We start from the raw sequence: 54720 nt of genomic DNA, 5'->3' as shown, positions 1-54720 counted from the left end.
TCATGGCTGTGCCCTTCGCTTTTCAGGCGCGCCAGCAACTCCGGCAACACCCGGGACTCAAAAGGCGCTGGTTGCGATTCATCGCGCCGATGAATCAGTTGATATTGTTCGGCAATGTTGGCCAGGTTGAGGAACTGGTTAAAGGCCCGGGCAACAGGCAGCAACTCGTCCTCTTGCAACTGATTCAAGCTGGCGCTCAGTTCGTCGCCGGCCGCCTTGTCCGAGACGGCGCCGCGGCGGTCAGCCTTGGCGCCTTTGCGGATTTGCTCGATCTTGTCGAGAAAGTCATCGCCGTACTGCTCTCGAATGGTGTTGCCCAACAGTTCACCCAGCAGGTGAACATCCTCACGCAAGCGTGCATCGATATCACTCATCAGCCAATCTCCAGCCAGAAATCCGGGACGCGCAGGTGTTCCAGAGTGCCGCCGGCGTCGGTTTCTGACAAGGCCGAACGCAAACGACTTTAAACCTTGTGGCTTAAAGCTAGTCTCAAGCATGAGCCGTCGCGTTATTCACGCAGGCGGCTGGTCACTCATCACCGCCTGCCAACGCAGGCTTATTGAGGTAGCCATGAAAATTCGAGAACTGGCCCAGCATTGGGAAGAAACCGCCAAGGGTCGCCTGACCAAGACTGAGTACGCAATTCATCTGGATGTGGAATCTGCCGCAAGGCTGGCCGCCATTGCCGAGATGTACCCCAAGCGCCACGTCGAAGAACTGCTCGGCGAGCTGATCGGCGCCGCCCTTGAAGAGCTGGAAGAAAGCTTTCCCTATATCAAGGGCGACCAAGTGATTGCCACCGATGAAGAGGGGGACCCGCTGTATGAAGACGTGGGTCTCACACCCAGGTTTCTGACATTGTCGCGCCGCTATTTGCATGATTTGTCCGCCAGCGCTGACGAACAGAAGCACTGAACAACATTTTATTGACGTCAATCCAACCCAGGTATTCCGGGCTTTTTACAGGCTCGGAGTACCGCTGCGCGCTGCGAAAGTTCCATCTTTTGAACACTGACCACTCAGTCAGATATTTTTTCAGGCAATTCGCCATATCCGCTGAACTTTTGAAAAAAGCCTCAGGTCACAGCCAGTAGCCATCACTTGTGGAACGGTCGTTTGAACTGGCCTCATGAGCTTTACCGCCGGGCCCGCAACCGATACGCCACGATGGATTTTGATGTTTTTCAGGAGTTATCCAATGGAGTTGAAGACGATGAACACCAGCACCGCCAAATCCTCGTTTAACCACCTGCGCGGGCTCAAATTGGCCGCGCTGGCAATCGGCACCAGCTTCGTTCTGGCAGGCTGCGCCGGCAACCCTCCAACCGAGCAGTACGCCGTGACCCAATCGGCCGTTAACAGCGCCGTGAGCGCTGGCGGTACCGAGTTTGCAGCCGTGGAAATGAAGTCGGCTCAGGACAAGCTCAAAGAAGCTGAAATCGCGATGCACGACAAGAACTACGAGAAAGCTCGTCAGCTGGCTGAACAAGCCGAATGGGACGCCCGCGTCGCCGAGCGTAAAGCCCAGGCTGCCAAGGCTCAACAGGCTGTGAAGGATTCCCAGAAGGCTGTTGAAGAACTGCGTAAGGAAGGCATGCGCCCAGCTGCAATCATGCAGAAGTAAGCCACTGCCCCTTGATTGCATCGCACCTGATATCGAATTGAAAGGACGACACGACTATGCGTAAACAATTGATGATCCCTGCCCTGCTAGCGATGAGCGTTGCCTTGGCGGCCTGCTCCACCCCGCCGAACGCGAACCTGGAAAATGCACGGACTAACTTCTCGGCCCTGCAAACCAACCCGCAAGCCACCAAACTGGCAGCCCTGGAAACCAAAGACGCCAGCGAATGGCTGGACAAGGCTGACAAGGCATACCGCGACAACGAAGACGAGAAGAAAGTCGACCAACTCGCTTACCTGACCAACCAGCGTGTTGAAGTTGCCAAGGACACCATCGTCCTGCGCGAATCCGAAGCCAAGCTGAAAAATGCCGGCGACGAACGTGCCCGCGCCCTGCTGGACGCCCGTGACGCGCAAATCAAGCAACTGCAAAACAGCTTGAACGCCAAGCAAACCGATCGCGGCACCCTGGTGACTTTCGGTGACGTACTGTTCGCCACCAACAAGTCCGACCTGAAATCCAGCGGCCTGGTGAACATCACCAAGCTGGCGCAGTTCCTGCGCGATAACCCGGATCGTAAAGTGATCGTTGAAGGCTACACCGACAGCACGGGTTCCGACTCGTACAACCAGAGCCTGTCGGAGCGTCGCGCAGCTTCCGTGCAACGTGCACTGGCTCAACAAGGCGTGGATATCTCGCGCATCGTGACCCAGGGCTACGGCAAGGAATATCCAGTTGCCGATAACGGCAGCGTTTCGGGCCGTGCCATGAACCGTCGCGTTGAAGTGACCATCTCCAACGACAACCAGCCAGTCAAGCCACGGTCTTCCGTTGCTAACTGATTGATTGTTGCCGGATAAAAAAACCCACCTCGCGGTGGGTTTTTTTTGGCTAGGAAAAATTGATTGGGCGATCTGTGTCTTCATCAGGCGGTTTTATCATGCCGGGGTCTTTGCAGCCCTGCGCCGAACTGCCTGCCGACTTGTTACGCGCCTGCTCCAGCGCATCTTGTCGTTCTAACGCCTGATGCGCCCTGACCATCGCCAGCATATTGCGTATCGCATCAATATTTATCACCACCGTCCCAGCCCCGCTGTAAAGAAGTCACACCACCGTTTGTGGCGGTTTACGCAATTCAGTTCCAGGCGACTTCTTGAGGAGATACTGTGGTGGCACCGGCACGCCGTGGGCCGGCCACACTCATGCCCCCCCCCCAAAAAATCACTGGCAGGCTTTCAAAGGCAGGGGATTAAAACGCGATAGAGCCCGGGCTGTCGCCGCCGCCCACCTGAATCCGGCCTTGGCCAGATGTGCCACCTGGGTCTTTTGCCTCCAGGGCGGCTCTTTCTTCCAACAACTTCTTCAGCTTTTCGAGCAGTTCTTCAAGGCTCTCCCCGCCTCCAGCCCCCTGGGCCCCGCCCGAACCCTGCGAACCTTCGCCGCGCTTGGCTTGAATTTTATCCCGGATGTCCTGAATTAGCTGATCCAGGCCCTGCGAGGGTGCCTCGGAGCCAACTGAATAGCCCGCGCCAACTGAAAGTGAACCGCCGATACCGTCCATAAACTCGTACTCCAGATTAGTTAATACAATGCACTGATCAGACAAGCTGATCAGTCCACGATCTGTGGCAAGCGAGTACAGATGGTTCCAGGCTATATAGATTCGGACAGACCTCGCCTGACTAATCAGGAGACTTGAAGGACGTTTTCATACAACGGTGGTGTTAGGACTCACTGCTGCAGTTGCGGAGTTTCCTGCCCCATGCAACGCACGGCCTGCTTCTTGTTGTTCACCAGCACGCCGCTCAAGCCTTTTTGCTCGGTATCAAACATCACCAACACGCCGTCAACGCACTGCGCCACCTGCGCGGCAGGGGTCAGGGAAATTTTGTAATCCTCCCCCGGCACGGTTTTGAGCATGGTGAAGTCGCTGAGCAGCAACGCGTCTTGCGGCTTGGCGAAGTGCAGGTAGCCGTAATACCACAAGCACCCAACGGTACCGATGATAGTGCCGATGCCGGTGAGGATCAGCGGGATCATGTTGCGTTCTTCACTCATTGCGGGCTCTCTGATGAATCAACTTTAGGAATTGGATAATTCGGAATCTCGCCCAGCCGGCGCAGGCCGTTGAAGTGCTGCGGGTCGTCCAGGTAACGCAGCATGACGGTTTGCCAGGTCTTGTCGGCAAACGTCTGCACATGGCCGCCACGGGTCAGTTGCAACACCCTTGGCGCAGGGGCCACTTGATACAGGCGGATGCCATTGGCCACTGGCACGATGGGATCATCCAGGCTGTGGAACAACAGTTTTGGCACACCGGTCAGTTGGGGCATGGCATTGATTGCACTGTCGGCGTCGGGCACCAGCCACGACAGGGGCACCTGCAACGGCCAGGTTAACCAGGACGTGCTCAGGGCGAATTGTCCTACGTCACGATAACTGGCGGGTACGCCATCCAGTATCAGCGCCTTGAGCTGGGGTTGACGCGCCGGATGGGCCGCCAGGTAATGCACCGCCAGCGCGCCGCCCAGGCTTTGGCCGAGCACAATCAACGGTTGCCCCTGGGTTTCAGGAGCTTTGTCGAGCCAGCTGAATGCCGCGTCTATATCCTGATAGATCGCCGGCAAGGACGGTTTGCCTTGCGAAAGCCCATAGCCGCGATAATCGAGCAACAGCACTTGATAGCCTTGCTCCGGCAACCACCAACTGCCGCCCAGATGCCAGGCGAGATTACCGCCGTTGCCGTGCAGGTGCAGCACCGTTCCCTTCAGAGGTACGCCGGGTTTAGCCGGCAACCACCAGGCGTGGAGCTTGAGGCCGTCAGCAGTGGTGATAGTGACGTCGCGGTATTGCAGGCGGGCTTTTTCCGGCGTGAAGGGCAGGCCAGGCTCGGGATAGAACAGCAAGGAGCTGCAGCCGTTCAATGTGAGTAGCAGGCATAAAATGCCGAGGATTCTCATCCGTTGAAACCTCGTAGGTGAGTTGAAACCTGAAGTCTTGTGAAGATCCAATGGTGGGAGGGGGCAAGCCCCCTCCCACACGGTGACCCGGTTGCTTCAATGAAATACCTAAAGGATATTGGAGTAATCCGCCTCGATCCGATCCAGGCTCAAGTGGTTGAGGAAGTTGGAAAAACACATCCACGCCGCCAGCGCGTTCATATCGCGAAACTGCTCCGGCAGGTACTTGGGCGGTACCACCAGCCCCTCGTCTACCAGTTGGCGCAGGGTGCGCATGTCTTCCAGGGTGGTCTTGCCACAGAACAGCAGCGGCACTTGTTCCAACTTGCCTTTGCGCACGGCGAGCTGGATGTAGTTGTAGACCATGATAAAGCCCTTGAGGTAGGACAAATCCTTGGTAAACGGCAGACCGGTCGGCACTGAACCACGGAACACCCGGCTGGCGTTGCCATAGCTTTCGGCCATTTCAAAGCCTTGCTCACGGAAGAACTCGAACACCTGCAGGAAGTCGGCGCCCTCCTCCACCATATGGATGGCGCGGGTACGGTTGGTCAATTTACGCAAGCGGCTGGGATAGGAGGCAAACGTGATGATTTCCATCAGGATCGCCAGGCCCTCCTGGGTCACGGTGGACGACGGCGGACCCTTGGACAGGAACGTGCAGATTGGCTGGTTCTGGCCATTGAGCGTGGTGCCCACATGCACCAGCCCTTCATGCACTTCCAGGGCGCGCACGTCGCGGTCGTTGAACATCGCGTCGGCGCGGATCTTGATATAGTCGGCGCCCGCCGCCGCATCCGCGACGATACCGTCGGACTCGAACACGCGGATGGTCTCTTCTGCCTCGCCAAACACCTTGTTCAGACGCGTTTGCAGCAGGCTCACCGCATCCTTGGCGGTGAGGGTCTTGGCTTCGTCCTTCAGATCGCCCCGGCCATCGATATTGTTCAGGTAGTCCGACAGCATCAGCCCCAGGTCCGCCAGGGTCGGGTCGCCGGCGTGGAACGCATCGGAGGCAGCGCCGTACAGTTCCTGGGATATCAGGCCAAAGTCCTCGGTGCCGCGCGCTTCAAGCATACGCACCACCATGCGGTATTCGCGGCACATGCGCCGCATGATCTGCCCCACCGGGCTGAACTGGCCCAGGCGGCGGGTGATGTCGCGCTCGATGTTCTGGAACTCCAGCTTCACCGCACTGGAATCGAAAGACAGGGGCCGGTTCAGGTAGTAATCGCGGTCCACGGCAGGCATGGCTTTGCCCTTGGCCTTGAGGAATCCCTGGCGGATGTTCTCGTCCCACTTTACTGCGTCGAGAACCCGGATCGGTGTCTGCGCCAGCACAATGCGATCGGACAAGCTGCGTATCGTCTGCTGGTAATCGTCCACCCGGTGTTTTCCTCTTTAAACGTTGAGCGTTGTCAGGCTTTGCTCGAATGCTGTCAGACCGAGGCCAATACCAGGTGCATGTAACGCTTGAGGATTTCAAGCATCTCTTCACCGGTCAGAGGCTCTGCGCCGCCCAACAGGCCCTGATATTCCATCCGACTGATGATAGCCGTCAACACCTTGGCATCCTGCTGCGGCTCACGGGAGCCCAACACTTGAAAAAACTGCCCGGTGCCCTGCAACAGAATCTGTTGATGGGAGCGCACCAGTTCAGCCAGTCGCGGGTTCAGCAGGGCCTCCTGTCGAAACGCCTGCTCGGCCATCAGGTATTCGCGGCGGTTGGTCAGTTGGCGCAGCACGTAATCGGCGGTCAGCCGGGCAATGTCATCGGCCAGTTGCGCGCGCGACTGCGGGCTGCCATCGCCATAGGCAACCATCTCGCGCAACAAGCCCTCGTTACGCACCCACAGTTTGCCCATGAAGGCCGCGCTGCGCTCGACGTATTGGGCGAAGGTGTCGGTGAGCAGGTCATCGATATCCTTGAAATAGTAGGTGGTGGCCGACAACGGCACACCCGCCTCCGCCGCGACGGCTCGATGGCGTACGGCACGCACCCCTTCGCGCACCACGATGCGCATGGCCGCATCGAGAATGTCCTGGCGGCGTTGTTCGCTGCCGCGGCGGCTGGCCTTGCGGCCCTGGTACTGAACGCTTTCAGCCACGGCAGCAGCAATGCCGGCGGCACCTTCTTGAGCCATTACGCGGTTCACCACACTTCTTCCTTTAAAAGTGACACTGGAATACGCCACATAAAAAAGCCGCCTTATAAAAGGCGGCTTCGGATTTCGCAACGGTTACGCTTGTGGCCGCATGTGCGGGAACAGGATCACATCGCGGATCGATGGCGAGTTGGTCAACAACATCACCAGGCGGTCGATGCCGATGCCTTCACCGGCAGTCGGCGGCATGCCGTACTCCAGGGCACGTACGAAGTCGGCGTCGTAGTGCATGGCTTCGTCATCACCGGCGTCCTTGTCGGCCACCTGAGCCATGAAGCGCTCGGCCTGATCTTCCGCGTCGTTAAGCTCGGAGTAGGCGTTGGCGATTTCGCGGCCGCCGATGAACAGTTCGAAACGGTCAGTGACGTTCGGGTTGTCGTCGTTGCGACGCGCCAGCGGCGACACTTCGAACGGGTACTGGGTAATGAAGTGTGGCTGCTCCAGCTTGTGCTCGACCAGCTCTTCGAAAATCATCACCTGCAATTTGCCCAGGCCTTCAAAGCCCAACACCTTGGCGCCGGCTTTCTTGGCGATGGCGCGAGCCTTGTCGATGTCGTTCAGATCGTCAGCGGTCAGCTCAGGGTTGTACTTGAGGATCGAGTCGAACACCGACAGACGCACGAACGGCTCGCCGAAGTGGAACACCTTGTCGCCGTACGGCACGTCGGTAGTCCCCAGAACAAGCTGCGCCAGTTCACGGAACAGTTCTTCGGTCAGGTCCATGTTGTCTTCGTAGTCGGCGTAGGCCTGGTAGAACTCCAACATGGTGAATTCAGGGTTGTGACGGGTCGAGACGCCTTCGTTACGGAAGTTGCGGTTGATCTCGAACACCTTCTCAAACCCGCCGACCACCAGACGCTTGAGGTACAGCTCCGGCGCGATACGCAGGAACATTTCCATGTCCAGCGCGTTGTGGTGGGTTTCAAATGGCTTGGCTGCGGCACCACCGGGGATGGTTTGCAGCATCGGCGTTTCCACTTCCAGGAAGTCACGCTGCATCAGGAAGCTGCGGATGTGGGCAATGACTTGCGAACGCACACGGAAGGTCTGGCGCACGTCTTCGTTGACGATCAGGTCAACGTAACGCTGGCGATAGCGCTGCTCGGTGTCGGTCAGGCCGTGGTGCTTGTCCGGCAGAGGGCGCAAGGACTTGGTCAGCAGGCGCACGCTGGTCATTTCGACGTACAGGTCGCCCTTGCCGGAACGGGCCAGGGTGCCTTCTGCGGCGATGATGTCACCCATGTCCCAGGTTTTCACCGAGGCCAGGGTTTCTTCCGAGAGGGTTTTACGGTTGACGTAGACCTGGATACGCCCGGTCATGTCCTGAATCACCATGAACGAGCCACGGTTGAGCATGATGCGACCTGCCACCTTGACCGGGATCGCCGCTTCTGCCAGCTCTTCCTTGGTCTTGTCCGCGTACTGTTTCTGCAAGGCATCGCAGTAGTTGTCGCGGCGGAAGTCGTTGGGGAAGGCGTTACCCTTGGCGCGCTCGGCAGCAAGCTTTTCCTTGCGCAGGGCGATCAGGGAGTTTTCTTCCTGTTGCAGGGCTTGCGGGTCGAGTTGTTGGTCGCTCATGTCTTTTGAAATTCCATCACAGGTACGTTTTCCCCAGCCTTCGGCTGGGGATCGCGAGCAAGCTCGCTCCTACAGGGGTGTTACAGGCCGGATTTCAGGCTGGCTTCCAGGTATTCGTCGATATCACCGTCGAGTACCTTGTCGCAGTCGCTGCGTTCGATGTTGGTGCGCAGATCCTTGATCCGCGACGCATCGAGTACATACGAACGGATCTGGTGACCCCAGCCGATATCCGACTTGGTGTCTTCCAGCGCCTGGGAAGCGGCGTTGCGCTTCTGCATTTCCTGCTCGTACAACTTGGCCCGCAGCATTTTCATGGCGGTATCCTTGTTGGCGTGCTGGGAACGTTCGTTCTGGCAACTGACCACGGTGTTGGTCGGTACGTGGGTAATACGTACGGCCGAGTCAGTGGTGTTTACGTGCTGACCACCGGCACCGGAGGAACGGTAGGTGTCGATGCGCAGGTCGGCTGGGTTGATCTCGATTTCCACCTTGTCGTCGATCTCTGGCGAGACGAAAACGGCGGAGAACGAAGTGTGACGACGGTTGCCGGAGTCGAACGGGCTCTTGCGCACCAGGCGGTGCACACCGATTTCGGTACGCAGCCAGCCAAAGGCGTATTCACCCTTGATATGCACGGTCGCGCCCTTGATACCGGCGACTTCACCGGCGGACAGTTCCATGATGGTCGCGTCGAAACCGCGCTTGTCGGCCCAGCGCAGGTACATGCGCAGCAGGATGTTGGCCCAGTCCTGGGCCTCGGTGCCGCCGGAACCGGCCTGGATGTCCAGGTAGGCGTTGTTCGGGTCCATTTCATGGCTGAACATGCGGCGGAATTCGAGCTTGGCGAGGTTTTCCTCGAGACGGGCCAGCTCGGCGACGACATCGCCCACTGCGCCTTCATCATTTTCTTCGACAGCCATGTCCAGCAGGTCACGGCAATCGGCCAGACCGGTGTTCAGCTCGTCGAGGGTGTCGACGATCTGCGCCAGCGCAGCGCGCTCGCGCCCCAGTTCCTGGGCGTATTCAGGTTTGTTCCAGACACTCGGATCTTCAAGCTCGCGGTTGACCTCGGTCAGACGCTCATGCTTTTGATCGTAGTCAAAGATACCCCCGAATAGTTTCGGAGCGCTCGGACAGGTCCTTGATGGTGTTAAGGATCGGGTTGATTTCCATGGCGGGCAGCACTCGTTGGCGAACTTTTGAAAGCCGGCGAGTATAACGGCAAACGGCTGGGAACGGCAGTCCGCTTGGCCGATTCTGCCAAGGCGGCGCTTCCTCTCCTCATGCTAGCTTCGCTAACAGATGCGCGACCACCAAAGCGTTTCCTGCGGGAGGGCGATACCCCGCGTTAGAAAAACCACACCTACTACTCGCTGAAAAATGACCGTTCATCTGTTTATACAAACAATCTGAACATCAAAATCAGAGCCCGCCTAAAAGAGCACAATCCAACCCACCCTAACAAAAACAAACAATTAGGTTTCTAGCCAAATCGCCCCAAGACTCAAGTCACAAATATACAAGAATATGAATACATCAGTTTCAGACCTGTCTTACAAATACTCCTACAGACATAAAATCAAATCAAAACGCCATCAGTTTTTTATTCCTTCCCGCTCAAATAAGTTCGATCAAAGCGACTGAGCTTTTTCTTCAGGACGTACAAACTTTCAAACTCGATCACTCTCACAAAAAACGGAGAGACCCTATGGCCCAGCAAGGGTGGCAACCAGGACAACCTTTAGAACTCAAACCCACGATAATTACCGCCGGGAGACGAAATACTTATTGGGGTGGCGAAGGCGGAGGCTACGCAGGAAGTGGAGATGGCTGGGGCCTTCAAGAAGGGCCTCGTCGAGGTGAAGGAGACCGTAGCCGCTTCAAGCAGTTTGACTTCCCTAGCACCACCGCTGATTTCATTGGAGAGCAACAGTACAATCAATCCTTGATTGACGCAGAGTACAGCGCACGGTTCGCAACGCTAACGACTGAAACTGAACGCGAACTCGCAGAGAAACAGCAAGCCGCGAAAGCTTCACAGCCTCTCACAGAGACAGCCTCAGCCATTCTCGATCAAAAAATCGCACTTGAAATCATCGACGCAAAAAAAAACCAAATACACCAATACTGCGCCACTCATCTATGGGCTCTATGATCAAAGCCCTTTTTATCTGATGGAAAACTTAACCTATACAAAACTACGTGAAACGCTTGCATCCTCTGACCCGATAAAAAATTTGGGCGATACGTACACACTTTACGACAACGTTTGGAGAGCCGCGCAAGAACTCAAGGCTCTCTCGCTCTCCATAGACATTCTGGCTAAAAAACTTTCAGGGTTGGCAAAGGCCCGGCAAACGCTGGAGGCCAATTTAGCCGAACATGATCCTGGCTGGGCAAATTTACACAATGAGTATCTGAAGGCCATTGCCGATGAGTTGGAAATTCAGGTGCAGTTGCTGCCGGAATATTTGCAGGTGGAACTCGCCTCTCTTGCCGGTTCTGTCGTTGGATTGACACCCGACCAGACCCTCATGCTTTACAAACACACGCTGGACAAAATGATCGAAGAAACGATGGCTGCGATCAAACCTATTGACCCACCGTTAGCCATAAACCGGAACGGGTTGATGATTTACTATCCCGCAGCCAACCCACGGGTTACACCGCCACTGAGCAAACCCGAGCTTGAGGGGCTGAAACAACTTATTTATCTGCAGCAGAACACCGCTCTTGGGGTGAGATGGCTCAGCCACCATGATTTTGTGCTGAAGTCAGAGTCCGCGCGGTTTCTTGCCAACGCCTCCAATGCAATCAGCGACCTTGCAGGACGTGCGCAGCAGGTAGCCACGGCCCAGGCGCGTATTGAAGCGGTACGAGTAACCAATACCTATCGACTGTCGGGCACCGCTGCTGCGACTCAAGCGATAGTCATGACCTCAGTCGGGACTATCGCTACAGCAGAAGGGATTACCATCACGCTGCAAGCTGCTATTCGGTCAGCAGTGGCCGCATTGACGGAGTTGGTCGCAAGTACCGCGAGTGGCTTAATGGTCGGTGTTTCAGCGTTGGTCTATTCCCCCAAACTCGCAAATGGAGAACTTCCAGAGCGTTATGCGCTTGGTACACCGATCTCAACCTTGGTACCAGACCTCAACGAGTCGACGATAACCTCGGCAGTCAACGGCACAATCGACCTGCCGGTTCGAATGAGTTCGAAGACGGCTACCGATGGGCGGTCAGAAGTATTCGTGGTCACTGCCGACGGTACAAGCGTGCCTTCCAAGGTCAAGGTGGTTGCTGCGACCTATGATCCGGGCAGAAGGTATACACCGTCACGACAAGTGACATTCCACCAAGAACGTTGATCTGGACACCTATCGTTGCCCCTGGGGATAGCTCAACAACGCTGCCCGTTGATCACCCTGAACCGCCTGTCTATGCGGGAGCTACCGTAACTCCCGTTGAAGGAAGGATTGACAGTTTTCCGGCCGCTGCTGAGGCGGGATTTGACGACTTCATCACTGTCTTCCCGGTCAACTCTGGCTTACCTCCCATCTATGTGTTTTTCAGGGATCGACGGGAAGACCCAGGAGTTGTGACAGGCAACGGGCAATCTATAACCGGCTCCTGGCTAGGAGCGGCCTCACAAGGGGAAGGCTCCCCTATACCTTCGCAAATTGCCGACAAGCTTAAAGGTCAGGAGTTTAAAAACTTCAGAGCATTTCGCGAAGCCTTCTGGAAATCTATTGCGAACGACTCGGAACTGGCGAATCAGTTCAACCGTCAAAACCTACAAAGAATACTTAACGGCAAAGCCCCATATACAAGCGAATTAGAGCATGCAGGAAAATCTGGTAAATTCGAGCTCCACCATAAGATATTCATCTCCAAAGGCGGAGACGTTTTCGACATAGACAACATCTACATAGTCACGCCAAAACTCCACAAACAAATTCATGGCAAAGGTAACTAGGATGAAAACTTCAATTTCCGAGTACACAGAAACCGAATTTTTAAACTTCGTAATCTCTCTTTGTGACGCGAGTGCTCGTACTGAGGAAGAAGATGACGAAATGCTATTAGAGTTCACGCGCCTTACAGAACATCCTGACGGATCAGATCTCGTCTATTATCCGAGAGATGACAGAGAAGACAGCCCTGAAGGCATCGTAAAAGAAGTCAAAGAATGGCGCGCCGCTAATGGTAAGCCTGGCTTTAAAGAGGGGTAACGCCCCGGCAAACTCCGTCATCGGCTAGGCATTGATGGCGGAGTTCTTGTTTCAACCTTTCTTCATTCGCACTCAACTCACAAGCTTTGAAATTCCAGGTGTAGGATGGGCATAAATTCCTCACCTGGAGTTACGCTGGTCCCAACTCACTCAATCCCCACCTGATTACGCCCATTATGCTTGGCCGTATACAGCCCCTTGTCCGCCGCCATGATCAACTGCCGGCAGTCCGTGCCCTGCACCGGCGTCAAGGTCGACAGGCCAATGCTGATGGTCAGGCTCGCCCCTTCTGCCGAGGCAATGTGCGGGATTTTCAGGGCCGCCACCGCCATACGCAGTTTTTCTGCCACCAGGCGCGCACCGCCCGGCGAGGTGTTGGGCAGGACCAGGGCAAATTCTTCTCCGCCGTAGCGCGCCGGCAAGTCCGAAGGGCGGCTGCTGGCGTCGCGGATAGCGGCGGCGACTTTGCGCAAGGCTTCATCGCCTTCGACATGGCCGAAGCTGTCGTTGTAGGTCTTGAAGAAATCCACGTCGATCATCAGCAGCGACAGTTGGGTCTGGTCGCGCATGGCACGGCGCCACTCCAATTCCAGGTATTCGTCGAAGTGGCGGCGGTTGGACAGCCCGGTCAGGCCGTCGGAGTTCATCAGGCGTTGCAGCACCAGGTTGGTATCCAGCAACTGTTGCTGGCTGACCCGTAGCGCACGGTAGGCCGCGTCGCGCTGCAACAGGGTCATGTAGGACCGCGAGTGATAGCGGATACGCGCCACCAGCTCGATGTTGTCGGGCAGCTTGACCAGGTAATCGTTGGCGCCGGCCGCGAAGGCCGCACTCTTGATCAGCGGGTCTTCCTTGGTGGACAGCACGATGATCGGGATATTCGCGGTCGCCGGGTGATTGCGGTATTCACGCACCAAGGTCAGGCCGTCGAGGCCGGGCATTACCAGGTCCTGCAGGATCACCGTCGGCTTGATGCGGATCGCCTGGGCAATCGCCTGGTGCGGGTCGGCGCAAAAGTGGAAGTCGATGTTTTCTTCATGGGCCAGGCCGCGCCGCACGGCTTCGCCGATCATGGCCTGATCGTCGACCAGCAGCACCATGGCGGCGTTCTCATCGGTCTTGAAGTCGTCGAGTTGTAAATCATTCATGTGCAGTCACCTGAATTACTACCTGCAAGCCAGCACGGCGGGAGATTTTCGATCATTTTGCAAAGACCTCCAGCAATCGGGGCGCAATTCTATCCAGTGGGCGAATTTCAACAGCAGCATCAATCGCCGCCGCCGCTTTGGGCATGCCGTACACCGCCGAGCTCTGCTGATCCTGGGCGATGGTCAAATATCCTTGTTCGCGCATCAGCTTGAGGCCTTGAGCCCCGTCGCGCCCCATGCCGGTCAGTAGTACGCCGACGGCGTCACCGGTCCAGTAACTGGCGACGCTTTCGAAAAACACGTCGATGGAGGGCCGGTAAATCTCGTTCACCGGCTCTGCGGTATAGGCTAGCGTGCCATTTTTCAACAAGCGAATATGGTGGTTGGTGCCGGCCAGCAATACCACGCCGGCCTGGGGCGGCTCGCCCTCAGAGGCCAGGCGCACGGGTAGGCCGGAGGCGCTGCTCAGCCACTCGGCCATGCCGGCGGCGAAGACCTGGTCCACATGCTGCACCAGCACGATGGCGGCGGGAAAATCCCGCGGCAAGCCCTTGAGCAGAACCTCGAGGGCCGCCGGCCCACCCGCTGAAGAACCAATGGCCACTAGCCGTTGACGCTTGCCGGTGACCCGTTGCGGTGGGGGTTCGGCACGCACGCGCGTGCCGCGCTGGCCGATCAACCAACCGATATTGAGGATCTTGCGCAATAGCGGTGCCGCCGCATCCTTGGGGTTGCCTACGCCCAGCGCCGGGGTATCCACCACATCCAGCGCTCCGTGGCCCATGGCTTCGAATACGCGGCTGACGTTGGCCTGGCGGTCGACAGTAACGATCACGATAGGGCAAGGCGTGTCGGCCATGATCTGCCGGGTAGCCTCCACCCCATCCATCACCGGCATTATCAGGTCCATCAGGATCAGGTCCGGGGTCAGCTCGGCACAGCGCCGCACCGCTTCCAGGCCATTGCTGGCCACCCACACCACCTCGTGGGCGGGCTCAAAGCTCAAGGCGCGGCGCAAGGCCTCTATCGCCAGGGGCATGTCATTGACGATCGCAATCCTCATGCCCGGGCGCCTCCAATCAGTTCAACCACGGCGTCGAGCAAGGCGTCGTCATGAAAACTGGCTTTGGCTAAATAATAGTCGGCGCCCGCGTCGAGTCCACGACGTCGGTCTTCTTCACGATCCTTGTAGGAAACCACCATCACCGGCAACGATTGCAGGCGACTGTCACGACGCAAAAGTGTGACCAATTCAATACCGTCCATGCGAGGCATATCAATATCAGTGATAAGCAGGTCGAAGTCCTCGGAGCGCAATGCGTTCCAGCCATCCATGCCATCGACCGCAACAGCGACTTCATAACCACGATTGAGTAATAATTTGCGTTGCAGCTCGCGTACGGTCAGCGAGTCGTCTACCACCAGCACGCGCTTGCGCGGTGCTTCGGTGGCCTGCTGGCTGCGCCGGGCGATACGTTCCAGGCGGCCGGTGTTGAGCAATTTATCCACCGAACGCAACATGTCTTCGACATCGACGATCAACACCACCGAGCCGTCATCGAGCAAGGCCCCTGCGGAAATATCCTGGACCTTGCCCAGACGATCATCCAGCGGCAACACCACCAGGGTGCGTTCACCGATAAAGCGCTCCACGGCAATCCCGTACACGGCATCGCGCTCGCGGATCACCACGACTTTCAGGGTTTGCGAAGGACTCTGCCCCGGTGGGCGCTGCAGCAACTGGCTGGCGGCAACCAGGCCCACATGCCGGCCCTCGTGCCAGAAATGCTGGCGGCCTTCCAGTTGCACAATGTCGTCGGGAGCCAGGTCACACATGCGTTCAATGTGGGCCAGGGGGAAGGCATAGGCTTCTTCGCCCACGTCCACCACCAGGCTGCGCACCACCGACAAGGTCAACGGCACTTCCAGATGGAAGCGACTGCCCTGCCCCGCCGTCTGCTCCAGTACCACCGCGCCACGCAGTTGGCGAACCATGTGCTGCACCGCATCCAGGCCAACGCCACGACCGGACACCTCGGTGACCTTGTCGCGCAAGCTGAACCCCGGCAGGAACAGGAACGTCAGCAATTCCTCTTCGCTCAGGCGCAGGGCAGTTTCCACCGGCGACAGATTACGTTCGACAATGGTGCCGCGCAGCCGCTCCAGGTCGACACCGTTGCCGTCGTCGCTCAATTCCAGTACCAGCAACCCGGCTTGATGGGACGCACGCAGGCGGATCAGGCCTTCCGCCGGTTTGCCTGCCAGCAGCCGCTGCTCGGGCGTTTCGATGCCGTGGTCGACAGCATTGCGCAGTAAATGAGTGAGCGGTGCTTCAAGTTTTTCCAGGACATCTCGATCGACCTGGGTCTTTTCGCCTTCGATTTCCAGGCGCACTTGCTTGCCCAGGCTGCGACCGAGGTCACGCACCATGCGCACCTGCCCCGCCAGCACGTCGGCAAACGGTCGCATGCGGCAGGCCAGCGCGGTGTCGTAAAGCACCTGGGCACGCTGGCCGGCCTGCCAGGCGTACTCGTCAAGTTCCGCGTTTTTATCCGCCAGCAGTGCCTGAGCTTCGCTCAACAAGCGGCGGGTATCGGCCAGGGCTTCCTGAGTCTCAAGATTCAAATCCAGGTGCTTGAGGTGACCGTCCAGGGTATCGAGGGCGCGCAGGCTGTTGCTTTGAATGCGCTTGAGGCGTTGCATACTGGCCAGGTGAGGCTTGAGCCGCTGGGTTTCCACCAGGGACTTGCTCGACAGGTCCAACAGGCTGTTCAAGCGCTCGGCGGTGACCCGCAGCACGCGCTCGCCACCCTCGGTGATGCGCTTGTTCTGACGCGGTGGCTCACTGCTGACGGGCGGTGCAACCTCTGGCTCTTGCGGCAATGCTTCAACGATAGGCGCCGGAGCAGGCTCGGGCTCAGCTTTTGGCGCAGGCGTAGCGGGTGGCTGCGCCGGGTCAAGCAGACGCTCCATCAACGCCACGTACGCCTGGATATCCAACGGCCCCACGCTGTTGCCTGGCGTGGCGATACGCATCAGCAGGTCAGTGCCTTGCAACAACGCATCGATATGTTCCGGTTGCAGGTACAGACGACCTTCCTGGGCGCTGACCAGGCAGTCCTCCATGACGTGGGCCACGCTGACCCCGGCATCCACGCCAACAATCCGCGCCGCTCCCTTGAGCGAATGTGCGGCGCGCATACAGGCTTCAAGTTGATCCGCCTGGGTCGGGTTGCGCTCCAGGGCCAGCAGGCCGGCGCTCAAGACCTGGGTTTGCGCATCGGCCTCCAGGCTGAACAGCTCCAACAGCGAGGCATCACGCATCTGATCGGGGGTCATGCGAGGCTCCGGGTCACGGCGGACAACAATTGCGTTTCGTCCAGCCAGCGCAGGCTGCGGCCTTTGAACTGCAACACACCTTGGGTATAGCGTGCGCTGGCCTGGGTACCGGAGGCCGAGGCCGCGTTCAAGGTGCGCTCATCGATGGCATGAATGCCATCCACCTCATCCACCGGCACGACGATCGGACCGTCCTGGGCGGCAATGATCAACATGCGCGGCATGATCCGCCCGCCACTGGGCACGCTGCTGGTGCTGTCCAGGCCCAGCAGTTCCACCAGCGACAGGCACGCCACCAGCGCACCTCGCACGTTGGCCACCCCCAGCAGCGCACGGGAACGCTGGTGCGGCAAGGAGTGGATCGGTTGCAATGGCGCCACTTCCACCAGGCAGCGGGTGGCGATACCGAGCCATTCTTCACCGAGGCGGAACATCAACAGCGAACGGGTGACCACCTCGCTACCCGCTTCGGCGGCGGCCTGCGGGCGCTGATCATCCTGCTGCAGGGCGTAGCGGTCGAGCAGGCGCGTGGCGGCGGCGGAATACACCGAGCAGTTGCGGCAGTGAATATGCTCGTCCAGCAGTGGGCAGGACCTGTCGCCATGAATGCCGATACGGTTCCAGCAGTCATCGATGGCTTGGGTATCGGTCAGCGTCAGGTCCAGGCCTGCGGTGTCGAGCGCGTCAGGGCTGTTCATCGTTCGGACTCACTGTGTGCTCGCTCGCTACGGGCGGCGCGGGCCTGTAGCCGGCGCGCTCCCGCACTGTCGCCCTGGGATTCGAGCAACGCGGCCAAATGCATCAAGGCCTGCGAATGCTGCGGTTCCAGGTACAAGGCTTTTCGGTAATACCCCTGGGCTTCCAAGGCGCTGCCGGCAACATCGCAGAGCAACCCCAACCAGTAGAACACCTGGGCAACCGGCGGGTGGCTGCTTAAATAACGCTCACAGGCGGCCCGGGCCTCGGCACTTTTGCCTTCATTGGCCAGGGTCGCGATCTGGCCGAGCAAATCCCCTGCGTCGGTGTGGGGCACCTTGACCGGCGGCACCTGAGTGCTGACCGTGCTGAACGGACGCGGCTTGAGTGGTATCGGTGCTGCACTGCGCTGCGGTGCTGGCGCAGGCATCGGCACGAATACCGGCGGCGGGGTCTGCTCTATGTGTCGACTGAAGGCAAAGGATTGCGGCACGCCAATCGAACGCATGCCATGGCGCCCCAGCAGGCTGCCCTCGGCCGGGCCGATAAACAGCACACCGTCCACGTGAGTCAGTTCCTTGAGCACATCAAAGACTTGCTTCTGGGTCGGCTGGTCGAAGTAGATCAACAGGTTGCGGCAGAACACAAAATCGTAGGTCGGCTCGTTGGCCAGCAGTGTCGGGTCGAGCAAATTGCCCACTTGCAGACGCACTTGCTCGCGCACCCGGTCGGCGATGCGGTAACCGCCCGTTTCTTCTGTGAAGTGGCGGTCGCGAAATTCGAGATCGGCCCCGCGAAACGAGTTCTTGCCGTACACACCGCGCCGGGCACGTTCCACCGACAGCGGGCTGACGTCCATCCCCTGAACCTTGAACTGATGGGGCGCCAGGCCCGCATCCAACAAGGCCATGGCAATCGAATAGGGCTCTTCGCCAGTCGAACACGGCAGGCTGAGGATGCGCAGCGCGCGCATCTGCTTGATCTCGGCCAGGCGCAGCAGGGCCAGGCGAGCCAAGGTCGCGAAGGATTCGGGATAACGGAAAAACCAGGTCTCGGGAACGATCACCGCTTCGATCAGTGCCTGCTGCTCGTCGTGGGAATGTTGCAGGAGCTGCCAGTAGGCCTCCGTCGACTGCGCCTGGGAGGCTTGGCAGCGCTGGCGCACCGCACGCTCGATGATCGCCTCGCCCACCGAGGCAACGTCCAGGCCGATGCGTTCTTTCAAGAACGCCGAAAAACGCGGGTCACTGCTCATAGGCTCAACTCGGCGCAAAACAACAAGGCGCGTACTTCAGCGCTCAGCAGTTCGGCAATGCCAATCCACTGCATCAAGCCCTGTGCATCCTCGCGTACCGGCCCCAGGTAGGGCGCCTGCTGGTTGTCCACGCCATAAGGCTGGAACTCGGCGGGGTCGCAACGCAGGGTGTCGGTGGCCTGCTCCAGGATCAGCCCCAGCCCACGCGCTTCACTCCAGGGTTGCGGCTGGTAGTTGACCAGCACCAGCCGCGTGCTGGTGCGAGCCTGGGCCGGGGTGCCGAACGTCAGGGCACTGACATCGATTACCGGCACCAGCGTACCGCGATGCGCAAAAATACCCGCCACCCACAGTGGCGCATGGGCGATGGGTTTGAGCGGCAGGCGCGGCAGCCCCTCCGCCACTTCGGTGGCCTTGAGGGCAAAGCGTTCGTTGCCGATGCGAAACACCAGGAACAACGCCGTTTTCGCTGCCGGGACGGCGACGCGTTTAGCCGCGAGATCGCTCATCAGACTTTGAAACGCGACACGCCACTGCGCAGACCCACCGCGACCTGGCTCAGCTCATCAATGGCAAAGCTGGCCTGACGCAGGGATTCGACGGTCTGGCTGCTGGCATCGCCCAATTGCACCAGCGCGTGGTTGATCTGTTCGGCGCCGGTGGCCTGGGCCTGCATGCCTTCGTTGACCATCAACACCCGCGGCGCCAGGGCCTGTACCTGGTGGATGATCTGCGACAGTTGCTCGCCCACTTGCTGCACTTCGAACATACCCCGGCGGACTTCCTCGGAGAACTTGTCCATGCCCATCACGCCCGCCGACACCGCTGACTGGATCTCACGCACCATTTGCTCGATGTCGTAGGTTGCCACGGCAGTCTGGTCGGCCAGGCGGCGCACTTCGGTGGCCACCACGGCAAAGCCGCGACCGTACTCACCAGCTTTCTCCGCCTCGATGGCGGCATTGAGAGACAACAGATTGGTCTGGTCAGCCACCTTGACGATGGTCACCACCACCTGGTTGATGTTGCCGGCCTTCTCATTGAGGATCGCCAGCTTGGCGTTGACCAGGTCGGCGGCGCCCATCACCGAGTGCATGGTCTCTTCCATGCGTGCCAGGCCCTGCTGGCCGGAACCGGCGGCCACCGAGGCCTGGTCGGCGGCGGTGGACACTTCGGTCATGGTACGCACCAGGTCCTTGGACGTGGCCGCAATCTCGCGGGAGGTGGCGCCGATTTCCGTGGTGGTGGCTGCGGTTTCCGTGGCGGTGGCCTGTTGCTGCTTGGAGGTCGCGGCGATCTCGGTGACCGAGGTGGTGACCTGCACCGACGAACGCTGCGCCTGGGACACCAGGGCAGTCAGCTCGGTCATCATGTCGTTGAAGCCGGTTTCGACCGCGTTGAATTCGTCCTTGCGCTCCAGGTTCAGGCGCTTGCTCAGGTCGCCGGTACGCATGACTTCGAGGATCTGCACGATACGCTGCATCGGCGCCATGATCGCGCGCATCAGCAACAGGCCGCACAGCGCCGCGGCGAGAATCGCCAGCAGCAGCGAGACGCCCATGCTGACCTTTGCCGCTGCTACGGCATCATCGATGGCAGCGGTGGCATTGTCGGCGACCTGTTTGTTCTCATTGATGATGTCGTTGAGCTTCATGCGGCCTGCGGTCCAGGCGGGGGTCAGTTGCTCGTTGAACAGCCTCAGCGCCTCGGCCGGGTTGTTGCTCTGATGAGCCGCCAGGACCTGGGCAAGAATGGCGTTGTAGTTCTGGTGCAGTTTTTCGAAGGCATCGAATTCGGTGCGATCCTGGGTGATATTGATCGTGCCCGCGTAACTGGCCATGTGCTGCTCAAGCCGCGCTTCGAATGACTTGTAGTCCTGCTTGTCTTCATCGGAAATGCCCTGGTTTTCGTGGATCCCGACCAGTTCCTGGGTTTGCAGGTAGCTGTCGACCCAGGCACTGCGGATCATCGAACTGAAAAACACGCCGGGCACGGCGTCGTCGCGCACGGAGTTTTCGCTGGCTTCGATCTTGAGCAGGCGCGAATAGGAGAGCACCACCATCAGCAGCATGATGGCGATAATTACCGCAAAGCTCGCCAAAATCCTTTGGCGCAGGGTCCAGTTCTTCACAGTAATTCCTCGCAGGGGCATTCAAATGGAGGGGAGTATAGCTGAGCGGATGCTCGGGTTTATCAACGCTTTTGAGGGGGGATCCACAGAATGCGTAAGTGGGATGGGTGGTACGTGTGCCTAGGGAGATCCAACTGATGGGCCGCAGTTCAAATGTGGGAGGGGGGCTTGCTCCCGATGGCGGTCTTGTAGTCGACCGGGATCTTGGATCAGACCGAGTACATATCCATTGCTGCGGTAACGGTTGCTATTGGTTCCGCTTTTACAGCGGGTCACTTTTGGAAAAGAGCCCGGAATGCCGGCCCAGCCAAAAGTAACCAAAAAGGCTCTTGCCCCACCACTCGGCACCTCGCTTAGGCTCGGTGTGCCCGTAATCCGCCATGGATTTGGGAGGCCGCCGCCACGCGCCGTCCATGGCGCGGGGCGGCTAAACCGGCATCCCTGCCGGTTTACCCCCCAAATCCCTGTCGAATTCCGGCCAGCGTGGTTTGACGGGGCGCCTAAGATCAAGATCAAAAGCAGATCAAGAGCGGCTCGCTTCGCATCGTGGTTAGCGGGGCAGAGCTGCGTCGATAGCCTTACTTATGCGTTGAGCCGCACTTGCTTTTCCAACTCCAGCTTTAAGCCGGGTTCAAGTTTCAGTTGGCGGGCCAGTTCATCCAGGTAGGCTTTTTCCATGAAATTTTCCTCATCCACCAGCATTACGCTGGCGATGTACATTTCGGCGGCCATTTCCGGGGTGCTGGCGGCGCGGGCGACGTCGGTGGGGTCCAGGGGCTTGTTGAGTTCGGCGTGCAGCCAGTGTTGCAGTTCCTGGTCGTTGTCCAGCTTGGTGAATTCGCCTTCGATCAACGCGCGCTCGCGCTCATCCACATGGCCGTCTGCCTTTGCGGCGGCCACCAGTGCCTTGAGAATGCCCTGGCTGTGTTGTTCAACCTGGGCCGGAGGCAGGCGGTCGATGGTTTGTGGTTCGCCTTGGGGGGCGCTGGCTTGCTGGGCTTGCCAGTTGCCGTAGGCTTTATAGGCAATCACACCCAATGCGGCCAGGCCGCCGTAGGTCAGGGCCTTGCCGCCGAATTTGCGCGCTTTTTTGTTGCCCAGCAGCAAGCCCATGGCTCCGGCCGCCAGGGCGCCGCCACCGGCACCGCCGAGCATGCTGCCCAGCCCGCTACCGCCGAGTAAACCGCCAAGGGCGCTTTTGTCGCTGGATTTGCGTTGGCCGCCAGCCTTGTTTTGCAACATATCCTGGCCAGACTTGAGCAACTGATCGAGCAATCCGCGGGTATTCATTCGTAGCCTCCAGACACTTGGGTTCATAGGACCAATAGGCCCCCAGCGTAAGACGAAGTGCCAAAAAGCCGCGATCTAGAGTGCTTCCAGATGTAACGCGGGTATTCGACCAGGAAATGTCTTGTTGCATATGCAGCGCCATCATCCCGCCATCAATCAATTTGCCTTGTTCATCGAACCGCTTAAGCTATCCGGCGTCTGTTTATTGTCCGTTGCGTTTGGCCGAAGGCATGTCCGAACCGTTATTTCTGATCCGCTACGTGCCAGGAACGGCGCGGGATTTGCTCACGACAGGTTGTCTCTATGCACCGCAGGAATTTGCTCAAAGCATCCATGGCCATTGCGGCTTACACCGGTTTGTCGGCCAGCGGCCTGCTGGCCGCGCAGGCTTGGGCCGGGAACCGTGCCGCCGACGGCAAAGCCGTGGCGTTCGATTTCGAAGCGCTCAAGGCGCAAGCCAAGCAACTGGCCACCCGTGGCTATCAAGACACTAAGCAGGTGCTGCCGCCAACCCTGGCCACCATGACCCCGCAGAATTTCAACGCCATTGGCTACGACGGTAACCATTCGTTGTGGAAAGAGTTGAACGGCCAACTGGACGTGCAATTCTTCCATGTCGGCATGGGCTTCAAGACGCCGGTGCGCATGCACAGTGTCGACCCCAAGACCCGTGAAGCCCGCGAAGTGCATTTCCGCCCTTCACTGTTCAACTATGAAAAAACCACGGTGGACACCCAGCAACTGACCGGCGACCTGGGTTTTTCCGGCTTCAAGCTGTTCAAGGCGCCGGAGCTGGACCGCCATGACGTGCTGTCGTTTCTCGGCGCCAGCTACTTTCGCGCGGTGGACTCCACCGGCCAATATGGCCTGTCGGCCCGCGGCCTGGCGATTGATACCTACGCGAAAAAGCGCGAGGAATTCCCCGATTTCACGCAGTTCTGGTTCGAAACTCCGGACAAGAATGCCACCCGTTTTGTGGTCTATGCCCTGCTCGACTCGCCAAGCGCCACCGGCGCCTACCGCTTCGATATCGACTGCCAGGCCAACCAGGTGGTGATGGCAATCGACGCGCACATCAATGCACGCACTGCCATCGAACAATTGGGCATCGCCCCCATGACCAGCATGTTCAGCTGCGGCACCCATGAGCGGCGCATGTGCGACACCATCCACCCGCAAATCCACGATTCGGACCGCCTGGCCATGTGGCGCGGCAATGGCGAGTGGATCTGCCGCCCGCTGAACAACCCGGCCAAGCTGCAATTCAACGCGTTCGCCGACACCGACCCCAAAGGCTTCGGCCTTGTGCAGACCGACCATGAGTTCGCCAGCTACCAAGACACCGTCGACTGGTACAGCAAGCGCCCAAGCCTGTGGGTTGAACCTACCACCGCGTGGGGCGAAGGCTCGATCGACCTGCTGGAGATCCCCACCACCGGCGAAACCCTGGACAATATCGTCGCCTTCTGGACCCCGAAAAAGCCCGTAGCCGCGGGTGATTCGCTCAACTATGGCTACAAGTTGTACTGGAGCGCACTGCCACCGGTGAGCACGCCGCTGGCGCAGGTCGACGCAACCCGGTCAGGCATGGGTGGTTTCACCGAAGGCTGGGCGCCCGGCGAGCATTACCCGAAGGTGTGGGCGCGGCGTTTCGCCGTAGACTTCAAAGGCGGCGGGCTGGATCGCCTGCCAGCGGGCACCGGCATCGAGCCGGTGGTGACCTGCTCCCATGGTGAGGTGAAGGATTTCAGCGTGCTGGTGCTGGATAACATCAAGGGCTATCGCATCCTGTTCGACTGGTACCCCACCAGCGACAGTGTGGAGCCGGTGGAGCTGCGCCTGTTTATTCGCACCCAGGACCGCACCCTGAGCGAAACCTGGCTGTATCAGTACTTCCCGCCCGCACCGGAGCAGCGCAAGTACACCTGAAATTAACCGCCTGATCATTCCCACGTCGCAGCGTGGGAATGATCGCAGGTGGCTTAGAACCGCGATACGCTTTTCATTGCGCCAATCAGATACCGCATCGCCATCTGATCACTCTCAGTCAGCGCCCGGTACTGGGCCAGCAACTCCATTTCATCCGAACTCAACCTTCGACCCCGCAATGACATACGGCGGCTCAGAAAAGACGCCATCGCACCCGCTACGCCATAGGATTTGGCCATGGACCACTACTCCTGATATCAGTCAAATACTCCTGGTGCCCATTTCCAAACTCCCCCGAAGCACAACGCTTTCGTGGTCAAGCAGCCTACCTCCCTGGGCTAGGAACCAGGCTAACCCTAAGCTTAGAAACTATCTCGTGGCACGTGGGATTTTTTTAGAGTATTCACTTAAAAAAATGGCCTCGGTAATAAAACCCTACAGCGCTTGCTTACGCCGTGGTCGATACAGGACGCGAGTTCTGGCAACCGCAAGAAAAAACCCACCGTATCAGGGTGGGTTCGACCTAACTGTGCGCGGGATCAATCCCGCAGATCCGACTCATGAATCGGCTGGTCCCGATGGGTTGCCCGCTGGTACTGCGCCGGCCAGATAGCCTTGCGCCCGCCCAAGTCATCGTCGGCATGCAGCGGCCAGTACGGGTCGCGCAGCAGTTCACGGGCCAGGAAGATGATGTCGGCCTGGCAGGTGCGCAGGATGTGCTCGGCCTGGGCCGGTTCGGTAATCATGCCAACCGTGCCGGTGGCGATGCCCGACTCCTTGCGCACGCGCTCGGCGAAGCGCGTCTGGTAGCCAGGGCCGGTGGGGATCTCGGCATTGGCGGCGGTGCCGCCGGAGGACACATCGATCAGGTCAACACCCAAGTCTTTCAGGCGGCGCGCCAATTCCACGGTTTCATCCGGGTTCCAGCCGTCCTCCACCCAATCGGTGGCCGATACCCGCACAAACAGTGGCAACTCCTGAGGCCAGGCCGCACGTACGGCCTTGGTCACCTCCAGTACCAGGCGAATGCGGTTTTCGAACGAGCCGCCGTAGTGGTCCTGACGCTGGTTGCTGATGGGCGAGAGAAACTGGTGCAGCAGGTAGCCATGGGCAGCATGGATTTCCACCACTTCAAAACCTGCGGTCAAGGCGCGTTTGGCGGCAGCGACAAAGTCGGCGATTACTTGCTGGATCTGCCCTTCGTCCAATTGCTTGGGCTGGGTGTGATTGGGGTCGAAGGCAATCGGCGAAGGGCCCACCGGCACCCACCCGCCCTCCTCCGGCTTGACGCTGCCATGCTTGCCGATCCAGGGCCGATGGGTGCTGGCCTTGCGCCCGGCATGGGCCAGTTGAATACCCGCCACCGCGCCCTGGGCCGCGATAAAGCGCGTGATACGCCGCAGCGGCTCGATCTGGGCGTCGTTCCACAGGCCCAGGTCCTGGGCGGTGATGCGCCCGTCGGCCGTCACGGCGGTGGCTTCGGTGAAAATCAGCCCCGCGCCCCCCACGGCTCGGCTGCCGAGATGCACCAGGTGCCAGTCATTGGCCAGGCCGTCGTCGCTGGAGTATTGGCACATCGGCGAGACCGCGATGCGGTTGAGCAGGGTCAATTGGCGCAGGGTATAGGGTTCGAGCAGCTGACTCATGGCGCACCTCTTCTGGGTTCTATGGGCACTGTTCAACAGTGTTTAGAGCCTAGTCGACAACCACCGATTGCACAGGGTTCAGAAAGGAAAGCGGGAGCCGATTGCCGGCTCCCGTTATGCAGCGCCTTACATTTCGACCTGGGTGCCCAGCTCGATCACACGGTTTACCGGCAGCTTGAAGAAGCGCAGGTTACCGTTGGCGTTCTTCAACATGAAGGCGAACAAGGTTTCGCGCCAGCGCGCCATGCCCTTGATACGCGAGGCGATCACGGTCTCGCGGCTGAGGAAATAGGTGGTGCGCATCGGGCTGAAATCCAGATCATCCAGATGGCACAGCTTCAGCGCTTCGGGCACGTCCGGCTCATCGGTGAACCCGAAATGCAGGATCACGCGAAAGAAGCCTTCGCCGTAGGAGTCCACCTCGAAACGCCGTGCGGCAGGCACCCGTGGAATGTCTTCGTAGACCACCGTCAGCAGCACCACCTGCTCATGCAGCACCTGGTTGTGCAGCAGGTTATGCAACAGCGCGTGGGGCACCGCATCCGGGCGCGCGGTCAGGAACACCGCCGTGCCCTGCACGCGATGAGGCGGCTGCACGCGGATGCTGCTGATAAAAATCGGCAATGGCAGCCCACCCTCGTCGAGGCGCTCGACCAGCAATTGCTTGCCGCGCTTCCAGGTGGTCATCAACACGAACAACACGATCCCCGCCAGTACCGGGAACGCGCCGCCCTGGATCACCTTGGGCACGTTGGCGGCGAAAAACAGACCGTCCACCAGCAAGCAGCAGAGCAACACCGGCACCGCCAGCACCGGCGGCCACTTCCACAGCAACAGCATGACCGCCGACACCAGGATGGTGGTCATCAGCATGGTGCCGGTCACCGCTACGCCGTAGGCCGACGCCAGGGCACCGGAAGATTCGAAGCCCAGCACCAGCAGGATCACGCCCACCATCAACGACCAGTTCACGGCGCCGATGTAGATCTGGCCTTGCTCGGCACTCGAAGTGTGCTGGATGTGCATACGCGGGATGTAACCCAACTGGATCGCCTGGCGGGTCAACGAGAACGCACCGGAAATGACTGCCTGGGACGCGATCACGGTCGCCAGGGTGGACAAGCCCACCAGCGGGATCAGCGCCCAGCTCGGTGCCAGCAGGTAAAACGGGTTGCGCGCGGCCTCCGGATCGCCCAGCAGCATCGCGCCCTGGCCGAAATAGTTGAGCACCAGCGCCGGCAGCACCAGGATGAACCAGGCACGGGCGATGGGCTTGCGCCCGAAGTGGCCCATGTCGGCGTACAACGCTTCGGCGCCGGTCAAGGCCAGCACCACCGCGCCAAGAATCGCCACGCCGATGCCGGGGTGAACCATAAAGAAGCGCACGCCCCATGCAGGGTTCAGCGCATTCAATACTTCAGGCTGCTGCAGAATGCCGTACACCCCGAGACCGCCCAGCACCAGGAACCAGGTGACCATCACCGGACCGAACAGCTTGCCGATACGATCGGTGCCGTGTTTCTGGATCAGAAACAGCGCCACCAGCACGATCAACGCAATGGGCACCACCCATTTTTCCAGGCCGTCGAACGCCAGCTCCAGGCCTTCAATGGCCGACAATACCGAAATCGCCGGGGTGATCATGCTGTCGCCATAAAAGAGCGCCGCGCCACACAGGCCGCACACCACCAGGAAACTGCGCAATTTAGCGCGCTCCCCAGCAGCCCGCCGCGCCAACGCGGTGAGAGCCATGATGCCGCCCTCGCCCTGGTTGTCGGCACGTAGCACGAACAACATGTACTTGATCGACACCACCCAGATCAGCGACCAGAAGATCAGCGCCAGTATCCCCAACACGCCGTCATGGTTGACCTGTACTCCGTAACCGCCGTTGAACACCTCTTTAAGGGTGTAGAGCGGGCTGGTCCCGATATCGCCATAAACCACCCCGACTGCCGCCACCAGCATGCCAATCGGCTTGGCGTTTGAATGCTCGGCACCTGCTGCCTGACTACTTGCCTGACCCATCAACCACTCCTGCCCTTTGACCCAAGGTCTTTTATAAACAGCACGACTAAGCTGACCCTAGCATGCGCTGTTTTACTTCTCGAAACAGACGTTTTATTGACCCAAGGGCATTACCCGTGCGCAACGGCGCGAAGCATAGCGCAGCACTCGTCGCATTTCGCTGTTCCAGTAGCTGAGACGTCGCTTTATGTAGTCAGCAATGACTGAGGCGGCATTTTGGCGCCTTTTTGCCTGCATTGATGACATCGCGGCCAACCGTATATGTTGGCCCGGCTCAGCAGGGTTGCCTCAGAAACTACTTGATCAGCTTGGCCGATCAATAAATTACGATCCGGCATGTCACCTTCAGTCCATATAAAAACTCAATCATCGCCCTGTCTCTTTTAAGGTACATTGCTCATGTACGAAGTGAAACATGTGCTGTCAGTCAATGGCGTGGATATCTACCAAGCTTGGCTAGACACCGTGCAAGACACACGTTCAAAAGCAAGAATCACTGCCAGAGTGGACCGCGCTTCGTTGGGTCACTTTGGCGTTACCGAGCCAGTAGGTGATGGAGTCTTTGAGATGAAGCTCGACTTCGGGCCTGGATTTCGCGTCTATTACGCAATCCAGGATCGAAAAATTGTGTTTCTGCTAGGCGGAGGCTCAAAGGCCAGACAGCAAAACGACATCAATCAGGCCAAGGCTCTCTGGACGTCTTATAAGGGGCAGCAAAAATGACCAGTCGGACTCGCTCTCATGAAGATAGCGTTCTTGAAATGCTCCAAGACGACGAGGCGTTTGCTCTCGAGTATCTCTCTGTAGCTCTTGAGGAAATCGATGAAGCGGGTGGTGAGGACGCCTTCCTTGTTGCTGTCCGCCGAGTCGCGGAAGCCCGTGGCGGAATGCTTAGCTTGTCGCAAAACACAGGGCTCAATAGGGCTAATCTCTACAGGTCCATCGCTGTGGGCGGCGATCCAAAGCTCTCCACCCTCCTGAAAGTACTTCAGGCATTAGGTGTGGGCATGTCTAAAGTCGTCTCGCACCGTACAGAACAAGACGTACGCGCTTGAAAGCGTTGTAAGCACTCTGCGAATTATCCAGCGCAGCACTCGTCGCATTTCCCTGCATAAAGCTGGTCAAGTGCGCTGCCCGCCGATAGAATTGCGCACTTTTTGATCAGAGGCGCACCAAGCGCCCATCCGTTGCCTTGTCGTGCACGACCGGCAGCGTCATTCAATACCGAGGTTAGACATGTCCACCACCATCGCAAAAGCCAACCCCAAGGTTGGCTTTGTTTCCCTGGGTTGCCCGAAGGCTCTGGTCGACTCCGAGCGCATCCTCACGCAACTGCGTATGGAAGGCTATGACGTCGTGTCCACTTACCAGGACGCCGATGTGGTGGTGGTCAACACCTGCGGCTTCATTGATTCGGCCAAGGCCGAGTCTTTGGAAGTGATCGGCGAAGCCATCAAGGAAAACGGCAAGGTCATCGTCACCGGCTGCATGGGCGTGGAAGAAGGCAATATCCGTAACGTGCACCCGAGTGTGCTGGCGGTGACCGGCCCGCAGCAGTACGAGCAGGTGGTCAACGCCGTGCACGAAGTGGTGCCGCCACGCCAGGACCACAACCCGCTGATCGACCTGGTGCCGCCTCAAGGTATCAAACTGACCCCACGCCACTACGCGTACCTGAAGATATCCGAGGGCTGCAACCACAGCTGCAGCTTCTGCATCATCCCGTCGATGCGCGGCAAACTGGTGAGCCGCCCGGTGGGTGATGTGCTTGACGAGGCCCAGCGCCTGGTCAAATCCGGCGTCAAGGAGCTGCTGGTGATCTCCCAGGACACCAGCGCCTACGGCGTCGACGTGAAATACCGCACTGGCTTCTGGAACGGCGCGCCGGTGAAAACCCGCATGACCGAACTCTGCGAAGCCCTCAGCAGCCTGGGCGTATGGGTGCGCCTGCACTACGTTTACCCGTACCCGCACGTGGACGAGCTGATCCCGTTGATGGCCGCCGGCAAGATCCTGCCGTACCTGGACATCCCGTTCCAACACGCCAGCCCCAAAGTGCTCAAGGCAATGAAACGCCCGGCGTTCGAAGACAAGACCCTGGCGCGTATCAAGAACTGGCGCGAGATCTGCCCGGAGCTGATCATCCGCTCCACCTTCATCGTCGGTTTCCCCGGCGAGACCGAAGAAGACTTCCAGTACCTGCTCGACTGGCTGACCGAAGCGCAGCTGGACCGCGTCGGCTGCTTCCAGTACTCGCCGGTGGAAGGCGCTCCGGCCAACCTGCTGGACCTGGCCGTGGTGCCGGACGACGTCAAGCAAGATCGTTGGGAGCGCTTCATGGCGCACCAGCAGGCGATCAGCTCGGCGCGTCTGCAACTGCGCATCGGCAAGGAAATCGAAGTGCTGATCGACGAAGTCGACGAGCAAGGCGCCGTTGGCCGCTGCTTCTTCGATGCGCCGGAAATCGACGGCAACGTGTTTATTGACGATGCCAGCGGCTTGAAGCCGGGCGACAAGGTCTGGTGCACCGTGACCGACGCCGACGAGTACGACTTGTGGGCTGAAAAGCGCGACTGAAGCGTGTTTGCGTAATATTTTGAAAAAGCCCCGCCTCTGACAAGATGCGGGGCTTTTTTAGGTCTATCGTTTTGCTCATCAGCGCAAATAACGCCAAGAGGCAGCGGTCATGCGACAGCATTCGGTCATCTATACGCCTAAATCCAGCGACTACCCGCGCCTGGCGCAGATCTGGGAAGCCTCAGTACGCGCCACCCACAACTTCCTGCCGGACAGCTATATCGACCGGTTGAAAAACCTGGTGCTGACCCGCTACCTGGATGCGGTGATGCTGATCTGCACCAAGGACTCGCGCCAGCGCATCACCGGGTTCGCCGGGGTGGTGGCCGGCAAGGTGGAAATGCTGTTTATCGACCCGCAACACCGTGGCCAGGGCCTGGGCCGGCAATTGCTGGGCTATGCCATCGAACACCTGAACGCCGAGGAACTGGACGTCAACGAGCAGAACCCCCAGGCGCTGGGCTTTTACCTCAAGCAGGGCTTCGAGGTGATCGGACGCACGGAGCATGATGGCCTTGGGCAGCCTTACCCGTTGCTGCATATGCGTTTGCGCCAGCTGCAACAACAGGCGCGCCAGGGCTAAATGAAATGGGCTCGGGATTAACCGGCGCCAGGCAGGTACAATAGCCGCCCCCTTTTGTTACGGCCCTTGTCATGACTGACCCCATACGCCTCTCCAAACGCCTTATCGAACTGGTCGGTTGCTCCCGTCGGGAGGCTGAGCTGTTTATCGAAGGCGGCTGGGTCTCGGTGGACGGCGAAGTGATCGACGAGCCGCAGTTCAAGGTCACAACCGAAAAAGTCGAGCTGGACCCAGAGGCCAAAGCCACCCCACCAGAGCCGGTGACCATTCTGTTGCACGCGCCGGCAGGCATGGACGCTGAAACCGCCATGGCCACGATCAGCGCCGAGACCTTGTCTGAAGAACACCGCTTCAGCAAGCGCCCGCTCAAGGGGCATTTCCTGCGCCTGACCGCCAGCGCCGACTTGCAAGCCAAGGCCAGCGGCTTGCTGGTGTTCACCCAGGACTGGAAGATTCTGCGCAAGTTGACCGCCGATGCCGCCAAGATCGAGCAGGAGTACGTAGTAGAAGTCGAAGGCGACATGGTTGCCCACGGCCTCAACCGCCTGAACCACGGCCTGACCTACAAAGGTAAGGAACTGCCCGCCGTGAAAGCCAGCTGGCAGAACGAAAACCGCCTGCGCTTTGCGATGAAAAACCCGCAACCCGGCGTTATCGCGCTGTTCTGCGAAGCTGTTGGCCTGAAAGTCATCGCCATCCGCCGTATCCGCATCGGCGGCGTGTCCATTGGCAAGGTGCCAGTGGGCCAATGGCGCTACCTGTCCGGCAAAGAGAAGTTCTAAGCCGTTCCCCTTTTCCCGACACCGCCTGATTGGGCGGCGTCATCAGTTCAATAGCAGGATTGCTCACCATGATTCACAACGACGTACTGCGCAGCGTGCGCTACATGCTCGACATCAGCGACAACAAGATGGTCGAGATCATCAAGCTCGGCGGCATGGACGTGACCAAGGAAGACCTGCTGACCTACCTCAAGAAAGATGAGGAAGAAGGCTTCGTGTTCTGCCCGGATGAAGTCATGGCTCACTTCCTCGATGGCTTGGTCATCTTCAAGCGCGGCAAGGACGAAAGCCGTCCACCGCAGCCGATCGAAACGCCGGTGACCAACAACATCATCCTGAAAAAGCTGCGCGTGGCCTTCGAACTGAAGGAAGACGACATGCATGCCATCCTCAAGGCAGCGGAGTTCCCGGTGTCCAAGCCAGAGCTGAGCGCGCTGTTCCGCAAGTTCGGCCATACCAACTACCGCACCTGTGGTGATCAGTTGCTGCGTAACTTCCTCAAGGGCCTGACCTTGCGGGTCCGTGCCTAAGCCATGAGTTACCAGGTCTCGCCCGTCGGTTTCGTACGCTCCTGCTTCAAGGAGAAGTTCGCCATCCCGCGCCAACCGCAACTGGCACCGGCTGCCCGTGGCGTGCTGGAGTTGGTGGCGCCGTTCGACCAGGGCGAGGCGGTGCAGGGGCTGGAACAGGTCAGCCATGTGTGGTTGCTGTTCCTGTTTCATCAGGCCCTGGAAGACAAGCCACGCCTGAAAGTGCGCCCGCCACGCCTGGGCGGCAATACGTCCATGGGCGTGTTTGCCACCCGTGCCACCCACCGACCTAATGGCATCGGCCAATCGGTGGTCAAGCTGGATAAGGTGGAACCGGGGCGACTGTGGATTTCCGGGATCGACTTGCTCGATGGCACGCCGGTGCTGGATATCAAGCCATATGTGCCCTATGCCGACATTGTCGACAGCGCTACCAACACCATTGCCAGCAGCGCGCCGCAACTGATTGCGGTGCAGTGGCTGAAGACGGCGCTGCAACAGGCGCAAGGCCACGCTCAACGCCTCGGCGAGCCGTTGGTGGAACTGATTGAGCAGTGTTTGGCGCAGGATCCGCGGCCGGCGTATCAGGTTCCTACGTCGGAACGGGAATACGGTGCGCAATTCTGGGATGTGGATGTGCGCTGGCACTACCCGGAACCCGGGATGATTTGTGTGCTGGAAGTGGTTCCCGCCGGATAAACCGGAGACCGAATGTGGGAGGGGGCTTGCTCCCGATAGCAGTGGGTCAGTCACCAGATGCAGTGACTGACACTCCGCCATCGGGGGCAAGCCCCCTCCCACATTTTGATCTGCTTACTGACGCGGTATTACTTCTCGACGAACGCACGCTCGATCAGGTAATCACCCGGCTCACGCATCCGTGGCGAAACCTTCAGGCCGAAGCTGTTCAGCACTTCGCTGGTCTCATCCAGCATGCTTGGGCTGCCGCACAGCATGGCGCGGTCGTCTTCGGGGTTGATCGGTGGCAGGCCGATGTCGCTGAACAGCTTGCCACTGCGCATCAGGTCGGTCAGGCGGCCTTCGTTTTCGAACGGCTCGCGGGTCACGGTCGGGTAGTAGATCAACTTGTCACGCAGGGCCTCGCCGAAGAATTCGTTCTGCGGCAGGTGCTCGGTGATGAATTCGCGGTAGGCGACTTCGTTGACGTAGCGCACGCCGTGGCACAGGATGACTTTTTCGAAACGCTCGTAGGTCTCCGGGTCCTGGATCACGCTCATGAACGGCGCGAGGCCAGTGCCGGTGCTGAGCAGGTACAGGTGTTTGCCCGGCTTCAAATCGTCAAGCACCAGGGTGCCCGTCGGTTTTTTGCTGATGATGATCTCGTCGCCTTCCTTCAAGTGCTGCAATTGGGAAGTCAGCGGGCCATCCGGCACCTTGATGCTGAAGAATTCCAGATGCTCTTCCCAGTTCGGGCTGGCAATCGAGTAAGCGCGCATGAGCGGGCGGCCGTTGGGCTGTTGCAGGCCGATCATCACGAACTGACCGTTCTCGAAGCGCAGGCCCGGATCGCGGGTGCACTTGAAGCTGAACAGAGTGTCGTTCCAGTGATGAACACTGAGGACACGCTCGTGGTTCATGTTGCTCATGTACGGGGGACTCCTGGAAATGGGTCTGCGCCAAAGGTAAGGATGCGCAATTGCACAGCATTCTAATGGCGGCGACAATATCTGTTAACTGGATTATTAAGATAAGGGTTATCGGTTATATCGATATGCGATTTACTCTCCGTCAACTGCAAGTTTTCGTCGCCGTCGCCCAGCAGGAAAGCGTCTCGCGCGCTGCTGGCCTTCTGGCCTTATCTCAATCCGCCGCCAGCACGTCGATTACCGAGCTGGAGCGTCAATCCAGCTGCCAATTGTTCGACCGCGCCGGCAAACGCCTGAGTCTCAACGCCCTCGGTCACCAGCTATTGCCCCAGGCGGTTGCACTGCTGGACCAGGCCAAAGAGATCGAGGACCTGCTCAACGGCAAGTCCGGCTTCGGCTCCTTGGCGGTCGGCGCGACCCTGACCATCGGCAATTACTTGGCGACGCTGCTGATTGGCAGCTTTATGCAGCAGCATCCCGAAAGCCAGGTGAAACTCCATGTGCAGAACACTGCACATATCGTGCATCAGGTAGCGCACTACGAAATTGACCTGGGTCTAATTGAAGGCGACTGCAGCCACCCGGATATCGAGGTGCAGACGTGGGTAGAAGATGAGCTCGTGGTGTTTTGTGCGCCGCAGCATCATTTGGCCAAGCGTGGCGTGGCCAGCATGGACGAATTGACCCACGAAGCGTGGATACTGCGCGAACAAGGCTCGGGCACGCGCCTGACGTTTGACCAGGCCATGCGCCATCATCGCAGCGCGCTGAATATCCGTCTGGAGCTGGAACACACCGAGGCGATCAAGCGGGCAGTGGAGTCAGGCTTGGGGATTGGCTGCATTTCGCGGCTGGCGTTGCGCGATGCCTTTCGCCGCGGCAGCCTGGTGCCGGTAGAAACCCCGGATCTGGACCTGGCCCGGCAGTTCTACTTCATCTGGCATAAGCAGAAATACCAGACCTCGGCGATGCGCGAGTTTCTCGAACTGTGCCGCGCCTTCACCGCCGGGGTGCAGCGCAGCGACGAGATCGTGCTGCCGAGTATTGCCTGATCGTCAGATCAGGATCACCGCCCACACCAGGGTGATCATGGTCAGTGCCACAAATTGCGCGGCGCTGCCCATGTCCTTGGCGTTCTTCGACAGCGGATGGCGGTCCAGGGAAATACGGTCAATGGCCGCTTCTACCGCAGAGTTGAGCAACTCGACAATCAACGCCAGCAGGCATACCGCAATCAGCAGTGCCCGCTCGACCCGGCTGACCTGCAGGAAAAAGCTCAAAGGGATCAGGATGACGTTCAACAACACCAACTGACGGAACGCCGCCTCGCCGGTGAAAGCTGCGCGCAGACCATCCAGGGAATAGCCCCCTGCATTGAAGATACGTTTGATACCGGTTTGACCCTTGAAAGGCGACATAGATGTAGGCAACTGAACCAAAGAAGTGGGGAAGCTAGATCACGCAAAGTCAAAAAAGCGTGAAGCGGCTGTAACTTAATGTTGCGAGATTGACTCAAGTTGTTGCAAGAGCAACGCCGCCTGGGTCCGGGTACGCACTCCCAGCTTACGGAAAATCGCCGTGACATGGGCCTTGATGGTCGCTTCCGACACGCTCAATTCGTAGGCAATCTGCTTGTTCAGCAAACCCTCGCAGACCATGGTCAGCACCCGAAACTGCTGAGGTGTGAGACTGGCCAGGCCATCACGGGCGGCCTTGGCTTCGTCGGACACGTTGATTTGTTCAAACGCCTGGGGCGGCCAGGACACATCGCCGTCCAATACCGCGCGCACGGCTTTCTGGATATCTTCCATCGCGCTGGACTTGGGAATGAAGCCACTGGCGCCAAACTCCTTGGAGCGCACCACCACGTCGGCTTCCTCCTGGGCCGAGACCATCACCACGGGGATCTGCGGGTATTGCCCGCGCAGCAGCACCAGCCCGGAAAAGCCGTAGGCACCGGGCATGTTCAGGTCGAGCAGCACCAGGTCCCAGTCGGATTTTTCGGTGAGGCGAGCTTCCAGTTCGGCGATGCTGGCCACTTCGACCAGGCGAACATCAGGGCCAAGCCCCAGGGTGACTGCCTGATGCAGAGCGCTGCGAAACAGCGGATGGTCATCGGCTATCAGGATTTCGTATGTGGCCATTGGTTAAATGATCCTGTTTTTTATGGCAGCCCTGATGGTTCAGGGCTCACCAATACACAAGGCGACGGCCTGGCAGCTATCGCCACAGGGCCTGCTCAACGTCAAAAGCACGTGAAACGACGTCAGGCATTCACGGTTGCGCCCCAATCGGCGCCCAGCATGACCAGCGTAGCCTGGAGGGTCAAGCACTACGCCCGAGGGCATTTTAGCGGGTTGCAGGTTTACGGTGCCATCATGCAAACGTCGTCTGGTTATACCGCCGGGATGTAGGGTGCAAGGCGAGTATGCACAGCGTCCATCGGGTCCAGCGGCATTTGGAACTTGGCAGCCAGGTAATGGGTGCTGAATACATCGAGATAGGCATCCAACACTTCGCTGGCGGCCACGTCTTCGGCCAACTCCAGACAAAGTGCCGCCACCTCGGCGGTGCAGAAATGGTCATCACGCTTGGAACGCCGCAGTTTGTAGCGTGACAACTGCTCTGGCGCCAGGCTCAGTACCGGCAAGTGCTCCAAGTAGGGGCTTTTGCGAAACATCTTGCGCGCTTCGCTCCAGGTGCCGTCCAGCAAGATAAACAGCGGGCGCTTGCCCTCCTCCATGCGCACTTCACTGACCACCCGTTCTGGTGCCACGAATTCACCGGGGAAGACAATATATGGCTGCCACTGCGGATCGGCCAACAATCTGAGCAAATCGGGGTCGACTTCGGTGCGCGACCATGCGAATGCAGTGGTGTCGTGTATGACATCAGCGATCAGCCAACCCGTGTTGCTGGGTTTCATCGGCTCAACGTCATGCATCAACAGGCACATGGCCGACTTGGCTTGTACCTGGGGCCGCCAGGCACATAAGCAGTACTCGGGAATTACCCGACAGCCGGGGCAACGCTCAGCTCGGGAACCACGATTAAGAAACGGCCTGACGGCACGCGCCAGACGCTGAGCACGCAAACGGGAAACGGCGTGGCTCATCGGGCACGCGGCGAAGAAAAGGGAATCGGCACGGAAGAAACTCGTGAAAAGCAGAAGTCCCGCAGTTTACCAGCGATACGCCTGGCTGTAGTGGCAAGGGCTCACCTATAATTGCGCGCCACTGAACGCACAGCCCAGTGGCTGGTCTATGCACCAGTAACCGAATCAGGAGAGTTTCATGCTGCGTTCCATGCTGCGCCTTGTTGCCCCATCCCTCGCCATAGCGTTGGTCTTGCCTATGGGCGCCCACGCGGCCTCGCTGCTGGAGGCTCAAATGAACAGGAAGCTGCAAAGCGTCGCGGCCGAAAGCAACAAGGACCTGCCCCGGGAAATTGATGAAAAGACCCTGGAAGTGGCCTACACCGTTGAGGGTATGCAGCTGATCGATCACCTTAGCGTTCAGCCTGATCGTGCCGAACAGATGCGTGCCAACCCCAAGGCTGTGTATTTCCAGCTCGGCCGCAGCGTCTGCACCAACCCAGGCTACCGCGAGCTGATGGCCAAGGGCGCAGTGATGCGCTATGAAATCACCGAGAACAAAAGCAACCGCCCTGTGGCATCGGTCAAGTTCGTAGAAGCGGATTGCCCGGCTCCGGCGAAGAAGAAAAAGTAACCACTGCTAAACCCTCGCGCGCGGCTGTCCAGCGGCGCGCACTCCCCCGCTCCAGCTCCTGCCAACGACTAAACTACGCGATGAGTAACCAATAAGCGGTTGCCAGCCAAGGGTTTTTCGGCCCATGATCAAGCCATCCCATACGCCCGCCCACAGCTACTTCAATGCTGTTCTGTAACACTTTCAGGGCATACGCGGCCTGCCCTCCTGTGGCATGCAACGACACATGCAGTGTCGTGGCCCCGACGACGCTCTCGTCGACTATCCAGGCCCTGTAAAGAAGGAGAAGTTGAATGCCTTATGAATCCAATGATCAGTTGCTTCGTCATTTTGAAGAAAACGGGACCGACCTCACGCAGCAGGTCGACGCGCAAATCCAGTTGATCGCCCCCAACAGCCCGAATATCCCCCTTTATCGCGACATGATCCTTACCGTTCTGCGCATGGCCCAGGACGACCGGGATCGCTGGAATGCCAAGATCACCCTGCGCGCCATTCGTGAATTGGACCATGCATTTCGCTTACTCGAACAATTCAAGGACCGGCGCAAGGTGACGGTGTTCGGCTCGGCACGTACACCTGTGGAAAGCCCACTGTATGCACTGGCCCGAGAGGTGGGTGCAGCATTGGCGCGCTCCGACCTGATGGTGATCACCGGCGGTGGCGGCGGCATCATGGCGGCAGCCCACGAAGGCGCGGGCCTGGCGCACAGCCTGGGGTTCAATATCACGCTACCCTTTGAACAGCACGCCAACCCCACCATCGATGGCACCGAAAACCTGCTGTCATTCCACTTCTTCTTTACCCGCAAGTTGTTCTTCGTCAAGGAAGCCGATGCGCTGGTGTTGTGCCCAGGCGGTTTCGGCACCCTGGACGAGGCTTTGGAAGTACTGACCCTGATCCAGACTGGCAAGAGCCCGCTGGTGCCAGTAGTGTTGCTGGATGCGCCAGGCGGTGGGTTCTGGCAAGGTGCCCTGGACTTTATCCGCAGCCAGTTGGAAGCCAACCGCTACATTCTGCCTACTGACCTCAAGCTGATACGCCTGGTCTACAGCGCCGAAGAAGCAGTGGATGAAATCAACCAGTTCTATGCCAACTTCCACTCCACCCGTTGGTTGAAACGCGAGTTTGTGGTGCGCATGAACCATCCTCTCAGTGAGCGTGCTCTGGCCCATTTGCAGCAAGAGTTTGCCAGCCTGCGGCTCAGTGGCGAGTTTCAACAGCTCGCCTATACAGGCGAAGACCATGACGAACCAAGGTTCAGTCACTTGACCCGCCTGATGTTCAACTTCAATGGCCGCGACCAGGGGCGACTGCGTGAATTGGTGGATTACATCAACCTGCCGGAAAACTGGGCACAGGCCCAAGGCAAGACGCAGCAACGTGTGACGTCACTGCCGGCGTAGTTTTTTGCAGGCGAAAAAAAAGGCCCACTATTTTCATAGTGGGCCTTTTCGTTTTGGGGCGTTCAGTCGTCCATATCGCGGCCGCTCAACAAGCGGCTGATCATGTCCATCGAAAACCCGCGATAGCTCAGAAAGCGCCCTTGCTTCGCACGCTCCCTGGCGTCAATCGGAAGGTGCCCCGCAAACTTGCGGCGCCAAGTGTCTTCCAACTGCGACAGCCAGTTGATACCGCACTCACGCAGGGCAAGGTCGATATCGGCACGTTGCAGACCACGCTGGCTCAGCTCTTCACGAATCCGCGCAGGGCCGTAACCGGAGCGCGCTCGGTAGGACACAAAACTTTCAAGGTAACGGGCTTCCGACAACAGCCCTTCTTCTGTCAAACGGTCGAGGGCTGTTTCGATCATCTCAGGCTCTGCGCCGCGCTGACGCAATTTACGCGTCAGCTCGACTCGGCCATGCTCGCGGCGAGCGAGCAGGTCCATTGCAGTGCGCCGAACGGCAACGAGTGTATCCAGTACAACGGTCATCGTTTGCTTCAGATGTCAGTGTCGGCTTCTTCCATCTCGTCAACCGGCTCGCGGTTAGCGGCAGCTTTCACGTCCGGCGCCGGGGTCAGCAGCTTGTCGCGAATCTGCTTCTCAAGCGTGGCAGCGATATCCGGGTTGTCCGCCAGGAACTTGGCCGAGTTGGCCTTGCCCTGACCGATCTTGCTGCCGTTGTAGGCATACCAGGCACCGGACTTTTCGACGAAACCGTGCAGTACACCCAGGTCGATCATCTCGCCGTTCAGGTAGATACCCTTGCCGTAGAGAATCTGGAACTCAGCCTGACGGAATGGCGGGGCCACTTTGTTCTTCACAACCTTGACGCGAGTTTCGCTACCGACAACCTCGTCACCTTCCTTCACCGCGCCAGTACGGCGGATATCCAGACGGACCGAAGCGTAGAACTTCAGCGCGTTACCACCGGTGGTGGTTTCCGGGCTGCCGAACATCACGCCGATCTTCATGCGGATCTGGTTGATGAAGATCACCAGGCAGTTGGCGTTCTTGATGTTACCGGTGATTTTACGCAGCGCCTGGGACATCAGGCGGGCTTGCAGGCCCACGTGCATGTCGCCCATTTCGCCTTCGATTTCAGCCTTGGGTACCAGGGCAGCCACGGAGTCGACCACGATCACGTCAATGGCGTTGGAGCGCACCAGCATGTCGGTGATTTCCAGGGCTTGCTCGCCGGTGTCCGGCTGGGAAACCAGCAGGTCATCGACGTTGACGCCCAGCTTGCCGGCGTACTCAGGATCCAGGGCGTGCTCGGCGTCGACGAACGCGCAGGTGGCGCCCATCTTTTGCGCCTGGGCAATCACCGACAGGGTCAGGGTGGTTTTACCGGAAGATTCAGGACCGTAGATTTCAACGATACGGCCTTTTGGCAGGCCGCCAATGCCGAGCGCGATGTCCAGACCCAGAGAGCCAGTGGAAATAGCCGGGATCGCCTGACGGTCGTGATCGCCCATACGCATTACGGCACCCTTGCCGAATTGACGTTCGATCTGACCCAGGGCCGCAGCCAAGGCTTTCTTCTTGTTGTCGTCCATTAAAGTCCTCACGTAATCAATAAGGCCTGACGGCCAACACCTGTATAAGTAGACAGTATTGTTCCACAAAGATCGGTGATCGCCTACCCCTGTTTCTCGATTTCTGCTGCAGCTCGTCGCAACAAGCCCTCCAGTGCGGCTTTTACCGTTTGTCGGCGCACCTCGTCGCGGTTGCCGGGGAAGTGCGCAAGCTCGGCTGTCACCTCGTCGCCCACTGCAAAGGCCAGCCAAACGGTGCCCACCGGCTTGTCTGGCGAGCCGCCATCGGGGCCGGCCACACCGCTGACCGCCACGGCAAACCGCGCCAGGCTTTTTTCCTGAGCGCCGCGGGCCATCGCCTCCACCACTTCCTGGCTGACGGCGCCTACTTTGGAAAAGAGTTTTTCCGGCACGTTCAACTGCCGGGTCTTCTGGCGATTGGAATAGGTGACATAGCCCGCCTCGAACCAGGCCGAACTGCCCGGGATCCGCGTGATGGCTTCGGCAATGCCGCCGCCGGTACAGGACTCGGCAGTGGTGACGTGGGCACTGAGCACCTGCAAACGGCGACCCAGTTCAGCGGCCAGTTGAGTGATTTCCTTCACGGTCGTCTCCAGGAGTGGGCGGGGGTTCGCCTACCCTACAGGAGCCTATCGGCCATGCAAGATACAGAGTGCATCAAGAGGCTAACGCGCGACGGCCTGCACATAGGCCTGGCAAGCGCGCAAGGCGATCAGGGCGCTGTCGCCGTCGTCGGTGATGCGGATAATTCGCTGAGCATGCGCCGGGTCAAGTCGGGCTCGCGGGGCTGCATGAACCAGGCTGCCGGCGGTGGTGGAGGCAGGCACTGTACAGCCAGTGGCGGAATCGGCGGCGTCGAGAAGGACTGACAACCGCACATCAGCAGTGGCCAGACGGTCACGCAGAGCAGCTTGGTTGCGTTGGGCATCGCTCAACTCCTGGGTGTGTTGGTGGTCGTTGACGTTGAGCTGTTGCTCCAGAGCCCGGCGTTGGTTTTGTGCTGCCAGCCTTTGCTGGTTCAGCGCTTGAGCATGGGTGCTTGATTGCAGCTCAAGCTGCGCACCATATCGCCAAGCCTGGACCTGCCAAACAAACGCCATGAGCAGACACACGCCGATCAAACGCAACGCACTTAGGAGATGCATAACACCGCCTTGGCCCGCGCCCACAAGCGCAAACGCTCATCCAGGCCATTGAGACCGCCGTTGATACGCCGAGTGATAGCGGTGAATTGGTCCCTGTCGGCCAGTTCATTCAAACCGTTGCTCTGCCAAAACCAGGCTGCCGATTCGCAAGCCCATTGCGGTTGCTCCAGCAATTGCGGTTGCAGCAGCAGGCGATCATCGCCGAACAGCGCTCGGCTGCAGGCCAGGTAGTTGCGACGCCCCGTGATCTGGATAAGCCCCCTGCCCCGATACTTCTGGCCATCGCCATCCGCCTCGGGCGTGTTGCCCAGCCGGGCGGCCAGGGTACCGGTGTCGTATTTGCTCAGGTAGTGATCGCTACCCAGTTCTCGCACATAGAGCAACTGAGCAGATTCGTGGCCGATTTGGGCGAGGAATGCCGCAGTGCGTTCAGGTGTGGTGATTTGGTGATGGGACATCGCCGTGTTTAACGCCGAAATGAAAACTCCCGCTTTAAGGCGGGAGTTTGGTAGTACTTTAACCAGCTGTTGCTCAGATAGAACCATGCATCCCTCCTTCTTGAGCTCGAGCTTTCAGTGATACACGAACTCAAGCTCCCTCTTCTGCCCGCGCCTAAGACGCCAATCCACTGGCCATGATCGAACTGCGATACCCCGTCGCCGGGTCGCCGACGTGGGTCACTTGGGTAATCGACCAGCGCCCCTGCATATACGAAGGCCAGGTTTCATCCAGCACCAGCAAGCCTTCGGCAGCGAGCAGCGGGTTACCGGGGCAATCGATCTGCAGCTTCAAACCTTCACGGCCCACCCGGCGCAGTTCGCCTTCGGCCACGGCGCGGGCTTCGGCTTCGTTCTGGCAGCGCTGGCGCAGGGTCTTGAACGGGGCAATCCCGACCTGGACCATGCGCTGCTTGCCAGCTCCGGAATCCCACCAGCTGACGCGGCTGCCCATGTACTTGGAGCGCGATTTTTCGTCGAGCTTGGCGGTGATAAAGGCCTGCTCACCGGGCCGGTTGTCCTCGGTCACCGACAATTTCACTTGCGGTAATAGCTGGCCGGAGAGTGATTTGGCTTGCCCCGCTTCGGCCAGCACATAGAGTTCGTTGAACGGCTTGGTGACCGCGTTGTAGCGTTTGGCCAAGCGGGTGATGAAGGCCATGTCGCTTTCGTTGGACTGGTCGATGTGCGCAATCGCAATGCCGTCCAACGCGGGTGCCACTCGCGGTGAAAAACCATGGCGGCTGACCAGTTGACGAAACAACGCCCCCAAGGTAGTCGGCCCATGGCTGGCGGAGCGGCGCTGGCGATAGCCGCTTTTATCCGCCTCGCTGAAGGGCGCGGCGGTGGCCACGATCATCAGGCGCATCGGAAACAACACTGGGGTGCGTTGGGTGACGACAAACTCGCCTTTTTCCACCAAGCCGGTTTCCTGGTAACCGACACGCAGGCCGATCTTGCCACTGAGGCTGGGCAAGCCCTCCAGCCCTTCTATGTTAAGGGTCAGTTCCAGGCGGTCAGTCTGGATGCCCGCGGCGTCGGTGTGGCTCCAGTGCATCAGGCGTTGATTGAGCAGCGCCGCGTTGGCGCCGTAGAACTCTACGATCGGGGTAAATCCGTGTGCCATGCAACCTCCTCAATCCCAGGCCAGAACGGGCCGTACAGCAGCCGGCCGGGCTTGCATCTCAGGCACGACCACCCATACGCCTGCCGGCAGTACAGGGCCGTATTCAGCCAGTTCAGGGTTCAAGCGCCAGAGGGTTTCTTCCGCCGCGTCATCGCAACGCTTCAGCTCACGGTAGAGCAGCAGGTTGACCGAATCACCGGCAATACTTCGCACTCTACGCATTGACGAACTCCTCCAGCTCAAGGGTCCAGGTCATGACCATGGCAGTGCCGTCATCGATCACATTGCTTTGGGCTTCCACCACCGAATTGATCCGCCACAGGCCCCAGTTACGGCCGATACCGTCGACCAGCGGCAACGGCGCCCGCGCATTTTGCAGAGCGCGCAATTCGTCCAGGCGCTGCATGCCAACGGCGTACATGGCCGTGCCGCTGAAGGTGAGTTTTTCCAGCTTCTGGCCGTTCTGCCGCGACTGGGGTTTGCTGGCAATAATCGCCAGGTCACTCCAGCCGCCGTCGCTGTTGCGGGCCAGTGTGGAATAGGCGAACCCTCGGGATAAGCCAAAAATAAAGTCGCCCAGCACCATTTGTTGTCGCATCAATCACCTCCTGAAGGATCGGCCAGTGCCGCGTTGCGCCGGATGCCCAGGGAATCGGTGACCATCGGCACGCATTGAAATTGCAGGGCCTGGATCACCTGGTTGACGACCTGCTGGGCATCGGCGGGGTTGACGCCGGTGATCTGGATACTCGGTGCAAGCGTGACCTGGACGTTGTCGGTGCGGGCGCTGTTGAGTTCCTTGCTCAGCGCGTTGGGCGCGGGCAGGCGATCACTTGCGCTGAACAGTTTGTCACCGAGCCAACTGCCTGCTTCGCTGCCCAGCAAGCCACCGATGACGCCACCGACTGCGGTGCCAATGCCAGGGAAAACCAGAGTGCCGAGCGCGGCGCCGGCGGATGCTCCCGCCCAGGCGCCGCCAGCGGTGCTAAGGCCAGCACCGACGGCCTTGGCGTCGCCATTGCGTACGCCCTGGATCACATCCACGGCGGTGTCGACATACTTCAGCGGGCCAAGGCGGCGTACGGCGGACGATTCAAGCTTTGCGAGCGTCCCCGACAGTCCAGGGGCCAAACCCTTGGGCCCACCCTGTGCTGCGACTCGGTCTGCCGAAGCGGCTGCGTAAGAGGTCAATGAGTTGCCGGAAATACTGCGTGTAGTCTCGCTCACCCGTTTGCTGTCGAACGCTAGCTGCGGCTGGCCCATGATATTGACTGGCGGCGCAGCAGGGGCTGGCGTGACAGTAGGCTGCGATTTGAGATCGGTCCGCCCTCTGACCTCTGGGATTTTGACCTCGCGCGATTTTATTTGACGGGCCTTGTTACGCTTGCCGCGCGGCCTCCTGGGATTATCTTTGGGGCGTGCCTTCTCTTCTTTCCTGGCGGTCTCACCGACACTCTCTGGCAACTGTGCGGCAGCGCTATCAAGCGGGCCGCGAATCTGCACAGGCACTGCTCCGGTGCAGCAACAGTCCTTGCCTTTTTCAGCGCCCTTGCCGTTATCGTCCTTGAGCCACTTGGCACCCTTCGGATACCTGGCAGCCACCGCATCAATCGCCTTGCCTGAAAGACGGTCTTTGGCTTTATCCCACAAACCGGTGAACACTTCCTTGCCGACGAACTTGACGGCATCCGTGGCCAGTTCAACACTTTTTTCCCCCCAGGACGGGGTAGCAGACGCAGGCTTGTCCTGCTTGCTTTCTGCGACTCCCGCGCGTACCTCTGCCGTCTTGGTTGACAGCGAATTGGCGCTAATGAACAGCGTGCTGGTGAGCGTTTCCAGTGTTTCGCGCAACCGAATTTGCTCTTGGGCCAGAGCGTTGATGTCCACACTGACGGTGATCAGCGCCGAGGTCAGCTCCGGCAGCGGTTGCGGTTGGGGCTGGGGCTGGGGCTGGGGTTGCAGCTGGAGTTGCGGCTGCGGCAACAATAACGGCGACGATTGTGGCACCGATTCAAGGCTGACAGGCGCGGCGAGGTCTGCGGAAAACGGCGCCAGCACATTGCCCATTTCCGCATCGCCAAGCAGCCAACGCTTGTCCTCCTGAACGAGCCTGGTCCCAAATTGAGTCTCTTGCATCCCGCTTACTCCTGTTTAACGCCAAGGCGAGTGATCGCTATGTCGTAGCGGCGCAATGCTTTTCCGGCGTCCCAGTCGAGGATCTCCGCCTCATTGACCGAGTAGATCAGCGGCACCACATCGAGGATTACTTCGATGTCGCGCTGCGAAAGAAGTCCGCCGGTTGATTTAAAAAATCGTCGATACGCTCCTGCAGTTCCGTCCAGTCGGGCACGGTCAAGCCGGCCAGGTCAGGGATCATCAGGCCGGTGCAATGGGCGGTGATGAACTCGGCGCGCTCTTTGTTGGTGGCGAGTTTTTTCATCACCTTGGTGGCGCGCAGGGCAGGCATTTCCAGGGGCAGTTCGGTCAGGGTTCGGCCGGCTGCGTTCAGGGGCAATAGCAACTGGACGGGTTGGTCGTGGGGTGTCGCTTCATCCGCATTCAGGAAGAACGACGTCGGGCGCGTCGACATCTCGTGTACGTACTGGGCAATGCTTACGTAGTCAGGGCGCTTGAGCTGGTCGAGCTCTTTTTCCGACAGGCCGGTGGCGAGTTTCGCCAGTTCGAAAAACTGATCGTCCTCGTCATCACCGGCCCGGGCCAGCGCGTCTTTTTGCGCGGCGTAGAACAACGGTTTGAGCTGAACCTGCTGGATCGTCGCGCCGGTGTCGGCGGTGATCGGAGCCAGCAGGATGTGCAACGGTGGCATCCAGGCCATGGGGCAATTCCTTGTAGAACGGTATTGAAAAGCACGGGAATCCCAATCTGAGCGCGGTCTCTGTGGGAGCTGGCTTGCCTGCGATAGCATCAACTCGGTGCTCCAGACGCACCGAGTCGCCTGCATCGCGGGCAAGCCCGGCTCCCACATTGACCGTGCCCGCTTCGATTGCAGTTATCCTTACGGCATCAGCACGGCGCGGCGCGCATCGCCCAGAATGTCGACGCCGTTGAGCACGAACTTCTGGGTGCGCACGTCGATGTCGATCACCGAAACGCCATTTTCCAGACGGTTGTAGGTACGGCAGGACAGTTCCAGCGTGGTGGTAGCCTTGTCGCCCATTTTCAGCTTCGCCTCCTCCAGGGATTTGAGCTTGCCGCCGACGGTGTGGTAGGTGAAGTAGGTCTTCCCGTCCTGGTCCTGGCCGGCTTCACGCACGTTCAGCAGGATGTCGTCGCCCATGCGCACGCCCAGGGCCAGCATGATTTCCGGACCGGCACCTTGCAGCACCAGCTTGGCATTGAGCACCTTGCCGCTCTTGGCCATTTCCTCGGCGATAAAGCGACCTCCGGACATGGGCTCCATGTCGAACTCGATCTTCGGCGGGGTGAACTCTTCCACGGTTGCGGACAACGGCAGGCCTTGAAGGGTGGCCGCAATGGCCTGTCTGACTCGGTTGGTAAACATTAGAGAACGTCCTCCAGGAACTGCTCGATGATTTCATCGCGGGCGTTGAGTTGATAAACCATGTGTTCGTTCGGCGCGTAGCGGCCGTAGTCGATAACGATGAACCAGGTGCCGTTCTTGTACTTCTCGACGCTGTTCAATTCCGGGTGCAGGTATACGCTGCCGCCAGGGATGGTCTCGTCGGCCACCAGGGTTTGCAACCAGTCGTTGATGCGCTTGACCTCTTGGTCCATGAAGGACTTGGTGAGGTTCTTGGCCATGGCTTTCTGGCCGGCCTTGACCAGCTTGCGGCTGATAGCATCTTCCAGGCCGACGTAGCTGATGAACTTGCCGGTGATGGAGCGGTTACCCAGCAGCGAGAAACCGCCGAGGATGGTGCGGGCGTAGTAGCTCACGCCGTAGCGGTTGAGCAGGTCGCCTTCGGTGGAGGTATCGAGGATGTTGTACTCGACCACGCGGGAAACGTCTTCGGCGAAGGTCACCTGGTTGCCCGGGCTTTCCCACTGTTTGACCTTGGCCAGTGCGGCGATGGCCAACGAGGATGGCGACAGGAATACGTTTTTCTTCGCGGCCTTGGAGTACACCGACGGCATGTTGTGCACCAGCAGGCAACGGTCGAAACCGAGGTCGGCACCGCCCAGCTCGCCGCTGTAGGTCACTTGATCGGCCACCGAAGCGTCCTTGCCATCCAGTACCACACGCGCCTTGATGCGCTTGCCGAAAGAGGCAAACTCACCGGCCACGGCCTTGGTGCCGGTAAAGCCTGGGGCGCCGATGATGGTCAGGTCTTCAGGCACGCTGCTCAGGGCCGCCAGGCCGAGCTTGCGGCCGGTGACCGGGTCGTTGCCGCCGATCACATTGTTGATCGTATCGGCTGGGGTGGCGCCTTCTTCGACGATGACCACGTAGACCGGCACCTTGACCACTTTGAGGATCTGGTACACCGCCTGGAACAAGGTGCCCGACTCGGTGCCGGTGGGGTCCAGCAGCGCCTGGGTGGTGAAGCTGTTGATACGGAACGGGGCGTTTTTCGGGATCGATGCGTGGGCGTTGGGGGCAGTGCCGACCAAGCCAATCACGTTATCGCCAAGGCCACCCATGGCCTCGGGTGATTCGGTGGCATTCACAGTGATGCCGTTGTGCTCGAAGTTCAAAACCTCAGCCATGATTATTCAGCCTTCTTGGGGGTGGAGTTGAGGACGCTGGTCAGTTCCAGGCGGCCAGCGGTGCGCAAGGCGGATGCTTCGACGTCCAGCAGTTCCAGCTCCTCGCCGGCGGTAGACCAATGGCCGTTACCGATGGGGAATGGGATGAGGACGGTGTAGGTTTGGCGGGTGGGCATGAGTGGAAATCTCCGGGTGGAAAATGCCAAAGCCCCTGCGGGGAGGGGCTTCGGGGAGGCGAAAAAAAACCGCTTTCGCGGTGGGTTATTTCAGAAAACCAGGTTTAGGAGGCCACACAACTGCATCAGGATCGCTGCCTTGATCAGGGATATCACGCAAGCCCTGACGGTAGGCCATAAATACAGGACGATCCTTATCCAGCATTGGATAGTCGGGCATGGCCGCATAATCACTGGCCGCCAAGTCAGCATCACGAGCTTTACGAATCAGTGTCCATTTAATCAGCGGGTGAATCTCAGCAAGTGCAAATTCAGGTTTCATCAGTATTTTCCTTAACCCAGAGCCAACATAGTTCCCCAATCGGATGGGTGAGTGACGACACCTGTACAGGCACCGCCAAGCATGACTTCAATTAGTCCACTATTAGAAGTACGCATAGGGTGAATATGCATATAGTGAGAAAAGAACCCTGTCGGTGGTACAGGCACAGCGCACCAGCGCCATTTACCCTTTTTGTTGCCGGTAGTCCATGTGCCGTCGACAGAACCCTCTACCACCCGAACAAAAGCAGCTATCGTCATATGAGTGTTGAGAGGCACAGGTGTTGTTCCGCTCAATCGTTCCATATCGACCGCACAAGGGAACGCAAGCCACGGACTGACATTGTCCTCCGACCATTTCATCTGCCAGACATGAATCGGGTTTCGCCAATACTCGGCTGAACTAATATCGAAATCAGGAAACTGCTCACGCACATCTGCCTGAACCTGGCGCATAAAATCGACGTCTGCCTGAGGGCGTCCCGCCGACTGAGCTACCTGAGTAATCGTTCGTGTTTTTGTCGCCGTGACTTGGGTATGAACATACCAGCCGTCAATCAGGTTGCCCGTCGCATCGGGAGCCATATGAAAGTTTTTTGTCATCGCCACTCTGGGTATATGGCGACTCAAACTCAAAAGCTGGTCTTCATACTTCCTCTGGGCATCTGCAAGGGCTTTGTCAATTTCCCCTACCTTACCCGCCACAGTATTCGTCAAGTTGTTTGCCGCGCTGACAACGGCGGCCAATTGCTGTTCAGTACTCAATGTTTGAGCTCCTTGTTTTACTGGTCATCCCTTAACGGCTTTCAATCAAGCCAACGTATTCCGTCCTCAGGGTCATTTGAAAGAGGCGGTTAAACTGTTCTCTCCTCCAGCGCCATCAGGCGAAATAGAACCCCGATACCCCGTGTCATATTGTCGATGCTCGCTGCCGAGAGTGAAGCCAGCTCTTCCGTTAGTAAGACATTGAGATTCTCAGTCCCCACCACTACTGTCACGCTATCCGCCGGCAAGGGCGATACATCCAACGTAAACTTCTGCAGCACCCGAGCCGCCGCCGCCTTATACGTCAGCAACTTCCCCGCCACGGAATACACCGCCAGCAAAGTCCCGCTTGCGAGGTAAAAACCGAACTCGCCAATCTCATATTCTCCGTCGCCATCAAACAGCGCGGCCATCCTGAGTTGGCGCTCGCCCAGGTCTTCGTAATCGACGATGGCCACCCGTTGTCGCTCGTCACGCAAGGCCACTTCTGTGCCGTCGGGGTTGTAGCGGCCGGTGCCGCCGCCGATGTGGGTGATTTGGCCTTTGAGGCCCTGGTTCTTTGCCTGCAGCACTTCATCCAAACCTTTGGAAGTGAAGCGCACCAGGCGCGTGATTTCATCTGTCATGGCTGCGCCCTGAGGTCGTAGTCGTTAATGGTGTAGTGCTGGGCAACCCCGGCACTGTTAAGCCGAGCAACCAGCGCCAATTCCGGCAACGCGCCGTTTAGATAAAACTCGCCATCGCTTAAAGGGGCGTCGAGCACTTGCGTGAATGCAAGGTGACCTTCGGTTTCATGCACGATGGTGATCGTCGCCTGATCGCGCTCACTCTTGGCCGCATTGATACGCCGGATCAGCCGGTTGTGATCGCCGCTGGACCAACTGCGCCCGATGATCGCCTGTACGTCGAAGGTGTAAGGCACACCCAAGGGGCGTTGCTGATACCAGGCGCTGATGTTGGGAGTGAAGCCCAATGACTCCACCGCATGACTCAGCGCCTTGGGCGTACCGGCCTGGCGCTGGATTTGCCAGGACAAGGCCACGGTCAGGCGCTTTTCCGCCTCGCTGGCTTCGGCATCCCATTCGCTGACGCCGCGGTCGGCGGCCAGGTACGGGAGGAATTCGCTGGGGGTTTGAAGTGGGTTCATCAGCGCTGGAAACGGCGGCGTGACGCGCTCAAGCAATGTGCCGAAGCCCAGGTCCAGGGCCTTTTCCAGCGGTGAACTGTTGGCCGGCAACAGACTCGCGTTGGGTTCACTCATAGCGTGCGCACCTCCACCTCGACACCCGTGCAATACGGGGCCTGGAACGCGGTGCTGACAATCGGCGCCAGCGGTTCCAGGATCTGCAGTTGCGTAGCACCGGCGCTGTGGATGGCGTAGTCGATCCAGCTGGGGTCGACCCGCCCTTCCAGCCGATGGCAGGACTCTGCGTAGTCTTGCAGCAGTTTCTGCGCCGCCACTTGGGTCAGCCCCGAGTCCGGGCCGGCGTTGATCTTGGCCACCACGCGAATTTTGTAGGGTTGAATTTGAGCGCCCTGGACGGTGACAAGATCGGTTTCCGGCCTTACATCCGGCCGTGCGAAATGTCGACGTACACCGTCAAGCAAGTCCGCAGACGGCGTGCCGTCGCCCTCGCGGGAAAGCACAGTGACCATGACTTCACCCGGTGCGGTGCGTCGGGCGTTGCCGTCCTTGACCTGGGCTGCATAGCCATCCGGATCGAAGGTGTAGATGACGCTCACCACACCCGGCGTCGCGCTTTGCACTTTCACCGCCGGGCGCTCGCCAAGGGTGAACACTTCGCGGCGATACTGCATCCGCGAGCCGGCCGCCGGAGCATGGGGCGCCAGGTAGTAACGCAGGCGAGCGTCGTCGTCGCTTTCCAGGGTGGGCGGCACGGGCGGGAAAGCGGCCGGGTCACCAGGGTCGAGCACTTGGCGTTCCAGGCCCATATCGGCCAGGCGCGCATCCAGGTTGCTGCCGGTAGCCCACCACGCCAGCATCTGCTTGATGCGGGCGTTGTATTTGCGCTCGTGGGTTTGCAGACGCACGCAAAACGCTTCCAGGGCCAGGGTCAGCAGTTCGCTTTCGTTGTCGAGGCTGGCCTTGAGTTTGAGCGCACTTTGCGGCGCGCGGGTGGCGACGTAGTCGATGACAAACGTCTTGAACTCGGCCAGCAACGGTTCGAACTCATCCACCTTGATGATGGTCGGTTCCGCCAGTTGGTTCTGGCCGGGGATCAACATACTCATGTCACGACCTCGAAGGATTGTTGGCGGTTTTTCCAGGTGCCGGCAAACCGCAGTAACAGGCCGGCGCCTTGGCGGGTGGCGACGATGACCTGGGGGTCAAAATCACTGATGCCGTTATGGGTGTTGTAGAACGCCTGGGCGGCATGGCTCTGGGCGAGAATCAGCAGGTCGTCGCCGAGGTTTTGCCCGAGCAACTGCGGGATCAGCGAGCCATACAACGGACGCTTTTGCCGGGTGCCCACGGGGGTGGTCAGCGCTCGGGTGGCGCGCTGCACAAATTGCAGCCAGTCATCGACGGCTGCGCCGGTGTTCCTCTCGATTCCGAGCATGGGATGTCCTTATCGCGGGCTGATGACGCGTCCTTGATGGTCCACTACCGGGCCGCTGAAGTGAGCTCCGCCAGCATCCAGCAACAGGCTGGTGCCGCCGATTTGCAAAGTGATGCTCTGGGCATTCATGGTCAGGCTGGCAGCGCCGACTTTAATGTCGACCTGTTCACGGGAGCCGCTGACGATGGTTGGGCCGTTGACCCAGTTGAAGGTATGGCTGGCGTCGTCGTAGTCGCTTTGGGTGCCGTCTTGATGGCGACGCCTGGTCAGCGTCGCAACGCTGGAGACCGGCGGAAAGCGATCACTGTTGAGGCCGAACAGCGCCACTGACTGCATGCCGCCCTCCCCGCCACCGTAGTTAAGCAACAGGCATTGCTCGCCCACCGTTGGAATGCGGGTTTCCGTTTGCGCACCGGCGCTGGGGTTGAAAAAGCGGATCGCCGGGGTCAGCAAATCACCGTGGCTGACCTTGCAAGTGTTGCTCGCCGCGTCGACCTGCTGGCAAATGCCAATCCGGCAGAAGCTTTCAGCGCGGCGGTAAAGGTCTTCGAGTTGGGTCTCCATCTCTGCCAGGCGTTCGACGATCGGTCCCAATTGCATGCGTAACAGCGCGTCGAACATGGGCTACTCCGCCAGTGGTTTGTATTGGGCCGGGTCGTCGATGTTGGAGACGTCCCAGGTGCAGGCAAACAGCGGCTGGCCTGTAGGATCTTCAAGTAACGGCGGCCCCAGATAGAGGGTTTGAGTGAAGGAAACCGTCCAGGTGTCGTAGTCCGCATGAAGGGTGCTGCGCACAGCCGGAGCGGCGACGATATTTGCGGGCAAATCGCACTGTGCCTGGGGCAGGTCCCAACGGTTATCCAGCACAAGGTCCATGAGTTGGCTGGCCAGGTCACAGGCATCGAACGGCAATGCCCCGGGGGCGACCATGGCCCTGAGTGAAATGCTCAGCACGTGAGCCTTGCGCCCTTCGCGAGAGCGAATGCCCGGGCCATTGCCTTCGACTGTGACCTGCACACCGGTTTTTTCAGTGTCGCCCTGGAAGTCCTGATGACTGCCGACCTTGAGGTCCGGGAAGGCTGCATGCAGCGCAGCGCCCACGGCCTGGGGCAGTTGGGATGGCTTTTCGATAAGCGTCATTTTATGTAGCGTCCTTGCAACGATTACTGCGGGTCCTGGCGGGAGCCTTGGTTGATCCCGATGCGCTTGGCCGCCCACCGCTCATAAAGGCCGATAGCCACGTCGGCACCGGCCATGGCGGTCAGGCAACCAATGGCGCCGGCGGTCCAGATCGACATCCCCGCTGCGTAGCACAGCATCAGAGCCGAAACCCCGCAGACCATGCACGCCCCGGAGCGCAGGGCCAGGCGTCGGATCAGCGACCAACCGCGAGCCCCTTCCTTATCGGCGCGCCACATCTCGCCGGATACGCCGCCGATCACGGCCAATACGATGACCAGCCAGATAGGCATTTCCGCTAACGCTTGCTGTTCATTTGTCATGTCACGCCTCCTGGCTGAGCATTTAATAATCCATATTTCATTTACAGATGCTTCGATAGGTAGGCATTCCAAAAAGCCCGGTTGCCCGGGCTTTTCAGTAATGCTGTCCTCGGACTTTCGGCGCTACTGGCGCGGTACGGTCCTTTCCTCGATGTTTTTCCGACCACGATCCCTGTCTGCCGGATAACTGCTTCTGGTGCTTTACGCTGCACACCCGGGTCAGTTGCCAACCCTCTGAACCGTCAAGGCCGGTTCATCGCTGCCTGTTTTTGAAGCGTTGAAACTAAAGAGCGTCGGCATCCTTGCCGGTGTTGCCTGGCATCCCTGCCATCGCTTCGATGGCGTCCTTGCCGATGTTGCGTGCCTTCCTTGTCTTCCTTGGCAGCATCCTTGCCACCTCCACCAGGCCTTGTTGGCTGGCTTGAGATGGAGAATATGCATGTATGCATATACAGTCAATGCATCAATGCATTTATTTTTGCTGTGGAAATGCACAAATGCATTTGAGGCCTTGCCAGCATGGGGTTTGCCGGTTTTTTCGGGCCGAAAAAAAACCCGCTCATGGGCGGGTTTCGTCTTACGCGAGGGGGTTAGCGGGCGTACATGCCCCACCAGAAAACATGACCGAGGATGCTGATCTGCTCATCCTGGATATCCTGGAAGCTGTAGTCCTCATCCGGATGCTCATCACGGTTGAAGCTGCGCAGGCGAATCCCGGAAGGCAGGCGGTAGAGCTGTTTAACTCGCAGCTGGCCGTTGTGATTGATGGCATACAGATCACCATCGACGATATCGCCAATGCCGCTTTTACCGGCGTTCACGCCAACCGTGGCGCCGTCGCGCAGTACCGGCAACATGCTGTTGCCGCGTACCGTCACGCACTTGGCCTGGTCGAACTGCACGCCGTTATGCCGCAGACTGCGCTTGCCGAACCGCAGGCTGGCCTTCTCGCTTTCCTCGATGACGAATCTTCCTGATCCAGCAGCCAATTCAACCTCGCGCAGAAAGGGGATCGACACCTCGTCATCATTGACGGGGGTGTCGTCGTCCCACAGGCTTATGTCCTTGAGTTCCGAATGCATC

Annotated in this window: 64 protein-coding genes (2 of these 64 only partly in view); 18 read left to right on the top strand and 46 right to left on the bottom strand. The window is 59.2% G+C overall.

Annotated features, from left to right (window positions below; all coding sequences use genetic code 11):
* Positions 1 to 374 carry the 5' end (the start) of a phosphoenolpyruvate carboxylase gene (ppc, locus tag E4O97_RS09590; protein ID WP_248161227.1) on the bottom strand. It extends 2272 nt beyond the left edge of the window, so 374 of the gene's 2646 nt are visible here — the first part of the coding sequence; it begins with the start codon at positions 372 to 374; the stop codon falls past the left edge of the window.
* A gap of 196 nt (positions 375 to 570) precedes the next feature.
* Here ppc and E4O97_RS09585 point away from each other — a divergent pair, with 196 nt between their 5' ends.
* The 3 genes from E4O97_RS09585 (at position 571) to E4O97_RS09575 (ending at position 2466) form a co-directional block, all read left to right on the top strand.
* A complete protein-coding gene (locus E4O97_RS09585) occupies positions 571 to 915 on the top strand; it encodes a hypothetical protein (RefSeq protein WP_005785520.1) in 345 nt (114 codons plus the stop codon).
* A 283-nt stretch (positions 916 to 1198) separates the two neighbouring features.
* Positions 1199 to 1624 carry a DUF4398 domain-containing protein gene (locus tag E4O97_RS09580; RefSeq protein ID WP_005785519.1) on the top strand — a complete coding sequence of 142 codons (426 nt, stop codon included), beginning with the start codon at positions 1199 to 1201 and terminating at the stop codon, positions 1622 to 1624.
* Positions 1625 to 1680: 56 nt separating this feature from the next.
* Positions 1681 to 2466 (top strand): OmpA family protein, encoded by a 786-nt coding sequence (locus E4O97_RS09575; protein WP_005785517.1) that lies wholly within the window; start codon positions 1681 to 1683, stop codon positions 2464 to 2466.
* A 407-nt stretch (positions 2467 to 2873) separates the two neighbouring features.
* Here E4O97_RS09575 and E4O97_RS09570 read toward each other — a convergent pair whose 3' ends face one another.
* The 7 genes from E4O97_RS09570 to prfB all read right to left on the bottom strand — a co-directional run bounded on the left by E4O97_RS09570 (position 2874) and on the right by prfB (position 9503).
* The gene (locus E4O97_RS09570; RefSeq protein ID WP_177464400.1) at positions 2874 to 3230 is read right to left on the bottom strand and encodes a hypothetical protein; all 357 of its coding nucleotides are present in this window, start codon (positions 3228 to 3230) and stop codon (positions 2874 to 2876) included.
* Positions 3231 to 3355: 125 nt separating this feature from the next.
* A complete protein-coding gene (locus E4O97_RS09565; RefSeq protein WP_017529735.1) occupies positions 3356 to 3682 on the bottom strand; it encodes a hypothetical protein in 327 nt (108 codons plus the stop codon).
* Positions 3679 to 4584, bottom strand: coding sequence for an alpha/beta hydrolase (locus tag E4O97_RS09560; RefSeq protein ID WP_032877483.1), 906 nt, complete (start codon positions 4582 to 4584; stop codon positions 3679 to 3681). Before E4O97_RS09560 ends, E4O97_RS09565 begins: the two co-directional genes overlap by 4 nt.
* Before the next feature lie 108 nt (positions 4585 to 4692).
* Complete coding sequence (locus E4O97_RS09555; protein WP_005785511.1) at positions 4693 to 5970, bottom strand: flavohemoglobin expression-modulating QEGLA motif protein; 1278 nt, start codon at positions 5968 to 5970, stop codon at positions 4693 to 4695.
* A 53-nt stretch (positions 5971 to 6023) separates the two neighbouring features.
* Positions 6024 to 6740, bottom strand: a complete 717-nt coding sequence (locus E4O97_RS09550) for a TetR family transcriptional regulator (protein WP_078820451.1) — start codon at positions 6738 to 6740, stop codon at positions 6024 to 6026.
* 84 nt (positions 6741 to 6824) lie between these two features.
* A complete protein-coding gene (gene lysS / locus E4O97_RS09545; RefSeq protein WP_005785507.1) occupies positions 6825 to 8327 on the bottom strand; it encodes a lysine--tRNA ligase in 1503 nt (500 codons plus the stop codon).
* 80 nt (positions 8328 to 8407) lie between these two features.
* Positions 8408 to 9503, bottom strand: a protein-coding gene (prfB, locus tag E4O97_RS09540) for a peptide chain release factor 2 (protein ID WP_098465888.1) whose coding sequence is annotated in 2 segments (ribosomal slippage) — positions 8408 to 9430 and positions 9432 to 9503 — 1095 coding nt in all. Because the reading frame shifts where the segments join, the coding sequence is not laid out codon by codon here.
* 535 nt (positions 9504 to 10038) lie between these two features.
* Here prfB and E4O97_RS09535 point away from each other — a divergent pair.
* The 4 genes from E4O97_RS09535 to E4O97_RS09520 are packed head-to-tail and all read left to right on the top strand — an operon-like array spanning position 10039 to position 12562.
* Entirely contained in the window at positions 10039 to 10485 is a 447-nt protein-coding gene (locus tag E4O97_RS09535; protein WP_248161225.1) for a hypothetical protein, read from the top strand.
* On the top strand, positions 10418 to 11698 hold the full coding sequence (locus E4O97_RS09530) for an S-type pyocin domain-containing protein (RefSeq protein ID WP_248161223.1): 1281 nt from the start codon (positions 10418 to 10420) through the stop codon (positions 11696 to 11698). Before E4O97_RS09535 ends, E4O97_RS09530 begins: the two co-directional genes overlap by 68 nt.
* Positions 11695 to 12306 (top strand): S-type pyocin domain-containing protein, encoded by a 612-nt coding sequence (locus E4O97_RS09525; protein WP_248161220.1) that lies wholly within the window; start codon positions 11695 to 11697, stop codon positions 12304 to 12306. The genes E4O97_RS09530 and E4O97_RS09525 overlap by 4 nt, the downstream gene beginning before the upstream one ends.
* A gap of 1 nt (position 12307) precedes the next feature.
* Entirely contained in the window at positions 12308 to 12562 is a 255-nt protein-coding gene (locus E4O97_RS09520; RefSeq protein WP_078820448.1) for a bacteriocin immunity protein, read from the top strand.
* A 146-nt stretch (positions 12563 to 12708) separates the two neighbouring features.
* On the opposite strand, the gene E4O97_RS09515 is transcribed toward E4O97_RS09520, so the two are convergent.
* The 8 genes from E4O97_RS09515 to E4O97_RS09480 form a co-directional block, all read right to left on the bottom strand.
* Positions 12709 to 13710: a PleD family two-component system response regulator gene (locus E4O97_RS09515; protein ID WP_248161216.1), complete on the bottom strand. Its 1002-nt coding sequence runs from the start codon at positions 13708 to 13710 to the stop codon at positions 12709 to 12711.
* Positions 13711 to 13762: 52 nt separating this feature from the next.
* Entirely contained in the window at positions 13763 to 14773 is a 1011-nt protein-coding gene (locus tag E4O97_RS09510) for a chemotaxis response regulator protein-glutamate methylesterase (RefSeq protein ID WP_248161214.1), read from the bottom strand.
* Positions 14770 to 17049, bottom strand: a complete 2280-nt coding sequence (locus E4O97_RS09505) for a hybrid sensor histidine kinase/response regulator (protein WP_032877487.1) — start codon at positions 17047 to 17049, stop codon at positions 14770 to 14772. The genes E4O97_RS09510 and E4O97_RS09505 overlap by 4 nt, the downstream gene beginning before the upstream one ends.
* Complete coding sequence (locus tag E4O97_RS09500; protein WP_032877488.1) at positions 17046 to 17747, bottom strand: chemotaxis protein CheW; 702 nt, start codon at positions 17745 to 17747, stop codon at positions 17046 to 17048. The genes E4O97_RS09505 and E4O97_RS09500 overlap by 4 nt, the downstream gene beginning before the upstream one ends.
* Positions 17744 to 19000 carry a CheR family methyltransferase gene (locus E4O97_RS09495; protein WP_248161212.1) on the bottom strand — a complete coding sequence of 419 codons (1257 nt, stop codon included), beginning with the start codon at positions 18998 to 19000 and terminating at the stop codon, positions 17744 to 17746. Before E4O97_RS09495 ends, E4O97_RS09500 begins: the two co-directional genes overlap by 4 nt.
* The gene (locus E4O97_RS09490; protein WP_248161210.1) at positions 18997 to 19509 is read right to left on the bottom strand and encodes a chemotaxis protein CheW; all 513 of its coding nucleotides are present in this window, start codon (positions 19507 to 19509) and stop codon (positions 18997 to 18999) included. Before E4O97_RS09490 ends, E4O97_RS09495 begins: the two co-directional genes overlap by 4 nt.
* Positions 19509 to 21131 (bottom strand): methyl-accepting chemotaxis protein, encoded by a 1623-nt coding sequence (locus E4O97_RS09485; protein WP_032877491.1) that lies wholly within the window; start codon positions 21129 to 21131, stop codon positions 19509 to 19511. The genes E4O97_RS09490 and E4O97_RS09485 overlap by 1 nt, the downstream gene beginning before the upstream one ends.
* A 582-nt stretch (positions 21132 to 21713) precedes the next feature.
* Entirely contained in the window at positions 21714 to 22421 is a 708-nt protein-coding gene (locus E4O97_RS09480) for a tellurite resistance TerB family protein (protein ID WP_148852476.1), read from the bottom strand.
* A 303-nt stretch (positions 22422 to 22724) separates the two neighbouring features.
* Here E4O97_RS09480 and E4O97_RS09475 point away from each other — a divergent pair, with 303 nt between their 5' ends.
* Positions 22725 to 24350, top strand: a complete 1626-nt coding sequence (locus E4O97_RS09475; protein WP_078820444.1) for a glucan biosynthesis protein D — start codon at positions 22725 to 22727, stop codon at positions 24348 to 24350.
* Between the two features lie 53 nt (positions 24351 to 24403).
* Here E4O97_RS09475 and E4O97_RS09470 read toward each other — a convergent pair whose 3' ends face one another.
* From E4O97_RS09470 to E4O97_RS09460, 3 genes are all read right to left on the bottom strand, one after another.
* The gene (locus E4O97_RS09470; RefSeq protein WP_078820443.1) at positions 24404 to 24589 is read right to left on the bottom strand and encodes a hypothetical protein; all 186 of its coding nucleotides are present in this window, start codon (positions 24587 to 24589) and stop codon (positions 24404 to 24406) included.
* A gap of 300 nt (positions 24590 to 24889) precedes the next feature.
* Positions 24890 to 25996 (bottom strand): NADH:flavin oxidoreductase/NADH oxidase, encoded by a 1107-nt coding sequence (locus E4O97_RS09465; protein WP_005785478.1) that lies wholly within the window; start codon positions 25994 to 25996, stop codon positions 24890 to 24892.
* Positions 25997 to 26122: 126 nt separating this feature from the next.
* Complete coding sequence (locus tag E4O97_RS09460; RefSeq protein ID WP_005785476.1) at positions 26123 to 28024, bottom strand: potassium transporter Kup; 1902 nt, start codon at positions 28022 to 28024, stop codon at positions 26123 to 26125.
* Between the two features lie 399 nt (positions 28025 to 28423).
* Here E4O97_RS09460 and E4O97_RS09455 point away from each other — a divergent pair, with 399 nt between their 5' ends.
* The 7 genes from E4O97_RS09455 (at position 28424) to tsaA (ending at position 33195) form a co-directional block, all read left to right on the top strand.
* A complete protein-coding gene (locus E4O97_RS09455) occupies positions 28424 to 28747 on the top strand; it encodes a type II toxin-antitoxin system RelE/ParE family toxin (protein ID WP_032877494.1) in 324 nt (107 codons plus the stop codon).
* Positions 28744 to 29079 (top strand): addiction module antidote protein, encoded by a 336-nt coding sequence (locus tag E4O97_RS09450; RefSeq protein WP_032877495.1) that lies wholly within the window; start codon positions 28744 to 28746, stop codon positions 29077 to 29079. The genes E4O97_RS09455 and E4O97_RS09450 overlap by 4 nt, the downstream gene beginning before the upstream one ends.
* Positions 29080 to 29272: 193 nt before the next feature.
* The gene (gene rimO, locus E4O97_RS09445) at positions 29273 to 30601 is read left to right on the top strand and encodes a 30S ribosomal protein S12 methylthiotransferase RimO (protein ID WP_169855583.1); all 1329 of its coding nucleotides are present in this window, start codon (positions 29273 to 29275) and stop codon (positions 30599 to 30601) included.
* Between the two features lie 109 nt (positions 30602 to 30710).
* Complete coding sequence (locus E4O97_RS09440; protein WP_248131313.1) at positions 30711 to 31184, top strand: GNAT family N-acetyltransferase; 474 nt, start codon at positions 30711 to 30713, stop codon at positions 31182 to 31184.
* 71 nt (positions 31185 to 31255) lie between these two features.
* On the top strand, positions 31256 to 31966 hold the full coding sequence (locus E4O97_RS09435) for an rRNA pseudouridine synthase (RefSeq protein ID WP_005785471.1): 711 nt from the start codon (positions 31256 to 31258) through the stop codon (positions 31964 to 31966).
* A gap of 68 nt (positions 31967 to 32034) precedes the next feature.
* On the top strand, positions 32035 to 32496 hold the full coding sequence (locus E4O97_RS09430) for a DUF1456 family protein (protein WP_005785469.1): 462 nt from the start codon (positions 32035 to 32037) through the stop codon (positions 32494 to 32496).
* Between the two features lie 3 nt (positions 32497 to 32499).
* The gene (gene tsaA / locus E4O97_RS09425; protein WP_103733430.1) at positions 32500 to 33195 is read left to right on the top strand and encodes a tRNA (N6-threonylcarbamoyladenosine(37)-N6)-methyltransferase TrmO; all 696 of its coding nucleotides are present in this window, start codon (positions 32500 to 32502) and stop codon (positions 33193 to 33195) included.
* A 128-nt stretch (positions 33196 to 33323) separates the two neighbouring features.
* Here the strand turns inward: tsaA and fpr are convergent, their stop codons facing one another.
* Positions 33324 to 34103, bottom strand: coding sequence for a ferredoxin-NADP reductase (fpr, locus tag E4O97_RS09420; RefSeq protein ID WP_003189055.1), 780 nt, complete (start codon positions 34101 to 34103; stop codon positions 33324 to 33326).
* 125 nt (positions 34104 to 34228) lie between these two features.
* Between fpr and E4O97_RS09415 the strand changes: the two genes are divergently transcribed.
* Positions 34229 to 35155 (top strand): LysR family transcriptional regulator, encoded by a 927-nt coding sequence (locus tag E4O97_RS09415; RefSeq protein WP_010212678.1) that lies wholly within the window; start codon positions 34229 to 34231, stop codon positions 35153 to 35155.
* Positions 35156 to 35158: 3 nt separating this feature from the next.
* On the opposite strand, the gene E4O97_RS09410 is transcribed toward E4O97_RS09415, so the two are convergent.
* From E4O97_RS09410 to E4O97_RS09400, 3 genes are all read right to left on the bottom strand, one after another.
* Complete coding sequence (locus tag E4O97_RS09410; RefSeq protein ID WP_003189051.1) at positions 35159 to 35521, bottom strand: diacylglycerol kinase; 363 nt, start codon at positions 35519 to 35521, stop codon at positions 35159 to 35161.
* 75 nt (positions 35522 to 35596) lie between these two features.
* On the bottom strand, positions 35597 to 36247 hold the full coding sequence (erdR, locus tag E4O97_RS09405) for a response regulator transcription factor ErdR (RefSeq protein ID WP_032877498.1): 651 nt from the start codon (positions 36245 to 36247) through the stop codon (positions 35597 to 35599).
* Between the two features lie 251 nt (positions 36248 to 36498).
* Complete coding sequence (locus E4O97_RS09400) at positions 36499 to 37218, bottom strand: tRNA-uridine aminocarboxypropyltransferase (protein WP_032877499.1); 720 nt, start codon at positions 37216 to 37218, stop codon at positions 36499 to 36501.
* Positions 37219 to 37396: 178 nt separating this feature from the next.
* Here E4O97_RS09400 and E4O97_RS09395 point away from each other — a divergent pair, with 178 nt between their 5' ends.
* Both E4O97_RS09395 and E4O97_RS09390 read left to right on the top strand, forming a co-directional pair.
* Positions 37397 to 37831: a PA3611 family quorum-sensing-regulated virulence factor gene (locus E4O97_RS09395; protein ID WP_216090822.1), complete on the top strand. Its 435-nt coding sequence runs from the start codon at positions 37397 to 37399 to the stop codon at positions 37829 to 37831.
* 293 nt (positions 37832 to 38124) lie between these two features.
* The gene (locus E4O97_RS09390) at positions 38125 to 39237 is read left to right on the top strand and encodes a TIGR00730 family Rossman fold protein (RefSeq protein ID WP_248131315.1); all 1113 of its coding nucleotides are present in this window, start codon (positions 38125 to 38127) and stop codon (positions 39235 to 39237) included.
* Between the two features lie 62 nt (positions 39238 to 39299).
* On the opposite strand, the gene recX is transcribed toward E4O97_RS09390, so the two are convergent.
* The 23 genes from recX to E4O97_RS09275 all read right to left on the bottom strand — a co-directional run.
* Positions 39300 to 39767, bottom strand: a complete 468-nt coding sequence (gene recX / locus E4O97_RS09385) for a recombination regulator RecX (protein ID WP_078820439.1) — start codon at positions 39765 to 39767, stop codon at positions 39300 to 39302.
* A gap of 8 nt (positions 39768 to 39775) precedes the next feature.
* The gene (gene recA, locus E4O97_RS09380; protein WP_005785454.1) at positions 39776 to 40834 is read right to left on the bottom strand and encodes a recombinase RecA; all 1059 of its coding nucleotides are present in this window, start codon (positions 40832 to 40834) and stop codon (positions 39776 to 39778) included.
* An 83-nt stretch (positions 40835 to 40917) separates the two neighbouring features.
* Positions 40918 to 41418, bottom strand: coding sequence for a CinA family protein (locus E4O97_RS09375; RefSeq protein ID WP_005785452.1), 501 nt, complete (start codon positions 41416 to 41418; stop codon positions 40918 to 40920).
* An 81-nt stretch (positions 41419 to 41499) separates the two neighbouring features.
* Positions 41500 to 41979: a lysis system i-spanin subunit Rz gene (locus E4O97_RS09370; RefSeq protein WP_032877503.1), complete on the bottom strand. Its 480-nt coding sequence runs from the start codon at positions 41977 to 41979 to the stop codon at positions 41500 to 41502.
* Positions 41967 to 42524, bottom strand: coding sequence for a glycoside hydrolase family 19 protein (locus E4O97_RS09365; RefSeq protein ID WP_032877504.1), 558 nt, complete (start codon positions 42522 to 42524; stop codon positions 41967 to 41969). Before E4O97_RS09365 ends, E4O97_RS09370 begins: the two co-directional genes overlap by 13 nt.
* A gap of 67 nt (positions 42525 to 42591) precedes the next feature.
* Entirely contained in the window at positions 42592 to 43602 is a 1011-nt protein-coding gene (locus E4O97_RS09360; protein WP_078820430.1) for a contractile injection system protein, VgrG/Pvc8 family, read from the bottom strand.
* A gap of 9 nt (positions 43603 to 43611) precedes the next feature.
* A complete protein-coding gene (locus tag E4O97_RS09355; protein ID WP_078820429.1) occupies positions 43612 to 43824 on the bottom strand; it encodes a tail protein X in 213 nt (70 codons plus the stop codon).
* Positions 43817 to 44200 carry a phage tail protein gene (locus tag E4O97_RS09350; RefSeq protein WP_078820428.1) on the bottom strand — a complete coding sequence of 128 codons (384 nt, stop codon included), beginning with the start codon at positions 44198 to 44200 and terminating at the stop codon, positions 43817 to 43819. The genes E4O97_RS09355 and E4O97_RS09350 overlap by 8 nt, the downstream gene beginning before the upstream one ends.
* Positions 44200 to 45738, bottom strand: coding sequence for a tail tape measure protein (locus E4O97_RS09345; RefSeq protein WP_248161207.1), 1539 nt, complete (start codon positions 45736 to 45738; stop codon positions 44200 to 44202). The genes E4O97_RS09350 and E4O97_RS09345 overlap by 1 nt, the downstream gene beginning before the upstream one ends.
* 127 nt (positions 45739 to 45865) lie before the next feature.
* The gene (locus tag E4O97_RS09340) at positions 45866 to 46438 is read right to left on the bottom strand and encodes a phage tail assembly protein (protein WP_032877507.1); all 573 of its coding nucleotides are present in this window, start codon (positions 46436 to 46438) and stop codon (positions 45866 to 45868) included.
* Positions 46439 to 46618: 180 nt separating this feature from the next.
* Positions 46619 to 47125, bottom strand: coding sequence for a phage major tail tube protein (locus tag E4O97_RS09335; protein ID WP_005785401.1), 507 nt, complete (start codon positions 47123 to 47125; stop codon positions 46619 to 46621).
* Complete coding sequence (locus E4O97_RS09330) at positions 47125 to 48291, bottom strand: tail protein (protein WP_032877508.1); 1167 nt, start codon at positions 48289 to 48291, stop codon at positions 47125 to 47127. Before E4O97_RS09330 ends, E4O97_RS09335 begins: the two co-directional genes overlap by 1 nt.
* Before the next feature lie 2 nt (positions 48292 to 48293).
* On the bottom strand, positions 48294 to 48467 hold the full coding sequence (locus tag E4O97_RS09325; RefSeq protein WP_003189022.1) for a hypothetical protein: 174 nt from the start codon (positions 48465 to 48467) through the stop codon (positions 48294 to 48296).
* An 85-nt stretch (positions 48468 to 48552) separates the two neighbouring features.
* The gene (locus E4O97_RS09320) at positions 48553 to 48789 is read right to left on the bottom strand and encodes a tail fiber assembly protein (RefSeq protein WP_122736075.1); all 237 of its coding nucleotides are present in this window, start codon (positions 48787 to 48789) and stop codon (positions 48553 to 48555) included.
* Between the two features lie 11 nt (positions 48790 to 48800).
* A complete protein-coding gene (locus E4O97_RS09315; RefSeq protein ID WP_148852481.1) occupies positions 48801 to 49553 on the bottom strand; it encodes a hypothetical protein in 753 nt (250 codons plus the stop codon).
* Positions 49554 to 49642: 89 nt separating this feature from the next.
* Positions 49643 to 50179: a phage tail protein gene (locus E4O97_RS09310; protein WP_248161204.1), complete on the bottom strand. Its 537-nt coding sequence runs from the start codon at positions 50177 to 50179 to the stop codon at positions 49643 to 49645.
* Positions 50176 to 50814, bottom strand: a complete 639-nt coding sequence (locus E4O97_RS09305) for a phage tail protein I (RefSeq protein ID WP_228309400.1) — start codon at positions 50812 to 50814, stop codon at positions 50176 to 50178. Before E4O97_RS09305 ends, E4O97_RS09310 begins: the two co-directional genes overlap by 4 nt.
* Complete coding sequence (locus E4O97_RS09300; RefSeq protein WP_248161201.1) at positions 50811 to 51806, bottom strand: baseplate J/gp47 family protein; 996 nt, start codon at positions 51804 to 51806, stop codon at positions 50811 to 50813. The genes E4O97_RS09305 and E4O97_RS09300 overlap by 4 nt, the downstream gene beginning before the upstream one ends.
* Positions 51803 to 52135, bottom strand: coding sequence for a phage baseplate protein (locus tag E4O97_RS09295; protein WP_005785388.1), 333 nt, complete (start codon positions 52133 to 52135; stop codon positions 51803 to 51805). The genes E4O97_RS09300 and E4O97_RS09295 overlap by 4 nt, the downstream gene beginning before the upstream one ends.
* 9 nt (positions 52136 to 52144) lie before the next feature.
* Positions 52145 to 52756 carry a phage baseplate assembly protein V gene (locus E4O97_RS09290; RefSeq protein ID WP_248161199.1) on the bottom strand — a complete coding sequence of 204 codons (612 nt, stop codon included), beginning with the start codon at positions 52754 to 52756 and terminating at the stop codon, positions 52145 to 52147.
* A gap of 3 nt (positions 52757 to 52759) precedes the next feature.
* Positions 52760 to 53275 (bottom strand): hypothetical protein, encoded by a 516-nt coding sequence (locus tag E4O97_RS09285; RefSeq protein ID WP_248161197.1) that lies wholly within the window; start codon positions 53273 to 53275, stop codon positions 52760 to 52762.
* A 23-nt stretch (positions 53276 to 53298) separates the two neighbouring features.
* Positions 53299 to 53637 carry a phage holin family protein gene (locus tag E4O97_RS09280; RefSeq protein ID WP_005785384.1) on the bottom strand — a complete coding sequence of 113 codons (339 nt, stop codon included), beginning with the start codon at positions 53635 to 53637 and terminating at the stop codon, positions 53299 to 53301.
* 590 nt (positions 53638 to 54227) lie between these two features.
* On the bottom strand, positions 54228 to 54720 hold the 3' portion of the coding sequence (locus E4O97_RS09275; protein ID WP_177327421.1) for an XRE family transcriptional regulator. Its footprint extends 251 nt past the window's final position; only the last 493 of its 744 coding nucleotides appear in the window; its start codon lies beyond the right edge, outside the window; it ends in the stop codon at positions 54228 to 54230.

Origin of the sequence: Pseudomonas sp. W15Feb34, from assembly GCF_023127765.1 — a bacterium.
Lineage (GTDB): Bacteria > Pseudomonadota > Gammaproteobacteria > Pseudomonadales > Pseudomonadaceae > Aquipseudomonas > Aquipseudomonas synxantha_A.
This window is presented reverse-complemented; position numbering and strand designations above follow the sequence as displayed.

What these genes read in the sequence shown, in the direction of transcription:
- lysS (WP_005785507.1), bottom strand. Translation starts at nt 8,327, where the DNA reads ATGAGCGACCAACAACTCGACCCGCAAGCCCTGCAACAGGAAGAAAAC.
- E4O97_RS09455 (WP_032877494.1), top strand. Translation starts at nt 28,424, where the DNA reads ATGTACGAAGTGAAACATGTGCTGTCAGTCAATGGCGTGGATATCTAC.
- E4O97_RS09310 (WP_248161204.1), bottom strand. Translation starts at nt 50,179, where the DNA reads ATGACAGATGAAATCACGCGCCTGGTGCGCTTCACTTCCAAAGGTTTG.
- E4O97_RS09400 (WP_032877499.1), bottom strand. Translation starts at nt 37,218, where the DNA reads ATGAGCCACGCCGTTTCCCGTTTGCGTGCTCAGCGTCTGGCGCGTGCC.
- E4O97_RS09460 (WP_005785476.1), bottom strand. Translation starts at nt 28,024, where the DNA reads ATGGGTCAGGCAAGTAGTCAGGCAGCAGGTGCCGAGCATTCAAACGCC.
- E4O97_RS09575 (WP_005785517.1), top strand. Translation starts at nt 1,681, where the DNA reads ATGCGTAAACAATTGATGATCCCTGCCCTGCTAGCGATGAGCGTTGCC.
- E4O97_RS09295 (WP_005785388.1), bottom strand. Translation starts at nt 52,135, where the DNA reads ATGCTCGGAATCGAGAGGAACACCGGCGCAGCCGTCGATGACTGGCTG.
- E4O97_RS09495 (WP_248161212.1), bottom strand. Translation starts at nt 19,000, where the DNA reads ATGAGCAGTGACCCGCGTTTTTCGGCGTTCTTGAAAGAACGCATCGGC.
- E4O97_RS09450 (WP_032877495.1), top strand. Translation starts at nt 28,744, where the DNA reads ATGACCAGTCGGACTCGCTCTCATGAAGATAGCGTTCTTGAAATGCTC.
- E4O97_RS09580 (WP_005785519.1), top strand. Translation starts at nt 1,199, where the DNA reads ATGGAGTTGAAGACGATGAACACCAGCACCGCCAAATCCTCGTTTAAC.
- E4O97_RS09520 (WP_078820448.1), top strand. Translation starts at nt 12,308, where the DNA reads ATGAAAACTTCAATTTCCGAGTACACAGAAACCGAATTTTTAAACTTC.
- E4O97_RS09560 (WP_032877483.1), bottom strand. Translation starts at nt 4,584, where the DNA reads ATGAGAATCCTCGGCATTTTATGCCTGCTACTCACATTGAACGGCTGC.
- E4O97_RS09515 (WP_248161216.1), bottom strand. Translation starts at nt 13,710, where the DNA reads ATGAATGATTTACAACTCGACGACTTCAAGACCGATGAGAACGCCGCC.
- E4O97_RS09300 (WP_248161201.1), bottom strand. Translation starts at nt 51,806, where the DNA reads ATGAGTATGTTGATCCCCGGCCAGAACCAACTGGCGGAACCGACCATC.
- E4O97_RS09330 (WP_032877508.1), bottom strand. Translation starts at nt 48,291, where the DNA reads ATGGCTGAGGTTTTGAACTTCGAGCACAACGGCATCACTGTGAATGCC.
- E4O97_RS09280 (WP_005785384.1), bottom strand. Translation starts at nt 53,637, where the DNA reads ATGACAAATGAACAGCAAGCGTTAGCGGAAATGCCTATCTGGCTGGTC.
- fpr (WP_003189055.1), bottom strand. Translation starts at nt 34,103, where the DNA reads ATGAGCAACATGAACCACGAGCGTGTCCTCAGTGTTCATCACTGGAAC.
- erdR (WP_032877498.1), bottom strand. Translation starts at nt 36,247, where the DNA reads ATGGCCACATACGAAATCCTGATAGCCGATGACCATCCGCTGTTTCGC.
- E4O97_RS09490 (WP_248161210.1), bottom strand. Translation starts at nt 19,509, where the DNA reads ATGAGCGATCTCGCGGCTAAACGCGTCGCCGTCCCGGCAGCGAAAACG.
- E4O97_RS09500 (WP_032877488.1), bottom strand. Translation starts at nt 17,747, where the DNA reads ATGAACAGCCCTGACGCGCTCGACACCGCAGGCCTGGACCTGACGCTG.
- E4O97_RS09320 (WP_122736075.1), bottom strand. Translation starts at nt 48,789, where the DNA reads ATGAAACCTGAATTTGCACTTGCTGAGATTCACCCGCTGATTAAATGG.
- E4O97_RS09410 (WP_003189051.1), bottom strand. Translation starts at nt 35,521, where the DNA reads ATGTCGCCTTTCAAGGGTCAAACCGGTATCAAACGTATCTTCAATGCA.
- E4O97_RS09395 (WP_216090822.1), top strand. Translation starts at nt 37,397, where the DNA reads ATGCTGCGTTCCATGCTGCGCCTTGTTGCCCCATCCCTCGCCATAGCG.
- E4O97_RS09510 (WP_248161214.1), bottom strand. Translation starts at nt 14,773, where the DNA reads ATGAGGATTGCGATCGTCAATGACATGCCCCTGGCGATAGAGGCCTTG.
- E4O97_RS09505 (WP_032877487.1), bottom strand. Translation starts at nt 17,049, where the DNA reads ATGACCCCCGATCAGATGCGTGATGCCTCGCTGTTGGAGCTGTTCAGC.
- E4O97_RS09340 (WP_032877507.1), bottom strand. Translation starts at nt 46,438, where the DNA reads ATGGCCTGGATGCCACCGTTGCACATCCTGCTGGCTCCGATCACCGCC.
- E4O97_RS09305 (WP_228309400.1), bottom strand. Translation starts at nt 50,814, where the DNA reads ATGAGTGAACCCAACGCGAGTCTGTTGCCGGCCAACAGTTCACCGCTG.
- E4O97_RS09430 (WP_005785469.1), top strand. Translation starts at nt 32,035, where the DNA reads ATGATTCACAACGACGTACTGCGCAGCGTGCGCTACATGCTCGACATC.
- E4O97_RS09415 (WP_010212678.1), top strand. Translation starts at nt 34,229, where the DNA reads ATGCGATTTACTCTCCGTCAACTGCAAGTTTTCGTCGCCGTCGCCCAG.
- E4O97_RS09290 (WP_248161199.1), bottom strand. Translation starts at nt 52,756, where the DNA reads ATGTTCGACGCGCTGTTACGCATGCAATTGGGACCGATCGTCGAACGC.
- E4O97_RS09435 (WP_005785471.1), top strand. Translation starts at nt 31,256, where the DNA reads ATGACTGACCCCATACGCCTCTCCAAACGCCTTATCGAACTGGTCGGT.
- E4O97_RS09465 (WP_005785478.1), bottom strand. Translation starts at nt 25,996, where the DNA reads ATGAGTCAGCTGCTCGAACCCTATACCCTGCGCCAATTGACCCTGCTC.
- E4O97_RS09475 (WP_078820444.1), top strand. Translation starts at nt 22,725, where the DNA reads ATGCACCGCAGGAATTTGCTCAAAGCATCCATGGCCATTGCGGCTTAC.
- E4O97_RS09390 (WP_248131315.1), top strand. Translation starts at nt 38,125, where the DNA reads ATGCCTTATGAATCCAATGATCAGTTGCTTCGTCATTTTGAAGAAAAC.
- E4O97_RS09355 (WP_078820429.1), bottom strand. Translation starts at nt 43,824, where the DNA reads ATGCGTAGAGTGCGAAGTATTGCCGGTGATTCGGTCAACCTGCTGCTC.
- E4O97_RS09345 (WP_248161207.1), bottom strand. Translation starts at nt 45,738, where the DNA reads ATGCAAGAGACTCAATTTGGGACCAGGCTCGTTCAGGAGGACAAGCGT.
- E4O97_RS09440 (WP_248131313.1), top strand. Translation starts at nt 30,711, where the DNA reads ATGCGACAGCATTCGGTCATCTATACGCCTAAATCCAGCGACTACCCG.
- E4O97_RS09370 (WP_032877503.1), bottom strand. Translation starts at nt 41,979, where the DNA reads ATGCATCTCCTAAGTGCGTTGCGTTTGATCGGCGTGTGTCTGCTCATG.
- recX (WP_078820439.1), bottom strand. Translation starts at nt 39,767, where the DNA reads ATGACCGTTGTACTGGATACACTCGTTGCCGTTCGGCGCACTGCAATG.
- E4O97_RS09365 (WP_032877504.1), bottom strand. Translation starts at nt 42,524, where the DNA reads ATGGTTCTATCTGAGCAACAGCTGGTTAAAGTACTACCAAACTCCCGC.
- E4O97_RS09535 (WP_248161225.1), top strand. Translation starts at nt 10,039, where the DNA reads ATGGCCCAGCAAGGGTGGCAACCAGGACAACCTTTAGAACTCAAACCC.
- E4O97_RS09350 (WP_078820428.1), bottom strand. Translation starts at nt 44,200, where the DNA reads ATGCGACAACAAATGGTGCTGGGCGACTTTATTTTTGGCTTATCCCGA.
- E4O97_RS09480 (WP_148852476.1), bottom strand. Translation starts at nt 22,421, where the DNA reads ATGAATACCCGCGGATTGCTCGATCAGTTGCTCAAGTCTGGCCAGGAT.
- E4O97_RS09335 (WP_005785401.1), bottom strand. Translation starts at nt 47,125, where the DNA reads ATGTTTACCAACCGAGTCAGACAGGCCATTGCGGCCACCCTTCAAGGC.
- recA (WP_005785454.1), bottom strand. Translation starts at nt 40,834, where the DNA reads ATGGACGACAACAAGAAGAAAGCCTTGGCTGCGGCCCTGGGTCAGATC.
- E4O97_RS09360 (WP_078820430.1), bottom strand. Translation starts at nt 43,602, where the DNA reads ATGGCACACGGATTTACCCCGATCGTAGAGTTCTACGGCGCCAACGCG.
- E4O97_RS09470 (WP_078820443.1), bottom strand. Translation starts at nt 24,589, where the DNA reads ATGGCCAAATCCTATGGCGTAGCGGGTGCGATGGCGTCTTTTCTGAGC.
- tsaA (WP_103733430.1), top strand. Translation starts at nt 32,500, where the DNA reads ATGAGTTACCAGGTCTCGCCCGTCGGTTTCGTACGCTCCTGCTTCAAG.
- E4O97_RS09585 (WP_005785520.1), top strand. Translation starts at nt 571, where the DNA reads ATGAAAATTCGAGAACTGGCCCAGCATTGGGAAGAAACCGCCAAGGGT.
- E4O97_RS09285 (WP_248161197.1), bottom strand. Translation starts at nt 53,275, where the DNA reads ATGACGCTTATCGAAAAGCCATCCCAACTGCCCCAGGCCGTGGGCGCT.
- E4O97_RS09325 (WP_003189022.1), bottom strand. Translation starts at nt 48,467, where the DNA reads ATGCCCACCCGCCAAACCTACACCGTCCTCATCCCATTCCCCATCGGT.
- E4O97_RS09565 (WP_017529735.1), bottom strand. Translation starts at nt 3,682, where the DNA reads ATGAGTGAAGAACGCAACATGATCCCGCTGATCCTCACCGGCATCGGC.